Origin of the sequence: Enterocloster citroniae (genome assembly GCF_040545455.1) — a bacterium.
In the GTDB taxonomy this organism is placed as follows: Bacteria; Bacillota; Clostridia; order Lachnospirales; family Lachnospiraceae; genus Enterocloster; species Enterocloster citroniae.
This window is the reverse complement of record NZ_JBEPLZ010000034.1, coordinates 1-40,578: the sequence shown is the minus strand read 5'-3', so window position 1 is coordinate 40,578 and position 40,578 is coordinate 1. Positions and strand designations below refer to the sequence as shown.

Below are 40,578 nucleotides of genomic sequence, written 5' to 3'. Positions count from 1 at the left end.
TCACTTTCGTATAGTACTATTATACTACATCGAAATCCTGAGTGAAAGAAAAAAGACAACCGCCTCCTATTAGGAGGCTAGTTGTCTACAGTCTGTGCCCGCCTTATGGCGGGCTATTTTCATTCAATAACTCGGCGAAAATCGAAATTTCCTATAAAGAAAAAAATAATTATAAATCATTGATCTTAAGGGTACCTCTAAAAACTGCCCTGATTTGACGCTTACCCTATAGCTATATATCATGATACGCGGCCTTAGGCTTGCATCCTGTGATTTTTACTATTTTTTAATGTTATTCAAGTACAGTTCAAATTCTGGTCACCAGTCGCATAAACTGCCATCCTCCGGTCTTCTGCAAACCGGAATATATGCCCTGCGGTAAGGATACATTTTTGCCGCCTCCTCATCAATATCACAGCCAATCCCCGGGGTATCTTCCATCGTCAGATATCCGTCCCTGTAAACAGGTCCGCCTTTGATCACTTTATTAATTTTGTCATCTACCGTGCCATCTTCCTGAATACCAAAATTATAGGCCGACACATTCAAATGCCAGTTTACCGCATGGGTGACTGGTGAGACATCATTAGGTCCATGCCAGGCAGTTTTAACATCGTAAGTTTCCGCTATCGCTCCAATCTTACGTGCCTCCGTAATTCCACCTATTCTGATCAGATCACACCTGATAAAATCAAGCCATCGGTTCGTAATTCCAGGAAGGCACTCCCAGCGGCTTTTGTAAAGTTCACCAAACGCAATAGGCACATTGGTATGGGACCGAACAGACTTAAGGCTCTCCGTGCAGTCCGGAGCAATAGGATCTTCAATAAAAAATGGGTTATATTTCTCCAGCTTCCGCATTATGTAGATTGCCCTCTCTGGGCTGAATCTCTCATGCAAATCAAAAATAATTCCCACCTTTGGCCCTACCACCTTACGGATATTTGCAAAGTATTCAATCATTTCATCTGCATAGAACTCCGGATCCCATTTCTCTATCTTGGGAGCATTCTGCGCCTCTGTGCTGTTCAGGGTACCGTTTGCGGCCGACAGCCCTGCGCGCAGGCGTATCACCCTCAGGCCACGTTTTTTCACAAACTCTGCTGCCTGTTCTACTTTATCCTGATTTGTCTCACCTAATACATGGGAATAACAAAGTACCTTATTTCTCACCCTTCCTCCCAACAGGGAATATAGGGGAAGTCCCGCTCTTTTTCCTTTAATATCCCACAAGGCCATATCGATCCCGCACAGCGCACCCATTATAATATTGCCGCCCCGCCAGTATGTGCCACGGTAGATCAGCTGCCAGATTTCCTCTATATTGTCCGGATCCATTCCAATCAGCATAGGCTTTAGATATTCGTCCGTTAAATCTGAAACAGCCTTTTCTCTCCCATTTAGGGATGCATCCCCAATCCCATAAATGTCGGGATCATCTGTGATGACCTTAATAAACAGATAATTTTGTCCAGGGCAGGTTAAAATTGTTTTAATATCAACTATCTTCATATGGAATAAAGCTCCTTAATCTTCTGCATTATTCTTTCTCAGGGCTATTTTTAAATCTGCAAAAATCAATCCTGCTACTATAATTACCAGGGCAATAGATATGGGACGAACAAATACATATCGTAATACTCCCATATTCTTGGCATTAGCTATTAAAAGGGATCTGCGAAAGTTTTCTTCCAGCATCTGTCCTAGTATAAAACTGATCAGTACAGGAGCCAGTGGTATATCCGCCCGTTTCATCCACAGTCCCGCCATGCCAAAAACAACACATACCGCCACATCAAATAGGCTATTTCTAGCACTATAGGAACCGATCAGGCACAAAGCCATAACCACAGGCACAATATATTTTGTCTTTACAAGCAATATCTTAGAAAAAAGGTTAGAAAAGTTAACGCCTACCAACACCATCACCAACATACTGATGATCAATGAAAACATCAGCGCATATGCCAGCACGCCATGTTCTGAAAACAGCTTGGGCCCCGGAATAATTCCGTGAACCGTCAATGCCCCATATAAAAGCGCGGAGGAAGAGCTTCCCGGTATTCCTAACGCCAATAATGGAACCAGGCTCCCACCCACTGCGGCATTATTGGCTACCTCAGGAGCAATAATCCCTCGTTCATCTCCCATGTTTTTCCCAAAATCATGATTGCTGCCATAAGTCCTCCTAGCCTCGCCATATGCCACAAACGAAGCAATTGCACCGCCTGTTCCAGGCAATACGCCAATCAATATTCCAATAGCCGCCGACTTTAAAGTAAGCCACCATTCCTTTATCAGAATCACCCACCAGATATGCTTCTGATGGATATCCTGAGAATTCACCTTAACAAGTCCACTGCTGTCGTCTGTTTTGTCCATCAATGAGAGCATTTCAGATACCGCGAACAGACCTACCACCATTGGGACCAAATTAAGACCTGCAGAAAGCTGAAGGGAATCCATTGTAAATCGATAATTTCCACTTAAATTGTCGACTCCGACAATGGAAAACAAGACACCGACAGCCACTGCAAAAAACCCTTTTGCCATAGATGATCCCATCAAGCTTCCTACAATGGAAAGTCCCCCAAGGCATACAAGAAACATCTCCGGAGGCCCGAACTTTAGGGCAAATGAGGCTAAAACCGGTGTGAAAAATATCAAAATGATACAACCCCAAAATCCTCCAATCCCACTCGAAATTACAGAATATAAAAGTGCTTCTTTAGCCCTTCCCGATTTAGCCATCAGATTTCCATTTATTGCCGTACAGGCAGCCTCGGCCGCTCCGGGACAATTTAACAATATCGCAGAAATTGAACCACCATACGTTGCCCCCATATAAATTCCAGCCAGCATGGTAATACCTACCACAGGGTCTGTCCCATAAGTCAATGGCATCAACAATGCAATACCTACCACACCGTTCAATCCTGGAAATGCGCCAAAGACAATTCCTATAACCACTCCAATGATATTAAATAACAGACACTGGGGAGAAAAACTGGAAATGGCTGCTCCCAAAAGCTGATCAAACATGCTTTGTCCTCACTTTCATTATTCCAGGCCAAACACAGCCGGATTTCTTTCCACTGCCGCCTTCAGTGTTTTTCCCGCCTCAGTTAGGGCTGCCTCTACCTCTTCACCTGTCGTAAACTGATACAAATCGCCGGATTCCGCCATTTTATTCCGGAATTCTTCTGTATCAGTGGCCTCTTTAATCAGCAATTCCAGCCTTTCTGCCACATCTTCCGGCACATCCTTAGGCGCAATAATCAAGCGGCTGCTCACGGGAAGCTTAACCTCAGGATATACGTTGCAGAAAGCTGGTACACCTGGAAGAGAAGCAATTTCTTCCGGCGCCATCACACAGAGAACTCTAAAGTCTGTCCCCTCCACTTGAGATGCAAACCGTTTACCAATGAGAGCTACATCCACATGATTTCCCATTAACGCATTAAAACTGTCACCTCCGCCTGAATAAGCTATATTTGTCACCTTCACACCCAGTTGATCCTCTAAAATTCCCAACAATAGATTGTGCGTGACACCTGATGTGGATACCGTCAGTTCTCCCGGATGTTCCTGAGCAAACTCAATCATTTCCTCTATGGATTCAAAACCCGTGGATGGGTTTGCAATAAATATCTCACCATCCACATTCACGCCGCAGATGTATTTAAAATCTGCCTCCGTATATTTTACGCTGTCCCCACCCAGAAAGACAGATCCCAGTACATCGTAAACTGAAGTACCGGCTATGGTATATCCGTCCGGAGCAGCCTTTACCAGCTCTGCCGTGCCAACCGCCCCTCCATTTCCAGGCATGTTGTTAATAATAAATGCATGGCCCGCCACTTTCTCCACCTCTGCACCAACCATACGCATCAATGCATCTGTTCCGCCGCCAGCTGAGAAAGGAATGATAAAAGTAACATCTTTTTCCGGATAACTATCTGTCTCTTTCTGTTCCGGGGTCTGTGCCTTTACCGCCTGTTCTTTTGTATCCTGCTGCTTGTCAGACTGCTCCTGTGTTGCCCGCGCTGCCATATTCTCTTTCATCCCACAGGCAGTTCCAGTTGCCATCACTGCAGCAACCGCCAATATCATCCATCTTTTCCTTAGCATATTTTTACCTCCATCATATCTCCATTGTTTTCTAAATCCAAAGGCCAACAGGAGTTACCATGTGAAACAATTCAGCAAAACTGATATAAAGGATTGCCGCGGCTATCAGGCTTTTAACCAGGATACTCACACAATACCATCCTGACACCGATTTCCTCCATTCCATAATCAACATGAGTGCGACTATGAGAAGAAAAATTGCCGAATAAAATCCAAGCCATGGCATCACGATCCAACACAGTATCATACAAAGATTTCCCAGCATTTCACTTTTTGAAAAACCCATGGCCCCGCTGTCCTTATCCCCCGTTCTTCCCATGATTGTCTGGATCAGCAGCACACCGGCACATATAAACATAATCCAAAATAATACATTAGGAAGAAACCAGCTTTCCCTAATCCTGATCTTATCAGCCTCGATCTTTACTATAAATGCAACTACAAACATTACAATGGATACATAGAAATCCTTCTGCTTAACAAATGATGCCTTTCGATTTTCCTGCATATTATTTCTACCTCCCATCTTGCTCTATCAGCGCGCTCTGATAATAAAATTATATAATCCCTCACGCTAAAAGTAAATGCAAATCAAACTATACTACACGCATTTTCACTATTTACAAGCCTATTATGAAAACTTTTGCATTTTATTTGATTTAAAGCTGAAAACAGCAAAAGTTCAGTTCATCTTTCGTTACGTTAATAAAAGATCAGCCTGGTATACTTAAAGTGCCCAGGCCATACTAATTTTTATTCATTTTCTGCAGCAATTCAGGACGGCGGGAAAATGGCCGGATATCTGCCACTCTCTAATATTCCAATTTATTTGATACGCTTTCTGCTCTTTAAGATCACATCCCTGCAACCACTGATATATTTATTCTGAGAAGGGCGGCGTAAAATTTCGGTTTGTATTGCACCCAGAATGCTGATTTCACATATATTCCCAAGATGTAAATAGTAAAGGTCATCCGGAATATCAGGGCTGTAACAAAGAGTATAATCCGCAAATTTTGCCATGTTGGAATTAGGAATTGCAGTGATTGCAACAATGGTTGCTCCGTTTTTTGATGCTGTCTCCATTGCTTTTATAACCGACCTCACCTCACCGCTGTAAGCAATCCCTACCGCTACATCGCCTGCTTTTAATGTGGATGCTGCTAACTGCATATCCACATTATCATTAATTGCCTGACTCAGCACGCCGACCCGTAGTAAAAGCTGCTTAGCATATAAACCAGAAATATACCCTCCGCTCTGCCCATAAAAGTTAATGATATTTGCATTCAAAAACTCATCCACTACATTTGAGATCGTAGCCGGATCCAGGATCCGGATTGTATCATTTATGGCATCACAAGCGCTAAGAGCCAGCTTCTGCAAAACAACGGACAGCGAATCGCTATTTTTTATAAGATTATTCTCAATTGAGGATGACAGCGTTTTTTTATTCATATATAGCTTCATTTCACTGAATCCCTTATAAGATAGTACCTGGCAGAAACGTGATATGGTAGCGGTGGAAATATCAAGCTTCTTAGCCAGCAATGTAATTGATGAATACAAACCCGAATCAGGATGTGTAAGAATATAATCGGCAATCTTTTTCTGCTGCTTTGACAAAAAAGCGTATTGGCTGCGAATACGGGTAACATATTCAAAATCTTCAGTTGCTAGAGTTTCCCCGGATATATCAGACATATGCATTACTCCTCCCCTTATTATACCGGTGGTCCAACAGTGCTGTCCCAACACATAATAGCAGTTGCTGTATCGATATCTTCTCTTAAATATAATACCACATATACTGACTTTTTTGGTGTCTATTTTCATCAAAAGATGTAAAAAGGAGTCTCCACACCGTTTTATCTTTCGATGCGGGGGCTCCCTGTCTATTCCAATCGGATAGGGGAAATTTGACCCTCCCTTTCCACATCACGTAGCGTACCGTTCGGTACTACGCGGTGATGCATCTATTGTACCAAACAAGTATTAACAGGGTATGAAGCTGTAAGGTTTTTGCGTCAAATCAGGGCAGTTTTTAGAGGTGCCCATAAAATGATTGAACACAATATTAGAATCAAAAAGTGCAAAAACTGTGGAAAATATTTTGTATTAAAAGGCGACTACAGCACAGATTATTGTGACAGGATTCCAGATGGTGAAAAGTTCACCTGCAAGAAACTTGCAGCAATGAAAGCCAGAAAGAAAAAAGTGCAAGACAATCCCATATTAAAATACGAAAAGGCTTACAAGCGGATGTACGCCCACCTATCAAACCATAAGATATCTAATGAGGATTTTAGACTTTGGGCGGAGGCTGCCGCCAATAAACGTGATTCTTCTCTTGCAGAATATTCCTCCAGTCCCTCGGATGATATTATTAATCAATTCAAAGAATATTTAGACAACAAATGAGTTAACGCCAGGCGCATCCCCTCCGCTGCCCGGCTCTTTTCATTCCCTCAATATTGCAATTTTAAAATAATTGGTGTAAAATTGGTGTAAAAATTCGGTTTTATATTTTTCACCTCCCAGAACCCTTACAAAATAAAGGACATTTGCCCCTTGTCATCTAGTATTGAATACTATATAATAGATATAGCAATGTGATTTTAAAGACAGAGGTGACTGACAGATGAAGACAAATGAAGAACGCGTTCGGGATCTGCTGGCCTATCTGGGAGGCCTGTCCCATGTTAAGCCGGAAGATATACCTGACATTGATTTATATATGGACCAGGTTACTACCTTTATGGAAAGCCATTTAAAAGACATGCGGCGGCACCCTGAGGACAAGGTTCTGACCAAGACCATGATCAACAACTATGCCAAGAACAACCTGCTCCCTCCGCCCGTTAAGAAGAAGTATTCCAAGGACCACATGCTCATGCTGATATTTATCTATTATTTCAAGAGCCTGCTATCCTTTCATGATATTGAGGAACTGTTCCGCCCCATCACATCCAGACACTTTTCAGGCAAGGATTCGCCCCTGTCCCTGGAGGATATTTATACCGAGGTATTTACCCTGGAAAAGGGTGAGATGGGCAACCTGATGAAGGATGTCACCGCCAAGTTCGCCCGTTCCCGCAAGACCTTCCAGGACGTGCCGGTGGATGAGGAGGATAAGAATTATCTGCAGCTTTTTTCATTCATATGTGAGTTGTCCTTTGATGTCTATCTGAAGACGCAGATGATCGAGATGATCGCAGACCAGCTGCGGGAGGAGAACCCGCCGCAGCGTAAGAAATAAGACGCAAATTAACGATAGAATCAATTTAACGATAGATTCAGATCAATAAAAGAAGAACGGATATTCCAGCCTCTCATCCGGCGGATTATCCGTTCTTTTCATGCTCTAAAGGTTTCGTGTTTTAATACATCTGCCTATTCTTTATTCTCCGGCTCCCCTGTTCCACAGTCCACCTGGAGCCTGGAAAATACCATGTCATATCCATCGCTTCCATAATTCAGGGACCGGTTCACCCTGCTGATGGTTGCTGTGGATGCTCCTGTCTTGTCCGCAATCTCCAAGTACGTTTTGCCCTCTCTCAGCATCTTGGCAACCTCATAGCGCTGTGACAGTGACAGCAGCTCATTGATCGTACATACGTCCTCGAAGAATTTATAACACTCCTCCGGACTTTTAAGCGTAAGTATGGCATCAAATAAATGGTCCACTGCATCCGTTTTAATCTTTTTGTTCATGTCCTGGTTCTCTCTCCTTATGTTTCATACGGTCTGGGGTATGTTTGAACATTACCTTTTGTCATCTGTGCGCCCCGCTTAATGGGAGATCTGGCCCAAATGAACGCGGCGCAGGGAGCTGCGTCAAATGAGCTTGGGCCAAATATACCGCGAAGCGGGACATACAGATGACGGAAATGAATTTCAAACACTCCCGCTCCCCCGGGCCGCATGTGTTTTTAGAATAATTGCCCCTCATATAAAGGCACAGGCCATATAAGCCTCATACTTATTCATTTTAGCATATTAAAGTTTGAAAGTCCATATGTGACATCACTTTTTCAATGTGAAGTTTTAGAGTGTGCTCAGAGGTGCTTAGGGCAGGATCGTGGCACTGCCGCTATTCCATTTTTTCCGCCGGGACCCACACCTCAAAATACCTGGTAAACACCCCATCCTCATGTATACGCATCAACAGCCGCCCGATCAGTGATTCCGTGATCTCATACCCCATATCCCATATTGGCTGCAGCACCTGCTCATAAAGACATTTGGTAAATGTATTCCTCCCATAAGCTTTAAACACCGTATACAGGCACTGCCTGGAAGGACAATATTCAACATGTTCCTCCATGGACAAGGCAAGGTCCCTCACTCTGTCCGTGGGTACGGAAAACCCCCAGATATACTCGATCCCTTCCTTTTTTCCAGGATCAAGTCCATGTCCTGGGATTTGAAAGGTAGCCCTTGCAATGGGCATACTGTCCAGCCACTGTGTAATATCCGGCAGCCCGCCTTCGCCTTTGGCCATGGATGTGAAGTCATTGTTCCGGCGGTATGGATCAAAAAAGATCCTGGGACTTTTGTCCGCCTTAAATTTGCCCAAATGGTCCTTATGCCTGTTGATCCGGTCCTTCTCACTGTGCAGTTCATCCAAGATATCCTGATAATGCTGGATCAGGTTCAAAAGTTTTCTCTCCTGGTCTGCAAATCTGGCATTCATTTTCTGGAAATCATCCCGGTTGATCATCTCCTCTATTTCTGCATTTGAGAACTCAAAGGAGCGCAGATAACGGCTGTCCAACAGAAAATTCACGTCCCATGCATCATAATATCTGTAATTGCTTTTACTGTCCTTGCTGGGAGTTACAAACCCACACTCCTCAAAATAATGCAGAGTCTGTATAGGTATCCCCAATAATTTAGAGATCGTGCCGATCTTGTACTTTTCTTCCATTGTCTTCCTCTTTCCCCAAAACAAAATCCCGGAGGCATAATAAAACCTGATACCCACCCTAGGGTTTTCAGTCATGGATCTTTATAAGTTAGACTTAGTATACAATAGAACTCATATTTTGTTAAGAAAATCACATTGTTTTTTGTTGGATTTTCCCCATAAGATTGGGATTGACTTAACAGAAACCATAAGGTTTATACTCCTTTCAACCAATGTGCAGGCTCGGAGTCTCCCCGGCGCCCCCGCAAATCTGAGTGCCGGGAGACTCCGGGAGTACACCAATTAAACCAGGAGGATTCCATATGAAAGCAGAACGTATTTTTACACCCTATCACATAGGAAACTGTGAAATTCCTAACCGTCTCGTAGTCCCGGCCATGGTCGCCAACATGTGCCCTGACGGAAATGCCACCGAACAGTATATTCGCTATCATGAAGAAAAAGCAAAGGGCGGCTGGGGATTGATCATCACTGAGGATTACAGGATCAATGAACATGCAGCCGGCTATCCGGCCGTGGCCGGTCTGTGGAAGGAGGAGCAGATACCAAGCCACCAAAAGCTGACCGATGCCATCCATCGTCATGGTTCAAAGATCTTCTGTCAGATATATCATGCCGGACGCCAGGCAAACCGCCATGTCAACGGCGGGATACAGCCCGTGTCATGTTCTCCTGTTCCCTGTCCCTGGAACAAAGAGATCCCCCGTGAACTGACAACGGAGGATATCCGGCAGCTGGTGAAGGACTTTGGAACAACCGCCCTAAATGCCAGGAAGGCCGGTTTTGACGGAGTGGAGATCCACGCAGCCCACGGGTATCTGATCCATGAATTCCTGTCTCCTAACTGCAACCACAGGATTGATGAATACGGCGGGACCTATGACAACCGGATGCGTTTCCTCCGCGAAGTTTTCAGCGAAATCAGAACACAGGCAGGTCCTGATTATCCGGTGATCATCCGATTCTCCGCCCAGGAAAATTCCGAAGGCGGGCGGGGCATGAGCGAAAGCCGCCAAATGCTGCGGGATATGGAGGAAATGGGGGCTGATGCCATCCACCTGTCCAATGGCATGTACGGCGTCCGCTCCTCTCTTGGAATAGTGGCCTCCTTTTTCCAGCATCACGGTTGGAACGCTGATTTTGCCGCTGAGGCAAAGAGCTTTCTCCATATTCCTGTCATCACCGTAGGGCGCATTTCAGATCCATGTATGGCGGAGGATATCATTGTCTCAGGCAAGGCGGATTTTGTTGCCATGGGACGCGCTTCCCTGGCAGACCCCCATTGGCCAAAAAAGGCCAGGAGTGGATGCAATAATGAAATCCGTCAATGTATCGGATGCCTCCAGGGGTGCACGGCTTCCACCTACCAGGGCGTGCCGATCTACTGTATGGTCAACCCGGAATTGGGCCATGAGTTTGAACTGGATTACTCCCAAACGCCCTCTGCCAAAAAAATATTCATTGTAGGCGCGGGAATCGCGGGAATGGAAGCAGCCAGGGGAGCCGCACTCAAAGGGCACCAGGTTGAGCTGTTTGAAAAGAACAGCACCGTGGGAGGACAGTTTATTTCCGCCGCCTATCCCCCCTACAAAGGAGAATTTGCCACCTATACGGCATGGCTGTACCGGAAAATCAAAAAGCATGACAATATCCACCTGCACCTTAACACAGAGCTGACCGCCCACATGGTAAGGTCCGCAAAGCCGGATAAGGTCATCCTGGCAACAGGCGCAAAGCCAATTATCCCCCAGGTTCCTGGAATCCACAATAAAAATGTGGTCCTGGCAGAGGACGTTCTTTTGGGAAAATCCGACACCGGCATGAATGTCCTGGTGGCAGGAGGAGGAATGGTGGGCTCTGAGACAGCTGCTTATCTGGGAATGCAGTGCAAATCAAAGGTTACCGTCATTGAGATGAGGGATGAGATTGCCCTTGACATGGAGGCAGGCATCCGCGATGACCTGAAGGACTGTCTGAGACGCTGTTACGTTGATATCCTGACCGGGACCAGCCTGGCAGGCGTCACAGAAGAAGGCGCGCTGGTCAAACAGGGCCATACCGTCACGCTGTTGCCCTGCGATACCATTGTGCTGGCCATCGGAACCCGGGCATTCTGTCCGCTTAAAGATGAACTGGAGGGTATCTGCGAAACAGTGACGGTGGGCGATGCCGTAAAAGCCCGGCAGGCGATCCAGGCTTCCAGTGAAGGTTTTTATGCCGGATATCATGGGTAATGCCCGGTCAATAGATTCAAATCCATACAGGCGTTTACAGTCCATATATAAAACAAAAAATGAGGAAAATACATATGATAGGAAAACAACATTTTGGCCGGATCATCAATTTTTTAATCAACATAGCCCTGGGACTGGTTTTGACCTATGTGGGCTTATCCATAGCCGGCGCCATAACCTCCCTGGCATTTATACAGAGTTTTGTGGTCAGTATGGCCGTGGGGTATACAATCTGTGATCTGATCCCGGCTCCTGCATGGGGGCAGATGTTTACAGAGCGGATCGGAATTAAAAACAGGCTGGGATGCCATCTGGTATCCACAGCCATCGGAGGTCTTGTACTGATCACCTGTATTAGTTTTTTCTGCCAGTTTGTGGCAGTTGGCGGCGCCATACTGGCGGTATGGCCCCATGCCCTGCCGTATCTTCTGATGTCCGGTTATATGGTGCTCATTATTTTCATGCCGGTATGCGAACGGATTGCCGGTATCCTGACTCATTGATCCTTATTTAGATTTGCATCACTGCTGCATGGTAGCATGGCATTACATCGCATTGCATGGCATTGCATTATATATCATTCTCATGCACGTCCCAGCATAAACTTCTCCACAACCAGGCCCACCCCGTCCTGGTTGTTGGAGGCAGTGATGTAATCTGCAGCGTTGCGCACAGGCAGAACAGCATTTTCCATGGCCACCCCCAAGCCCGCGTACTTTATCATGGTCAGGTCATTATAACCGTCACCGCAGGCAATCATCTGCTCACGCTCCAGTCCAAGGATGTGTAACAGGCGCTCCAGGGACTGGGCCTTGTCAATTCCCTTTGGCATTACCTCCAGAAAATACTCCTCGGAACGGTACACGCTGAAGTCACGCCCCATGGCTGCTTTTACCCGGGGTTCCACGGTCACCAGGTAATCCCCGTCATCCAGCATCAGGAACTTGGGAACCTGGAAATCCACATAGGATTTCATGTCCTCTACCTGACGCAGGGGAAGGTGGTTGATGTTGGATTCCACCACAGCGTAAGGGCATTCCTTGTTATTGGTAATGATATCCCCGCCTTGATAGGTCAGGATATCCACCCGGTGCTCCTCCGCCAGTCCAATGATCTTTTGGTTGGACTCAAGGGGAAGGAGGGATGTGAATACCGCCTCCCCTGTTTTGCAGTTGGTGATCATTCCTCCGTTATAGGACAGGATATAGCTTCCAAAGCGGTCCATCTCAAGTTCTTTAGCCAAAGGCTCCACTCCGGGCGTGGGACGGCCCGAAGCCAGAACCACGATGTTTCCGGCTTCCTGGGCTTCCATCAGGGCTTTTTTTGTTCTCGGGGTGATGATCTTATCCCGGTTGGTCAAGGTGCCGTCCAGGTCCAGTACGATGATTTTGTAGTTCATTCTATTTTTCTCCTCGTTTGTGTGTTTATCGTGGTTGATTAAAACATTGGCAGTGATCATTGAATCAGTTTAATGATGGTATCCGCAATTCTCACAGCGCCTCCTGCATTTTTAAAAAAACCGAATACAGTATTGAACTTTGACATTAGGGCAAGTACATTCTTCATGACCGTTTTATCAGTTTCTGTCTTACACTCATTGGTCATCAGGCATAAGGTACCTATTGTCCTGGTTACACTATCCTTCACTTCCTCCATGCCAAACAAATTATACTTTAGGATAGATTCATATACACTGTTTAAATGCACCAGTATGATATCTTTTAATTCTTCATTGATTTCTGCTTCTTTTATATCATTTCTCAGGGAATTAATCTCTTCAATAAAATTATCTAACGCTTCCTGTTCCACCTTTGGTACAGAACAGTTGTCTATGAGGAAATCATCGCAGGCCTCAATCCTGCCCGTCATGTCGTCTTTGATAATACTCTCAAGATCAATATTAAATGAACCTTTTTTCATATAAGAATGGATCATTGCTTCTTTTAGATCATTAACTGAATCCAACTTTTTCTGCCTAGTATTCCTATTTACGGTTTGTATCTGCTTTATACTCAAGTCACATAGTTTCAAAAAATCAATTAGAAAAGCAATATAATCCTCATCTTTTTCAAGTTTAAATATTTCTTTGCATGTCCCCTTTTTTATACTGCGTAAAATATATAACAAGCTCCCCGTAGGAAAACCAGATTCATTTTTTATATCCATGCAACTCCCTCCTTCGCATCACGTTTCATGACCCACATAAGTTTAAGAATTCTTTCTTTCATACCTTTTCCGGTAGTAGTCCATTGTTCTGTATTCGATCACATCCCCCATCTGCCTTTTTTATCTTTTCCTCAAAATCATGTTCAGCCATTGTTCCTCATCTCTCCCAGGACGCACGTCAGACGTCACCCACATTTCCAAAGTAGCAAATCCATGGACGGCCTTTAGCAGCCCTTCCATTTTCTCCTCTGTCATGTCCGTAAAATACCTACCGTTCCGTTCCCCTTCCCCTGTCCCATATTTAAAGGAGGTATAGAGGACTCCGCAGGGCACCAGCGCACGGTGCATTTTCCCGAACACGTCCGCCAGTTCATCAAAGGTCAGGTGCAGAATAGAGGAACAGGCCCAGATCCCCTCATATGTCTCCCTTTCATCCAGATCCTGAAAAAACATCTGTCTGACGTTTGTGCCGGTATATTCAGATGCGATCTTTACCAGCTCCACAGAGCCGTCCACAGCATCCGCCATATATCCTCTGCTGATAAAATACTTTGTGTCCCTTCCTGATCCGCATCCGAAATCCAGGATTCTGGCCCCCGGTTTCAGATAGCCAAGAAACCGGTCCTGTATCTGTGTAAATTCAACATCCCTTGTACTGTCAAAGAACTCTCTGGCATGCTGGTTGTAGTACCGTAATGAATCACCCATGTTGACCGCACCTTTCTTATGATATATGGACCATTTTATCATTTTTTAATTGGGCCTGCAATTACAATGTAGAGGTAATGTAGATCAATCCCTCGTTGATTTTGGGTAATGGATGACTTATAATAAAATTAATCATGCCGTATTGATCGCAGGAGGATAATCGCATACAACTATGTCCGAAAAAGAAAAAACTGTTCTATCTATCATTTCGTTAATGGAGCATGCGCTTGAGCTCCAAGAATACACGGTTCCAGATCCGGCCTGTGGGGCGGGCTCTCTTCTGTTTACCCTTTCCAGACTTTTAAGAGACGAAAAGAAAACAAATATAAAAATGATGGGTTTTTACGCCGGTCCTGATATCTGCTGCTCTGTTTCAGATGACCACGATCCAAACCAGTTTGATCTCATTCTGGCAAACCCGCCCTTTGCCTATGAAGGAGGGATCGGAAGGCTGGAGTCAAAGATGCTGACCCGCACCATGGATACCCTGGCGGATAACGGCAGTGCCAGCGTCATCATGCCCTACGGTTTTTTAAGCAGACAGGCGGATCATCCCATCAGAGAACGTTTATATAAAAGCTTTGAGATACTGTCTATCTTTTTGCTTCCGTTAGGCCTGTTTAAGGCAAGGGTCAACACATGTATCCTTACCTTTAAAAAAAGCGATCCTGCCAATCAATACATTGAAATAAACGATTTCAGGAACTGCCGGGATATCAATCTGTACCACGGCCATTTTTCCCATCTCTTCCATCACACGGATGCCGTATCCTTCCGCTTGTCCAGGGAGCAGATTACAGAACCTGATTACTTTTTTGCACCTGAAAAATATGGACTTTCATCAAATAAAGACCATTCTAATGACCAGAAAAGCGGCTATGAGCAGTTATCCCTGTTTCCGGATAAAAAGCTGGAAAACAGCAGCATTGCCTCTGATCTGTTCCGGAAAATGTTTCTCGATAAAGGGTTTCCCTCCATCAGAGGGGAGGAGCTGTTTAAGCTGCGCTCCGGAACAAAGATTGTTTCATCGGATCATGGGGGACCGTATCCGGTCATAGGTGCCAATGGGAGCTATTCATCCACCGATCAATGCAATGTCCATGGACCCATTCCCACCATTATTATCAATCGGGTGGGCGAACACTGCGGACAGGCATCCATCCTTGATAAGCCCGGCTTTATAACTGGCAACGCAATTTACATATCCTTATATTATAAGGAAACCGACCTGCAATACCTTTGTTATCTTCTGAACTTTATGAACTTGAATCAATACAAGACAGGTTCCGGCAAACCATATATTACACAGCGCGACATTTATGAGAAGGGATATCTGTTTCCTCCTCTGGATCTGCAAAAAGAATTTTCCAACAAAATCAGGAATCTGATCTCTCTCAATACAGGAGGAGCTTACTAATGGCAAAAGGCAACCGTGATCTACCAATTGATACCATGGAATCTGATCTATTCGACCTGGACCGCTATTACACCGGGTTGGCTGATTTTATCAAAAAGTGCGAGACCCCGTTGACCATTGCATTGCAGGGAGACTGGGGATCCGGCAAAACCTCAATGATGAACATGATCATGGGGAAATTAACCGAGCCCAATTTAAAGTGCCTGTATTTTAATACCTGGCATTACGCCCAGTTTTCATCCGAGGACGATCTGTCCATTGCATTTCTCAGTGAACTTACCACCGAAGTGCTGAAGTCGGTTTCTGCTCCGGAAAAAATAGTAAACACTTTTTCATCCATGATGAAAAATATATTTAAAAAGACAAAGATCAACGCCAGCTATTCCCTCCTGAATTGTTCTGTTCAGATGGAAACTGATTTTGAGGAGTTATTTAATCTGAACAGCAGTTTTTATCAGGATATCAAAAAGTTCACAAAGGAATTTGAGATAGCGATCCATTCCTTTGTGAAAAAGGCTCCTCGCCGAATCGTTATTTTCATCGATGATCTGGACAGGCTGAATCCGGAGCGTGCAGTGGAATTGCTGGAAATAATCAAGATATTTCTGGATGTGCCGGGATGTATCTTTGTTTTGGCCATTGATTACGAGGTGGTTACCCTGGGTGTTTCCAAGAAGTACGGCGAGGGCCTGATGTATCAAAAGGGTAAAAGCTTTTTTGATAAAATGATCCAGGTTCCCTTCCGTATCCCGGTTGCATTTTATAAAATGGACAAACTTCTGATGACTTCATTTGAGAGCATGGGAATTGATTTGAATGAGGATTCACAGATCATCAGTGATATTATTAAAAATAGTGTGGGCGCCAACCCCCGAACGGTCAAACGGCTGTTAAATACCTTTGAACTGATCAGGGACATTTTAAAGGTAAGCCAGGATGATCACAAAACAAATGTATTGCTTTTGGCAATTTTGTGTATTCAGCTCTGTGATGACAGGCTGTATCAATATTTGACCAGCACAAGGGAATGGACGGATGTTGACAGTAACACGGTATTTTCTTTTAAAAAGGATTCCGATCCCTTATTTCCGAATTACTCAGATTTTCTTGCTGATAAGCTGTCGCTGTGGAACGAGAAGGCGGGTTCTTATAATTATAAGCAGACCCATAACCTGCTGTCTCTGTTAAATGAGTATATTCACTCGGATACAAGGGATATGGGTCTGGATGATGACTCAGATGATTTTGAAATATTTATAAACTTATTAGACCAGTCGCAAATGACTGCTTCCAATGCGGTAAACAGCACACAGCATGACAAAGAACTGCTCACGGATATTCTGGACCTTAAAAAGCTTGTAATTGAGGGATTTTCCATTGATGATGGCGGGATAATTCCTGCAGCCAGTTTTACAGAAGCTTTTTGCAAAATTCTGGAAACGACTGTAAATCCTTCCGATTTTATAAAGCTGGTAAATGACCGGTCAAAAACCGCCCAGTATGGTTTGCCGGACCGGATATTTTATCGATTGGACAGGGATAAAGATAACGATGACTATTCTGATTTGGGATATAAAAAATCTACCATTAAGCGCATCCATGGTCAGGATATCATCCTGCATTACGGGCGTGAAGATTTAAAAAACTATCTGCTGAAATTCCTGAGGGCATTTCATGTAGATAACAGGATCTATCTGTATGTCAAATCAAATACAAATGAGCCAATTTAACGGATATGTGCTCTGATCTATTCTAAAAAGCGAGGCACCAACCAGAGAGCAGCGGGTTTGGATGCCTCTTTTTTTGGTATTTTCCCTCTGCAGCCTTCCATTTTTATTCACCGGTCCATGTCCCCTCTAATAAACTATATTATAAGTGAATACACAAGGAGTCTGTTATGAAAAAAATATTATGCACATTACTGGCAGGAGCCATGGCAGCCGCTGCCCTTACCGGCTGTGCAAAGGCCCCGGGCACGGCTTCCTCCGGCAATACGCCGCTGGTACTCAACGAGGTAGCCCACTCCATCTTCTATGCCCCCCAGTACGCAGCCATCGAGCTGGGTTACTTTGAGGACGAGGGCATTGACCTGACCCTGGTCAACGGCGCGGGCGCCGACAAGGTAATGACCGCACTCATCTCCGGGGATGCGCAGATCGGATTCATGGGCTCAGAGGCCAGCATCTATGTATATCAGGAAGGTTCCCAGGACTACGCTGTAAACTTCGCACAGCTGACCCAGCGGGCAGGCAACTTCCTGGTGGGCCGCCAGCCTGAGGATAATTTTAAATGGGAGAACCTGAAGGGCAAAAAGGTCCTGGGAGGACGTGCCGGCGGCATGCCGCAGATGGTATTTGAGTACATCCTGAAAAAACACGGACTGGACCCCAAGACAGACCTGGAGATTGACCAGAGCATTAACTTTGGTCTGACGGCAGCTGCATTTACATCCAATGACGCTGATTACACGGTGGAGTTTGAGCCATTCGCCACCACACTGGAGAGCGAGGGAAGCGGAACCGTTGTAGCATCCCTGGGAACAGAATCAGGTTATGTTCCCTATACTGCCTACTGTACAAAGAAAAGCTATATGGAAAAAAATCCTGAGCTGATCCAGAAATTTACAAACGCCATCCAAAAAGGCATGGACTATGTAAACTCCCACTCTGCCGAGGAGATTGCAAAGACCATTGCCCCTCAGTTCAAGGAAACTCCGGTGGACAAAATCGCTACCATCGTGGGACGCTACAAGGACCAGGACACTTGGAAGGACGACACCATATTTGAAAAGGAAAGCTTTGAACTTCTGGAAAATATACTGGAGGAAGCCGGCGAGCTGTCAGAGCGGGTTCCTTATGAGAAACTTGTGACCACGCAGTTCTCTGAGGCTGCTGCAAAATAATGGTTACAGCGTTCAAAAAGCCTGCCGCATCTGGATCTTTCAGCATGCGGCAGGCTTTCCTGATTCTCTCTATTCCCCCGGAACCGGCGTCAAATTCGCCCCATCGATCAGCGATTGCCCCTGATCCGAATACACGAACTCAAAATACCTTTGGACCAGGGGATTCTGTTTCTCTATGGCTCCCATGGTCGCCATTACCATTGTCTTGTTCAGGGAATAGCTTCCATTCTGCACGTTCTCCCTGGTTGGCTGGACCCCCTCCACCGACACTGCCTGTACCGTATCGTCCAGCAGTGCCATGGAAATATATCCCACCGCTCCCTGGGTAGCGGCAGTCTTGATCAGAACAGCTCCGGATCCGCTCAGTTCATTGGCGTACCGGCACTGATCCACAATTCCCAGTATTTCCTCAAAAGGATCCCTTGTACCGGAACCTGCCTCATGTCCGGTTACCACTACAGGCATGTTCGGACCTCCCAGTTCATTCCAATTAGCTGTTCTTCCACAGAAAATATCCCTTAGTTCATCTGATGTGAGATTCTCGATCCCGGTCACCTCCTTGTTCAGGATAACCGCTATTCCATCTCTGGCCACAATGTTTTCCACCGCTCCCTTTTCCAGCTCCTCCTGGGTCAGGTTCCTGGAAGATGTACCAATGTCCACAGTCCCCTCCAACAATGCTTCCATACCTGCTGTCGAGCCAATGTACTCAGCGGATACCGCGATTCCCGGCTCCTCCTCCATGAATGTTTCCCCAATGGCAACACACATTTCCTCCATGGAAGTACTTCCCGCCAGCTGGATATTTCCGGTCAGCTCTTCCGTTTTCTTATTGCATCCTGCGATCATTATCACCACACCGGCCAAAAGAGCTGCTGCCCCCAATGCAGTTCTGTTTACAACTCCGCCTTTTCTCATCATTCCTCTCATCCCAGTCTCCATCCTGCGTTTTCAAAATCCCTCATCATATGTGCAACAATATCCTTACTGTACTGATAATCCCCTTCCCCTTTCAGAGGATGGATCGCTGCCAGGGGGATCTGCCGCTCATACAGTGAACCATGGGTCCTCACCTGATCTGTAACCAGATATTCCCCCTCCACTTCCCCAAAGGCGCATCCTTCAGAAGCAAATATCACATAATCCCCAATCCTGTCTTCAGGCAGATGATAAAGAGCCGCCGCTTCCTCCCTGCCAAGGATCTTCTCAATCTCCGGAATCTCCTCTGCCAGTGCACACAGCCTCTCTCCATCCTTTTCGTTTTCCAAAAACAGATAGAGAATACCGCCTTCCTGATAAATATGGTTTTCCACATACCGGTCCTTTAAGGGCGCCAGGCAATACAGAGGGATCCCCTTGTTGTCCGCAATGTGCTTAACATTCAAAAGCCTTTTCTTCTGATTCATCCCATGGTCCGCGGTTATGTAGATCCGCCTTCCAGGGTCCGCTTCATGGATCCTGCCAATATACTCGTCAATCCACCGCATCTGCAGCCTTGCCTCCGATGTCTCCGGTCCGTAATGATGGAATCCATAGTCATTGGTGGTGCAGTAGACGAAATCGGGATGTTCCTTCTCAATACAGGCCAGGGCTGCTTCCATGATCCACCGTGTGCTGGACAGGTCGCTTACCTCAGGCGGCATGTCCAGCCCCAGACGGTTAAGGAGCAATTTATCCGGTGCCTGGACACTGATTCCGATGTCAGCACCCTCACCGTATACGCCCAGAACCTTACCCTTAACAGTGAGGAATGCGGTCTTTTTTCCCATTTTCCCATAAGCGTTCAAAATGGTGGGCGCTTTCATGAACCCTCTTTCTTCTATAAATCCTTCTTCCCCGGTATCCGGGTCGTAATAATAATTCCCTACTATTTTTGTGTCCTCCGGGAATTTTCCTGATAAAATACAGGCGTGGTTTACATTGGTTACCGTGGGTACCGCACTTTGGACCTCTTTTACAAATCCATGAGCCCTGGCCAGTCTGTAAATATTAGGCGCTGTCTCCGGTGTCAGATAATCCGGTGCGCATCCGTCAATTACTACGATTAAACATCGATCCATTTCCATTCTCCTTTCGTATGCCCTCATTCTATCACGCATTTTTACTATTGAAAAATATGAATATAATGATAATATTATAAGTAAATACTAATATCAGGAGTTGAACATGACCATACGGAATCTGGAAATATTTGTGGAAGTCTGTAAACATATGAATATGAGCAAGACAGCGCAGAACATGATGATCTCACAGTCATCCGTCAGCCAGGCAATCCACTCCCTGGAAAATGAATACGGCATCCGTCTCTTTGAGCGCCTGAACCATTCCCTTTTTCTCACCAATGCGGGAAAGCAGATGCTCTATCTGTCTGCCCAGATCCTTAAGAACATCGAACAGCTGGACACCCGCATGAAGGATGCCTCCTTTTGCAACACCTTAAGCATAGGAGTATGCACCACCATAGGCAATTGCCTGATCCATCCCCTTTTAGAGCACTGCCGATCCCTCTATCCGGATACCAGGATCCTGGTGGAGATCACCAACAGCAAGGCCCTGGAAAAAAAGTTATTGTCCGCCAAGCTGGATCTGGCTATTGTCCAGAGAACAAAGCGTTCCCCGTATCTGGAGCATATACCGATCCTGGAGGATCAGCTGGCTATTATCTGTCCGAAAAATCATCCCCTGGCGGGTAAGACAGTGGAGTTAAGAGAATTGGAACAGGAAGTATTTATTGGACGTGAAAAAGGAAGCGGAACTGAAATGCTGCTGGAGCATGCATTTTCCAGCAACAGCCTGTCCCTGAACATTGGATGGGTCTGCAACAGCATTGAAACAGTGAAACAGGCTGTCCTGCACAATGCCGGAATTGCAGCCATTTCCTCCTACCTGGTACAACCGGATATCAGCAGTCATCAGATGGGTATGATACAGGTCAGAAATCTCCGGCTGAACCGCCAGTTTGACCTGGTATTCCATAAAGACAAGATCCGCGACACCTGCTTTCAACAGTTTGTGGACACCTGTACCGGTCTGGGAATGAAAGGAATGGACAACCTGATTCTGAACGCGCTGCAGGCTTCTTTGCCTGAAACACCTGATCATCAGAAAAAATACGAATAAAAAGGAGTCTATCATGAATAAAAAAAGAGTATCGGCAGCAACCGCCGTGGTGATCACGATCCTGATATCCGGATGCGGGATCACGCAGGGGGAAGAGATGTCCGCAGCGGACAGAAAAACTGCTGAAAAGGTGGTAGAATCCACCCAAGACGACACCGCCGGATCCGGGGCAGAGTCAGCAGCAGGATCCTTTCAAATAAAAAACCACATTGACCAGACACTGACCAATCAGTCGCTGCCCGGCCAGTCACCGACCGGCCAATCACGTCATGACCTGTCGGCCATCCCGATACTCAATGGCCAGCCGTCCTCGGACAGCACTACCCATAACGCCGCAAACAGTGCAAGTACTGCAGATTCATCCGCCCCATACAATTCATCCGCCCCATACAATTCATCCGCCCCGCCCAATTCCTCCACTTCATCCAATCATCTTATGGAACAGGCCTCCCCGGAAACCAGCGCAATGACTCTGTACACCTATGACGGCAAAAAGGTTCGCATCGCCTATCTGTTTGACAGCGCAGAGGAACAAAAGATCCTGGAATCCCTGAACTCAGTAAAAGCCACCAGGGTAAAAAGCTGGTCCGCAGACAATGCCGCTCTGCCTGTTTACGGGATTGAAATCGGCCGAAAGGATGGGTTCAGTATCTTTGCCGCCTGGACAAACGGCAGGTGGATCGCCCAAGACGGAAGCGTTTACCAGTTGGATTTTGACTTTGAACAGCTATCTGAAAATGGGAACTGGGAGGATGCAGGAGAACTGCCCTCTTTTACCTCCTTTCCCTGCGCCCGCCTGTTTACCCAGGAAAACGGCGGATGGAACACGCGTTTCCTGGTCCCGGCAGCGCCTTTAAACTCGCCTGGGGGAGTTACCATGACCCTGGATTCCTGGAACCAGGATGTGGCGGAGGTTACTATCTCCAACAAAAGCGGCCAGGAATGGGGCTGCGGGGAGTTTTATGAACTTCAGGTATCAGTGGATGGCACCTGGTATGAAGTTCCCGCCATACCAGGTAACTGGGGATTCAACTGCATGGGTTTTTATGTACCGGACGGGGAATCCCTGGGCATGGTCAATCATGTTGCCATGTACGGGCAGCTGCCTCCGGGAAACTACCGTCTTGTACTCAATGAACTGTCCGTGGATCATAAAATCCAGTGACATCAACCATCTGACCATACTTTTTGGAATGTTTGATCCCTGCCTGTACTATAATTATACTATGGTAAAACAAATCATTCCCGGCGGATTTTAGAAAGGTATCGGTATACGCTGGCCTGGGAAATTCCCAGGGCCAGAGCTGCATCCTTTACCGCTCCCTTTAGAAGGAATACGCCGTCCCTTTCCAGCCGTTCCATCACTGCCAGACGCTGGGACTGGGACAGGCTCTTGCCATTCAGGTCCATTTCCCTGAAAATACGTGACAAGGCCTCGTTCACTGTTTCTCCGCCGGAAACAGGCACTGTCTCTCCAGACAGCGGCTGGACTGATGGATTCCCGGTTCCCGGTTCTCCGGACTGAGACTTTCCCTGACCGGCCGGTATCTCCTTGTAAGTCTCGTCATAGCGGAAATTGGTTTCCACAAATGTATCCGGGTGACACAGCCCCAAAAGCTGCTTTGCCAGGTCCGTATATTTGCTGTCGTCAAAATTAATGGTCAGCAGCCCGATCAACTCGTCTGACGTATTCTCAATAAACAGCGTGGAGGAACGCAGCTTCTTTCCAAGGGCGGATACCCCCATATAATGGGTACGATAGGAATAATTGTGATAGCTCTTATCCGCAATGATCTGCAGGATCTCACCGGACAGCGGAGCCCCCAGCTCCTGTCCGCTGACATGGTTGTTGGAGATTGCAATAATGGACCGTTCCTTGTCCTCCAGACTGTGGAGCACAATCTCATAATCCGGACCAAGGGTACGGCCAAGAAATTCCGTTAACTTTATATAATGCTGAAGAATTGAATGATTTTCTGTATTCATGACCTGCTTCTTTCTTTATACTCATATAGTGCTATTGTATCAAAATACACTTTTAATAGCTAGAGGGTGTTTGAGTATATGTCGCAATAATATTTTATCATTTTCATCTTATTTATGATAATTTTTTATTACTATTTTCTCCATTTTATGCACTATGTATATTTTTATGCCCTAAAAATTATTTTTTTATCATTTACAACAAATCAGCTTGACATTATTCTCAAAATATAATAATATATTCTCGTAAGTTGAGAAAACATTATCACATCTAGTATCCTTTCTTCTCAGCTTGAACCTATTACATAATACTGTCCGCCAGTCGGCAACGATGACCGGGGTATTTGGAAGCGGCAAAGGCCCGCATCCAAACCAAAATCATTTTATGGAGGTATTATTATGGCTATCAAGTATGTTCCAGAACCATTCCGTATCAAGGTGGTTGAACCACTGAAAATGCTCACACGCCAGGAGCGCGAGCAGGCGATCGCCCAGGCCAAATACAACATGTTTGGCTTAAGAGGAGAGGACTGCTACATTGATCTTCTCACTGACTCCGGCACCAATGCCATGAGCGAGGACCAATGGGCGGGAATCATGAAGGGCGATGAGGCCTATGCCGGCGCTTCCTCCTACTACAAACTGGTTGACGCCGCCAAGGACATTTTCGGATATGGATATGTCCAGCCCGTACATCAGGGACGCGCTGCTGAAAAGGTTCTGTTCCCCACCTTCCTCTCCGAAGGTAAAATTGCGATTTCCAACATGTTTTTCGACACCACCCGTGCCCATGTGATCCTGGCCGGCGCGCGTCCCATTGACTGCGTGATCCCGGAAGCAAAGGACCCGTCCCACCGCTGCAAGTTTAAGGGCAACATGGATGTGGAAAAGCTGGAACAGATCATCCTTGAAAAGGGAGCTGAGAACGTAGGCCTGGTGGTCATGACAATTACCAACAATTCCGCCGGCGGGCAGCCTGTTTCCCTGCAGAACATGAGGGACGTTTCCGCAATCTGTAAGAAATACAACATTCCCCTGGACATTGACGCGGCGCGCTACGCTGAAAACGCATACTTTGTTAAACGTGATGAGGAGGAATGCAAGGACTGGCCGATCAAAAAGATCATTAAGGAAATGTTCTCCCTGGCCGACATGTTCACCATGTCCGCAAAAAAGGATACCATTGTCAACATGGGCGGTATGATCGGAGTCAAGGATGGAGAGTCACCCTTAATCCTGAAAATAAAAGCAAACTGTATTTCCTTTGAAGGATTCTATACATACGGAGGACTCAACGGACGCGACCTGGAAGCCCTGGCGATCGGGTTATACGAGGGCATTGATGAAAATTATCTCCGTTACAGGATCGGACAGATGGAATATCTTGCATCCAGGCTGGATGATGCCGGTATCGCTTATCAGGCTCCGGTTGGAGGCCATGGCGTGTTTGTGGACGCAGCAGCCATGTTCCCCCAGATTCCTTATTATGAATTCCCCGGCCAGGTATTGGCCATTGAGCTTTATAAGGAGGCAGGCATCCGCACCTGCGATATTGGATCTTACATGCTGGGCAATGACCCGGATACAAATGAACAGCTTCATGCCGACTTTGAATTCACACGTCTGGCCATTCCGCGCCGGGTCTACACCCAGGCTCATATTGATATAATGGCAGACGCATTGATTGCAATTAAAGAGCGGGCCCATGAGATCAAACATGGTTACAGGATTACATGGGAGCCACCGATCCTTCGTCATTTCCAGGCTTCCCTGGAACCCATTGAGGATTGAAGGTAAGGGGCAGACCGCATGACGTTTCAAATGTAATTTGAAATCATGTGATGTGCTTGGCAGCAATAAGATAGGGCATCCTATAGTAGCTTAAAGATTACTGTGGGGGCCCTTTTTGTCTTCATTTTGTATCGAAAAGGAGAAGAAATATATGGGAAAAACATCCAATGGCAGCAACAGGGAATCATGGGGATCGAAATGGGGTTTTATTCTTGCATGTATTGGTTCGGCAGTGGGGATGGGAAATATCTGGCTGTTTCCCAGCCGGGTTGCAAATTACGGCGGCGCGTTTCTGGCAGCATATCTTATCTTTGACATTCTCATCGGGTTTTCCGGCGTGATCGGTGAAATGAGCTTTGGACGCAAGGCAAAGGAAGGCCCTGTGGGCGCCTTCAGACAGGCCTGCGCATCACGGGGAAAAGGGAATACAGGCGCCCTGATAGGAGGTATTCCCATGGCGGGGGCGCTGATGCTGGCTATCGGCTACTCCGTAGTGGTGGGCTGGATTTTTAAATATGTGTTCAATGCATTTACCGGTAAAGCCCTTTCCTATGGTGCGGATGTGTCTGATATCTCAGGTTATGAACAGGCATTCGGCGCCACTGCCTCTCCCTTTGGCAATAACTTCTGGCTGATCATTGCACTGGCAGTCACCTTTGCCATCATGGTACTGGGTGTTGCCAGCGGCATTGAAAAAGCCAATAAGATCATGATCCCTTTGTTTTTCCTGCTGTTTATAGGCCTAGCCGTCTATGTTTATTTCCAGCCCGGAGCTTCTGATGGTTACAAATACATGTTCTCCATTAATCCTGAAAAGCTGAAGGATCCCATGATGTGGGTCTACGCCCTGGGCCAGTCATTTTTCTCCCTGTCCCTGGCCGGCAACGGAACGGTTATTTACGGCTCATACCTGTCCGATGATGAGGATATTGTCAGCTCCGCATGGAAAGTGGCCCTGTTTGATACTCTGGCCGCATTCCTGGCCGCACTGGTCATTGTGCCTGCCATGGCAGCAGCCGGCTCCACTGCCTTTGGCGGGGGCCCCGGCCTGATGTTCATCTATTTGCCCAACCTGTTCGCAGCCATGCCAAGCGGACACATTGTAATGGTGGTATTCTTTGTGGCTGTGCTGTTTGCAGGCCTTACCTCCCTGGTGAACCTGTTTGAGGCTCCCATCGCCACCCTTCAGGATAACCTGCACTTCAGCCGTGCCAAAGCAGTTACCGTCATCGGTATTATTGGGGTTGTGGTGGCGCTGTGCATCCAGGGTATTGTTTCCGGCTGGATGGACTTCGTATCCATCTATATCTGCCCTCTGGGCGCCGGTCTGGCCGGGATCATGTTTGCCTGGATCTGGGGAAAGCAGGCCGTGGAGGACGCGGTATCCCTTGGAAGAAAGCAGCGGATCGGAGGCTGGTACTATCCCCTTTATAAATATGGATTCTGTATCCTGACCATGGCAGTGTTTATTCTGGGAATCGTCAACGGCGGCATTGGCTGACACAGCCCGCGCCGGGGCCTGATCCCCTGCCGCGCAGAGAAGTCTTAAATGCCGGAGTAAACAGGAATATATAACGGCATGACAAAAGGCCATTGTTTTCCACCTGGCGTATGTGGAAATACAATGGCCTTTTGCGCTTAGGGGGAGAATCCGGCCTCCCCATCATTTGTATTTACTCTTCCGGTTTACCGGTCTTCTCCGCTCCGTTCACAGAGTGGGGCAGATGCTGCCTTATTGTCCTTTTTTTATTTCTCCGGACAACCAGCAGTACGATCACCGCGATCACTGCCAGTGGGATCCAGAAGGGGCTGGATGCGATCAGCCAGATCAGGAAATTAGTCAGCCCCTGGGATACGGAATTCAGATTCTTTGAAAAACCTTTTTGAATCCTCTGTCCCAGCCCCTCCGGTTCAGTGGGGGTAAAGGAAGCCGCTCCTTTGATCTCATTGATGGAAAGGCAGACCGTGCTGTAATCCACCTGATTGTCATACAGCCTGAGCTGTGATTCCATGGATTCCAGCTGATAACGGATCTCGGACAAACGTTTCTCCAGGGCAATGACCGATTCCAGAGTATCTGCCTTTTCAAGAAGGGCCCAGATGCGGTCCTGCTCCACGGTCAGCGACTTCTTCCTGCTCTCCAGGTCGCTGTACTGCAGGGTGACGTCCTGTGCGGACTCGGATCTGTTGGTCACATTGCCGTTCTGCTCCACCGCTGAAACAAAACCATCCAGCTTGCCTATAGGAAGGCGGACGGTGAGTGACGCATAGCGGGGAATGGGTACATTCTGATCGTTCAGACTGTTCCCCGATATATCCGACTGCTCCACATACCCGCCCAGGTCTCCTACCTGGGCCGTCAGTATGCCCAGAAGCTGGTCGAACTCGTCTGTCTCCACCGTCATGGTAACATTGCGGATCAGTTTACGGCCGGAGGGAAACGCCTGGGAAACAGGCGTCTGGTCCGTCAGACTTGCTGATGCCGGGTCCATCCCGCTTCCCTTATCCGCAGACAGGTTTATCCTCTCCATCCCTTCCTCATACACCGCTGTTTCAGCCGCCGCATCATAGGTGGCCGCCGCCATGGTGGCGGAACTGCTTTTTGCACTGCCTCCGCAGGCAGCCAGTCCCAGCAGAACTGCCAGAAGAACAGCTCCTGCGCCGTACATCCTCTTTCTTTTCATAATACTCTCCTCCCAGAAAAATCAGAATTTTCACGTTCCCGTCTGATAATTATACGATATCATGAGAATGCCGACTTTTCAATAGAAGTAAAAAAGGATTAAGAAAATCTACTGTTTTCGTTACATAAAGCGGATCCCTGTCATGCTTCTGACCTGGTCCATCACTTCCATTTCCAGAAGAGAGCCCTTTAGATGGCCGCGGACCAAATCATCCACCGGATGTCCCTCTCTTCCCGTTTCAATCAGGTCCATGAACCGCAGGATCTCATAATACATGTTATTATCCTCTTTGGCAATTTCATATGTCTCCTGACTGCCGTCCCTGTATACGATCCGGATTTTCCTTGTATCCTGGATCTGCCATATGAGCATGGTCCCATCCTCGCCCTGGATCTCGCTGGGCTGTGAGGAATAGGTTATCTTGGAATACCTGGCCTCGCCCACCATGGTGCCGTAATCCATTAGCACGGTTCCTGTTCCTTCCATATGATTGTGCAGGAAAATGCTGGAGGCAGTGACGCGGTCCGGTTTTCCAAACAGCAATACCATGGGGTGGATACAGTATACGCCGATATCCATGAGGGCTGCGTTAGATAATGCAGGGTTAAAGGCATTTTCAATGATCCCCTTTTTGAAGGCATCATACCTGGATGAATACTGGCAATACTGGAAAATAGCCCTCCGTATCCGTCCCACCTTTGGCAGCAGTTCTTTTATCTTTGCAAAGCCGGGGTCAAAAACCGGGCGCATGGCTTCCAAAAGGATCTTACCATTTACTCCGGCCGCTTCTGTCATGGATTCCAACTCCCCGGCAGTGGAGGCTATGGGCTTTTCACACAGCACATGCTTGCCATGATTCAGCATACATATGGACTGGCTGCAGTGGAAACTGTTGGGGCTTGCTATGTAGACCGCGTCCACATTGCTGTCATTGCCCAGTTCCTCCAGGGATGTATAGATCTTGTCCGCTCCGTAAGGCCGTGCAAACTCCCTGCCTTTTTCCACGGACCTTGAATAGACTGCCTCCAGCCGGAAGCCGGGCGCCTTCAGGGCCGCTCTCATGAATGTGTGGCTGATTTTTCCTGTTCCGATTATACCAAAACGAACCATGGATGTTCTCTCCTTCCCGTACTGCATACAGCGGTGTTTAATTATAACGTCCAGTCATTGGGGATCTCCAATTCAATACTTTCCTTTTTGATAGTATCTATCTTAAATGTGCGTTCTTTCTTTATTGAGTATATCATGTTATACTATTGGAAGTCCAGATCAATGAATGAGGTGACAAATATGCGTTTCCTGAATACAAGTATAAAAATTCAAACTATGGAATTGAAAAACCGTCTTGTTATGCCGCCTATGGCGATCTCCAAAGCTGATGAAAATGGCAAAGCCACATCAAAGACGTTTGATTATTATACTGAAAAATCTGCCGGCGGATATATCGGTCTAATTATTGCGGAACACACCTATGTCAGTCCGGAGGGGAAAGCCAGCAAAGGACAGTTATCTATTTCAGAGGATAATGATATTGGTGGATTAAAGAAGCTTGTATCATTGGTGCATAAGAATGGTACGAAAATCATGGCACAAATTAACCATGCAGGCGGAGCAGCAACACCTGATATAACAGGATTAGGGCAACTTAGTGCCAGTGCTGTCAGAATATCCAAAGGCAGCTTAACGGTCCCGGAAGGAAACCTGACCACACCCTTGCCAAAAGAAATGAATCCAACGGATATTAAAAAAGTGGTAAATGATTTTACAAAAGCAGCATTAAGGACAAAGGCAGCTGGTTTTGACGGAGTAGAAATACATTCTGCTCATGGCTATTTGCTTAACCAATTTTATTCTCCATTGACGAACAAACGAATAGACGAATACACTGGGGATACAATCCGCGGACGGATAAGACTACATTTAGAAATCATACAAGCCATTCGCGAAGCAGTTGGAAAAGATTACCCGGTTGCACTGCGATTAGGGGCTTGCGACTACATGACAGGTGGAAGCACAATAGAGGACAGCGTACTCGCGGCACAAGAATTTGTCAAGGCAGGAATTGATCTTATAGATATATCCGGCGGTTTATGTGGCTACATTAACCCAACATCTCATAAGCAAGGATATTTTGATGAACTGTCAAAGGCAATCAAAGATACTGTTTCCATTCCGGTCATTCTAACGGGCGGTATTACTGACGCAGAAACGGCCGAAATGCTTTTAGAGCAGAAAAAGGCAGACCTTATAGGCGTGGGGAGAGCAATCTTAAAAGACAGCGAATGGGCTAAGAGAGCTATGAAGCCGTAAACCGCTCTGCACCGCCGCCAACATACTGATCATGCAATTTATCCCTCCGCATATCCCTATGGATCAAAGCGGAGGGATCCTATTTGCAAGGGCAGGGGACGCAGGTCCCCCACGCCCTGCCGGTTCAGGTTTCAGTCTCTGCCGGTTTAAATTTCAGTCCCCTGCCGGTTCAGATTTCAGTTCCCTACCGGTTCAGTTTCCACGCCCCCACAAGCCGTTTCAGGTAATCCATATATCCGGCTTCCCTGATACTTCCGTTGGTAAGTACATTGACCTCGCCCAGCTTTTTGCCGCCCAGGGTGTATTCCAGCACACCGGCCTTCTGCCCCGGCTCCACGGGCGCGGGGATGGATTCCTCCAGTACCAGGTTTTTCTCAATCGCTCCCAGGTCCTCGCCCTTCAGGCTGAGATAGGAAAATGTCCCTTCATAGGTAAGGGCAACCTCATCCTCCACACCTCCTGTAACAGGCATCTGCGGAAGGGGAAGGTGTTCCTTATCTTCGTACAGCTTACAGTTGGCATAGCCGTAGTTTAGCAGTGTCTGCGCATCGCCAAACCTGGCCTTAAAGTCAGGAGCTGCCATAATGGCGGCGATCAGCCGGACTCCGTCCTTTTCAGCCGTTGCCGACAGACAGTATTTTGCAATGGAGGTGGAGCCGGTTTTCAATCCGGTCACCTTGAAATTGGTGGCCATCTTTAGCAGTTTATTGGTGTTGGAAAGACCAAATTCCTTGGTCCCCTGCTTTGTCACATGGGTTATGTTCTCCATCCAGATGGTGGAGTAGTTATGTATCTGGGGATATTTGTTAATTAATTCCCGGCTCATAATGGCAATGTCCCTGGCTGTTGTCAGATGTTCCGGGGACTCCGTAAGGCCGCAGCAGTCCACAAAGTGGGTATTGGTCATTCCCAGGCCGGCCGCCCTCTCATTCATCATCCGGACAAATTCCTCCTCTGTGCCTGCTATGTATTCCGCCATGGCCACGGAGGCGTCATTTCCCGAGGCAATCACAATACATTTTATCAGTGTCTCTACGGTCTGCACCTCTCCCTCCTCCAGAAAGACCTGGGAGCCGCCCATGGATTTGGCATGAGCGCTGGTGACCACCTCGTCCGTCAGCTGGATCTTTCCCGACTGGAGCGCGTCAAAAATAAGAATCAGGGTCATGACCTTGGTCACACTGGCCGGGCTCCGCTTTTCATCAGCCCCCTTTTCATAGATCACCTGTCCTGTGGATGCCTCCATCAGCACGGCCGAGGGCGCCGCGATCTGGACCGCCGCCTGGGTGTCCGGGGAAGTCTGCTGTGAATCCCCGGCAGGAGCTTCCACAGCCATGGTATCCCCAATCTGCAGTCCTGTCTCCTGCCCCTCTGCCTTTCCTTCGCTCTGACCTGTATCCAATCCACTGCCAGCAACGACTGCTCCTGCCGGTATGGCGATATTGGGCTCCTGCCCCAGTGCTGTGGCCGCAGGATGGACCAGCAGGACTGTAATTGATAACAATATGGCTGCAATCCGTTTCATATCTTCCTCCGATAAACTCATCTGCTACTAATTGTATGGGGGCGGACAAACAGCATATTCCCCTTCTTTGGGCATTTTCTTACTCTTTCTGCATTTTTACATTTATCCGGCATTTTCTTACTCTATTGGATTTTTCCAAAAAAAGAACCCCTCCATCCCCTATGGCATGTAAAGGTTCCTCTCATTGTTTTACCGCGTCTGTTTTTACCCTATCTGTTTTACCCTATCCTTTTCTCCGTTCCGGTTCTACTGCACCCCTTCCACTTCCACCTCCCTCAGGCACCGCTCCATAACATACAGCCAATGGCTGCGCATCAGCTCCGCTGCCAGATCCGCATCCCGGTCATACAGGGCTTTCAGGATGTCCCTGTGGTGCTCCACCGAGGTTTTTCTCAGCATATCCCTGCGAAAATAGTGGTACTTGATCCGCTGTACATGGAGGAGGAGCATGTGGGAAAATTCCATGATGTATTCGTTATCCACTGCCCGCAGGATCACTTCGTGGAATTTGTTGTCACAGTGAATGGCCTTTTCCGCCTGATCCGCCCTGCACGCCTCCTCAAAACCCATCTGTACTTCCTCCATGCGCGCCAGCTGTGCCTCTGTCAGTCTGGGAGCAGCCAGGCGTGCGGCCAGGCCCTGTATTTCCGCCAGGGGGCGGTAGCATTTTTCAATATCATTCTTATCCACGCCGGCCACCGTAGTGGCGCGGCCCGGAGTCACCTTGATCAGCTTTTGGGTCTCCAGCATCTGAAGCGCTTCGCGCACCGGAGTCCGGCTCACGTTAAAATAGGCTGCCAGCTCCGTGTCCAGCAGCTTCTCACCGGGCATCATCTCGCCGCGGATGATCCAGTCACACAAGGTTTCGTATACCAGATCCTTTGCAGATTTGCGCTGAAGGGCGCTGTCCTTTTTAGGTATGGGCAAGGTAGTTCCTCCTTATCGGTTCCTTTTGTTTTTCATAGATGTGTACGTTATATATAATATATCACATACACTATTCCCTTTCAAGACTGTCAAGAAAATATCGATCATTTCTATGTATTATTTTTCTCCTATAAACAGCTGTAATTTATTGTGTATTATGACCATATTTTCAGCTATAATTCTATGAGTTATGACGGTTTTTACATATTACCATGATTTTATCTTTACTTTTTGTTCCCATCTGTGCTATATTCGATATGCAATATATTGCACACAAAATATTGCATTTTCATAAAAACAATCACTGAAAGTGAGGGCTATGCGCTATGAACAAAGAAGAACGGTTAATATCCCTGTGCCAGGAGGCAGTCCGTATCCCCAGTATGTCCGGCCAGGAAAAACAGGTGGCTGAACTCATGAAACACACCATGACTAGTTATGGTTTTGATGAAGTGAACATTGATAAGTATGGAAGCGTCCTGGGCATGATCCACGGCAGCCGTCCCGGCAGGACTATTCTGATGGACGGTCATATTGATACGGTGGATGTGATTGACCGTGACCAATGGACCCATGATCCCTTTGCCGCTGAGATTGAGGATGGAAAGATTTATGGACGCGGTACTTCTGATATGAAAGGAAGCGTCTGTGCCATGATCACGGCAGCCGCACAGTACGCGGAGGATACGGGAAAGGATTTTGCAGGAACCATCTGCGTGTCCTGCACCGTACACGAGGAATGTTTTGAAGGGGTATCCTCCCGTGAGATCAGCCGAAATGCAAAGCCGGATTTTGTCATTATCGGCGAAGCCACCACTACCACGGTCAAGATCGGACAGAGAGGACGTGCCGAGGTGGTGGTTGAAACAGAGGGAAAAAGCTGCCACTCCTCCAATCCGGAAAAGGGCGTAAACGCAGTGTATCATATGATGGCTGTCATTGAAGCCATCCGGTATATCCAGGTGAATGAACACCCGATCCTCGGCAAAGGTATTCTGGAGCTGACCGATATCATCTCCTCCCCTTATCCAGGCGCATCCGTGGTTCCCTCCATCTGCCGGGCCACCTTTGACCGGCGCACCCTGGTGGGCGAAGATGAGGCACTCATTCTTGGCCAGGTAGAGGAGGCCATTGAAAAAGCCAGGAAAAAGGTTCCTGATTTAAAGGCAAGGGTATTCCTGGCTGAAGGAAAGGAACAATGCTGGACCGGGGAAACCATTGAGGCAAAGAGGTATTTTCCTGCATGGCTGATCGATGAAAAAGACGAGCTGGTACAAAAAGCCCTGGCAGGGCTTAAAGAAGCAGGGATCGATGCTCCCATTTCACACTTTTCATTCTGTACCAACGGCAGCCATTTCTGCGGCGAAGCCGGCATCCCCTGTATCGGATTTGGGCCGTCACTGGAAAGCCTGGCCCATGTCAGGGATGAGTACATAGAGGTAGAACAGCTGAAAAAGGCCTGCAGGGGATTTTACGGCATTCTTTCACAGCTGACAAAATAACGTGTTGCCATTTATCATAGAACAATTGTATTCTTACTAAGAAAAGAGGTATAGGTATGGAAAACTTTTTAATGAAGCTTGATGCCTTTCTTTGGGGAGCGCCTGTATTGATCCTGCTCTTTGCTGTTGGACTTTTATACGCAGTTAAGACACGTTTTTTCCAATTTCGTCATTTTAAACATATTATGAAGAGTACGGCAGGGGAAATGTTCAAAAAGAGCACTGTCAAGGGGGATGGAACCCTCACTCCCCTTCAAGCTGTCTCATCCGCCCTTGCAGGCTGTGTGGGAACCGGCAATATCTCAGGCGTTGCCACCGCCATCTTTGTGGGCGGGCCGGGCGCCGTATTCTGGATGTGGATCATTTCCCTGTTCGGTATGCTGACAAAATGCGTGGAAGTTACTCTGGCGCAGTATTACCGCATCAAAGGGGAGGACGGTGTATACTATGGAGGCCCCATGTATTACATTGAACGCGGAATGGGACGCAAATGGAAACCGCTTGCTGTCTTTTTTGCCATCACCATTATCGTGGGCGGCCTGGGAACCGCTGCATTTGTACAGCCTTTTGCAATGTCCAATGCAATGAATAACGCCTTCCGGATACCTACCTGGGTCGTTATTGTGGCAGCGGCTTTGATCTGCGGCATGGTACTCATAGGCGGTGTTTCCGGAATCGGGAAATTTTGCGAGAAGATAACACCTGTTATGTGTCTGATCTATATTATTTCGGTTGTGGGCATTATCCTCACCCATCTTCCCCAGATCCCCCAGGCCCTTGCCACCATTTTCACCCATGCCTTCACCCCTCTCTCCGCCACCGGAGGACTTGCAGGCAGCACGGTTGCCATGACCATCAAACAGGGGGCTGCGCGGGGCACCTTTTCCAATGAAGCCGGCTGCGGTACCTCCCCCATCACCCATGCGACCGCCATCTCACCACATCCGTTTAAGGAAGGCATGTACGGCTCCTTTGAAGTTTTCATTGACACCCTGGTGGTCTGTACCATGACAGCCCTGGCAATTATGTGCAGCGGTCCCAAGATCTGGCAAAGCGGTTTAAAGGACGTGGCCCTGACCCAGTCCGCATTCTCCACCACCTACGGATCCATCGGACCGGTCATTGTGTCCGTGTGCCTTTGCCTGTTCGCATTTTCCACCATGGTCGGGTGGGAGATCAACTACGAATCCGCCTTTTTCTACATTTTCCCAAAGGCATCCGGTTCCAATGCCGCCAAACTGCTGATCCGTCTGATATGGCTGGTTCCCGGGTTCATCTCCCTTGGCAAGACACCGGAACTGGTGTGGACCGTGGTGGATATCGTGTCCGGCTTCTGGTGTATCCCCAATGCCATCGCTCTCTTATTCCTGTCCGGAACCTTTATGAAGATATACAATGACTACAATGAAAAATATATTTTAAAAACAAGGCCCTTGACAGACAAATTGGATTGATATCCCCGTGGGAAGGGGACCCTCAGTTAATATAATCTTTTCATATAAAATGCGGCAGCTTCCGGAGATATGGTGTATCAGCCGGTGCTGCCGCATTTTCATAAAACCATGTTATACCATGTGTCATAAAGGTACTTTTTGCAGGGCGTTTTAAACTTCCTTCAGTGCCTTTCTTAAAGCCTCTGCCATCTCCTCATACTCCCCGTCCGAAAGCATGGTCCTTTGGCTGTTCATCTCAAAGGTGCCGCCCCACTCTTCTCCGCCCTGGTATTTGGGCACGATGTGGAAATGCAGGTGATGGCCCGTATCGCCGTAAGCGCCGTAATTCACCTTGTCCGGGTTAAACACCTTATGGACAGCCCTTGACACCTGGGCAATCTCCGCAAAGTAGTCATTCCGCTCCTGGTCAGTCAGGTCAATGAGCTCGCTTACATGCTTCTTGTGAGCCAGTATCACCCTCCCTTTCTTGCTCTGCTCCTTAAAGACATACAAAATTCCTGTGTTCATCTCACATACGGGATAACCAAATTTAGCAACCAGTTCTCCCTGCATACAATATGCGCAATTGGGATCCTTTACCATTTCTTCCATATTCATCTCTCCTTTTCCTTTGATCTTGCTGTTTTTAACATACCACTTATGTCCCATAATTTCAATTCCAATATTTGTTTTTTCTTTCTATGTACCAACTTTGTGATTTATATGCTATAATGATAGACAAGTATTTTTTATAGGAGATGTTTTATGAGTAAAGCAGATTTCAGACGCCGTCAGGCACGAAGACGCAGGCACCAGATGGTCAGAGTGTCACGGCATTTTCCCACATTGATCGTATTATTAGCAATTACACTGCTGGTAGGGGGCGGGGTTTTCGCCCTCTATCGGTTTGTTATAGGTAAGCAGCCCTCGGGCCCGGACAGTTCTGTCCAGGCAGCGGCATCTGCCGGCCACACCGGCTCCTCCCAGGACAACCAGGCCCCCCCTCCATCCTCCGCCGAAGATCCCACTGAAGTGATCCAGGATGATATTTCCAGAATGATCGCCCTGGCTGACAGGATCGCCATGGGATATGATTATGACAAAGCCATTCAGCTGATCAATGACAGCGGCCTGGATCTGAATGAGGTCAGGATCCAGGAGGCTCTTGCACGGTATGAACAGGATAAGGCAGCTCTTGTGCCGGCTGATATGAACAGCATCACACATGTATTTTTCCATACCCTGATCATGGATACTGCTAAGGCATTTGACGGGGACAAGGACAGTGCCGGCTATAACTCTGTCATGACCACCAAGGACGAATTTATAAAGATCCTGGAGTCCATGTACGCCCGCGGCTATGTGCTGGTGCGGATCCACGACATCGCATACCAGGAAGCGGACGAGAACGGCAACATGCGTTTTGTAAAGGGAAACATCATGCTTCCCGAGGGCAAAAAGCCATTTGTCATGTCCCAGGATGACGTGTGTTATTATCCATATATGGATGGGGATGGCTTTGCAAACAAGATCGTCATTGGAGAGGATGGCAAGCCAACCTGCCAGATGACCATGGATGACGGCACGGTACAGACAGGTTCCTTTGATCTGGTGCCGCTTTTGGAGGATTTTGTTCAGGAACATCCTGACTTCTCCTACAAAGGCGCACGGGCCATTATTGCATTTACCGGCTATGAAGGGATACTTGGTTACAGGACTGCTTCCTCCTACGCGGACAGTCCCACCTATGAGGCGGACAGGGAACAGGCTGCCAAGGTCGCCCAGTGTCTGAGGGACAATGGCTGGGAGCTGGCATCCCACAGCTGGGGGCATCTGCAGCTGGGTGTTGCTAAGAATCCGGAAGATGGATTTGCCATTTCAGAAGAGAGGTTTAAAACAGACACGGACAAGTGGGAAGCAGAAGTGGAGTCCCTGATCGGTCCCACCGATATCCTTCTTTATCCTTATGGAAATGATATTGCGGACTGGCGTCCCTACAAGGATGACAATCCACGTTTTAAATACCTGGAGTCCAAGGGCTTCCGCTATTTCTGCAATGTGGATGCCAGCACCCCTTACTGGATGCAGATGGGCACCAGTTATTTCCGTATGGCCAGAAGAAACCTGGACGGTTACCGTCTCTACGAGGATCTGGTACAGACCGACCCGGCCAAAAAGCGGCTTACGGACCTGTTTGACGCTGCAGAGATATTCGACCCCGCCAGACCCACTCCTGTGAGCTGGAGTTATCAATGACCATAGAAGTGTGTTTTTGCCCTTATTCCCAGGTGATTGGAAATAAGGGCTTTTTCTTTCTTCTATTGTAATTGTCCAGGACGCCTCATCTTCTATTTTAGATGCCCAATATCCCCTCCCCCCATGAACGGTTTCCCTTTGTCTACATATAATAAATCAAGGAATTGATTTCTATTTGAAAGGAGCTTCTTCATGATTCCCAAACTGGAAGTAAGCGGGGTCAGCTACTCCTACCACTCATTAGATGGTGAGACGCTGGCCCTTTCCAATATATCATTTGACGTATCTGTCGGGGAATTTATTGCGATTGTAGGTCCCTCCGGCTGTGGCAAATCCACGCTTTTGTCCATGTTAAGCGGCCTGACCCAGCCTGAAAAAGGAACCATCAAAATGGACGGCGTCCCCCTGTCCGAATCCCATTCTGCCATTGGCTATATGCTGCAGAAAGACCATTTGTTTGAATGGCGCAACATTTTCTCCAACATTTCCCTGGGCCTTGAAATACAAAAACGGTTGGACGAACCTGCCAGGCTTGAACTGCTGGAAATGATGGCTGCCTACGGGCTGGCGGGTTTTGAATATGCAAAGCCCTCGGAATTGTCCGGAGGAATGCGCCAGCGGGCTGCATTAATCCGGACCCTGGCACTGAAGCCTGATATCCTGCTGCTGGATGAACCGTTTTCAGCACTGGACTATCAGACCAGGCTGTCTGTGTGTGACGATATCAGTTCAATCATACGTAAGACTCATAAAACGGCCATTCTGGTGACCCACGATCTGTCTGAGGCCATCAGCGTGGCCGACCGTATTATTGTATTATCCCCCCGGCCGGGCCGGGTCAAGACCGTATTGTCCATTGAATTTCCCGATGGATGCATCCGTTCCCTTGACAGGCGCAACTGCCCTGAGTTTTCCAATTATTTTAATACCGTATGGAAGGAGCTGAAAACATATGAATCATAATAGCCCCTCTTACACCATCCAGGAACACGGCTGCCGCGACTGCGGAGCCTGTGAAATGTCCGTGGCCCAGCAGGCTTTTGTGGACCGTGAAATACGCCGCCACCGCCAGGTCACCATCTGCCGGCTCATGCTTTTAGTCCTGCTTCTGGCGCTTTGGGAGCTGGCAGCTGACATGCACTGGATCGATAGTTTTATCTTCAGTTCCCCCACCATGATCGCCAAATGCCTGTTCAACATGACAAAGGACGGAAGCCTTTTTCTTCACACAGGGGTGACTTTGCTTGAGACACTGATCAGTTTTGCGGTCTGCACTTTTTTTGGCTTGGCCTGCGCCCTGCTTCTGTGGTCCAGCAAAAGCGTGGCCCAGATTCTGGAACCGTTCCTGGTACTGCTAAACAGCCTTCCGAAATCCGCCCTGGCCCCCCTTCTCATTGTGTGGCTGGGAAATAATATGAGGACCATTGTGGTGGCAGCGGTTTCCGTGGCTGTGTTCGGTTCGATCCTCACACTTTATACGGGATTCTCCCAGATGGATACGGAAAAGATCACACTGATCTATTCCCTGGGCGGCAAACGCAAGGATGTGCTTTTAAAAGTGCTGCTGCCCGGTTCCCTGCCCCTGGTTATCAGCAATATGAAGGTAAATATCGGCCTGTGTCTGGTGGGGGTGATCATTGGTGATGGTGTCAGGATAGGTGCGAAAATCCTTTTGGCCCACCAAACGGATCCTGGCCTCAATATCAATAAGCTGCATCAAGTATGGTCTGTTTTTTTAAACCCCTCCTGTACCTTTTGAAAATCACCCCTGCCAATGATCGCCGGATGCGCGTTTTCTATGATTTCCCATTGCTGTCTCGGCGCTGCCTTTACATATCTTTTTCCCATCTCCGGCCTGTAATGCTGCCCGGAAACCGCTGTCCCAATATAAGCTTCGTTTTTTAGGATATGGGAAACTGCGGCATTGCTCCAGTCCCTTTCCTTTACAGGGGGATCCCTATGATATTTTTTACACTGTTTATAGTCTCCCGGTGTGGGAACACCCTCTGTGTTTAAGATTCTGGCAATCTCAGACCTTCCATACCCCTCCAGCGCCATACGGAATATCCTTTGAACAATAAACGCAGCTTCGTGGTCGACCAATAATTGATTTCCATATCCGCGGATTTTTTTATATCCATATGGGGTGCCCGCTCCGACATGTTCGCCTGTTTTTCTCTGCTGATAGATGGATTTTTTTATCTTATAAGACTGCTCCTGGCTCATATAGCTATTCATGATGTTTTTAACCGCAATTTCAATTCCCGGAACCTCATTTTGGAAATCATCAGAGTCAAACTGATCATTGATGGCAATAAACCGTACCCCCAGAGCGGGAAAAATATGTTCCAAGTAATACCCGACCTCAATATATTCCCTTCCAAATCTGGAAAGGTCCTTCACTATGATACAGGCCGCTTTACCGCTTCTCACTAACTCCAGGACCTTGCAGATTCCAGGCCGTTCAAAAGCTGACGTTAGATAACGATACTTTTGAAAACACTGGAAAATCAAGGTTTTTCGAGCGACGGACAAGCAGGGTATTGTACTAAAAACTGA

General features: G+C 47.4%; 37 protein-coding genes. 17 read left to right on the top strand and 20 right to left on the bottom strand.

What is annotated here, in order from left to right; translation table 11 throughout:
- Nucleotides 1–318: 318 nt before the first annotated feature.
- From ABID13_RS26150 to ABID13_RS26130, 5 genes are all read right to left on the bottom strand, one after another.
- Nucleotides 319–1,512 carry an enolase C-terminal domain-like protein gene (locus ABID13_RS26150; RefSeq protein ID WP_048931159.1) on the bottom strand — a complete coding sequence of 398 codons (1,194 nt, stop codon included), beginning with the start codon at nt 1,510–1,512 and terminating at the stop codon, nt 319–321.
- 15 nt (nt 1,513–1,527) lie between these two features.
- A complete protein-coding gene (locus ABID13_RS26145) occupies nt 1,528–3,042 on the bottom strand; it encodes a tripartite tricarboxylate transporter permease (protein WP_048931160.1) in 1,515 nt (504 codons plus the stop codon).
- An 18-nt stretch (nt 3,043–3,060) separates the two neighbouring features.
- A complete protein-coding gene (locus ABID13_RS26140; protein ID WP_048931161.1) occupies nt 3,061–4,131 on the bottom strand; it encodes a tripartite tricarboxylate transporter substrate binding protein in 1,071 nt (356 codons plus the stop codon).
- Nucleotides 4,132–4,162: 31 nt separating this feature from the next.
- Entirely contained in the window at nt 4,163–4,639 is a 477-nt protein-coding gene (locus tag ABID13_RS26135; RefSeq protein WP_048931162.1) for a tripartite tricarboxylate transporter TctB family protein, read from the bottom strand.
- Nucleotides 4,640–4,956: 317 nt separating this feature from the next.
- Nucleotides 4,957–5,835 (bottom strand): MurR/RpiR family transcriptional regulator, encoded by an 879-nt coding sequence (locus tag ABID13_RS26130; RefSeq protein ID WP_048931163.1) that lies wholly within the window; start codon nt 5,833–5,835, stop codon nt 4,957–4,959.
- Between the two features lie 357 nt (nt 5,836–6,192).
- On the opposite strand from ABID13_RS26130, the gene ABID13_RS26125 reads away from it, so the two are divergent.
- Together ABID13_RS26125 and ABID13_RS26120 are read left to right on the top strand one after the other, a co-directional pair.
- Nucleotides 6,193–6,552, top strand: a complete 360-nt coding sequence (locus ABID13_RS26125) for a DUF6076 domain-containing protein (protein ID WP_048931164.1) — start codon at nt 6,193–6,195, stop codon at nt 6,550–6,552.
- Nucleotides 6,553–6,772: 220 nt separating this feature from the next.
- Nucleotides 6,773–7,390 carry a DUF1836 domain-containing protein gene (locus ABID13_RS26120; protein WP_007860124.1) on the top strand — a complete coding sequence of 206 codons (618 nt, stop codon included), beginning with the start codon at nt 6,773–6,775 and terminating at the stop codon, nt 7,388–7,390.
- Between the two features lie 134 nt (nt 7,391–7,524).
- Here the strand turns inward: ABID13_RS26120 and ABID13_RS26115 are convergent, their stop codons facing one another.
- The 3 genes from ABID13_RS26115 to ABID13_RS26105 form a co-directional block, all read right to left on the bottom strand.
- A complete protein-coding gene (locus ABID13_RS26115) occupies nt 7,525–7,845 on the bottom strand; it encodes a YerC/YecD family TrpR-related protein (RefSeq protein ID WP_007860127.1) in 321 nt (106 codons plus the stop codon).
- 17 nt (nt 7,846–7,862) lie between these two features.
- Nucleotides 7,863–8,057, bottom strand: coding sequence for a DUF6783 domain-containing protein (locus ABID13_RS26110; protein WP_082082679.1), 195 nt, complete (start codon nt 8,055–8,057; stop codon nt 7,863–7,865).
- Between the two features lie 167 nt (nt 8,058–8,224).
- Nucleotides 8,225–9,061, bottom strand: a complete 837-nt coding sequence (locus tag ABID13_RS26105) for a MerR family transcriptional regulator (RefSeq protein WP_048931165.1) — start codon at nt 9,059–9,061, stop codon at nt 8,225–8,227.
- Between the two features lie 302 nt (nt 9,062–9,363).
- Between ABID13_RS26105 and ABID13_RS26100 the strand changes: the two genes are divergently transcribed.
- Nucleotides 9,364–11,295, top strand: coding sequence for an NAD(P)/FAD-dependent oxidoreductase (locus ABID13_RS26100; RefSeq protein WP_048931166.1), 1,932 nt, complete (start codon nt 9,364–9,366; stop codon nt 11,293–11,295).
- Nucleotides 11,296–11,369: 74 nt separating this feature from the next.
- Nucleotides 11,370–11,798, top strand: a complete 429-nt coding sequence (locus tag ABID13_RS26095; RefSeq protein WP_048931167.1) for a hypothetical protein — start codon at nt 11,370–11,372, stop codon at nt 11,796–11,798.
- Nucleotides 11,799–11,878: 80 nt separating this feature from the next.
- Here the strand turns inward: ABID13_RS26095 and ABID13_RS26090 are convergent, their stop codons facing one another.
- The 3 genes from ABID13_RS26090 to ABID13_RS26080 all read right to left on the bottom strand — a co-directional run bounded on the left by ABID13_RS26090 (nt 11,879) and on the right by ABID13_RS26080 (nt 14,169).
- Complete coding sequence (locus ABID13_RS26090; RefSeq protein ID WP_048931168.1) at nt 11,879–12,694, bottom strand: Cof-type HAD-IIB family hydrolase; 816 nt, start codon at nt 12,692–12,694, stop codon at nt 11,879–11,881.
- A gap of 56 nt (nt 12,695–12,750) precedes the next feature.
- Nucleotides 12,751–13,461 carry a hypothetical protein gene (locus ABID13_RS26085; protein WP_007860134.1) on the bottom strand — a complete coding sequence of 237 codons (711 nt, stop codon included), beginning with the start codon at nt 13,459–13,461 and terminating at the stop codon, nt 12,751–12,753.
- A gap of 120 nt (nt 13,462–13,581) precedes the next feature.
- Nucleotides 13,582–14,169, bottom strand: a complete 588-nt coding sequence (locus ABID13_RS26080; RefSeq protein ID WP_048931198.1) for a class I SAM-dependent methyltransferase — start codon at nt 14,167–14,169, stop codon at nt 13,582–13,584.
- Nucleotides 14,170–14,500: 331 nt separating this feature from the next.
- On the opposite strand from ABID13_RS26080, the gene ABID13_RS26075 reads away from it, so the two are divergent.
- From ABID13_RS26075 to ABID13_RS26065, 3 genes are all read left to right on the top strand, one after another.
- Nucleotides 14,501–15,586 (top strand): N-6 DNA methylase, encoded by a 1,086-nt coding sequence (locus ABID13_RS26075; RefSeq protein ID WP_166436647.1) that lies wholly within the window; start codon nt 14,501–14,503, stop codon nt 15,584–15,586.
- Nucleotides 15,586–17,316 (top strand): KAP family P-loop NTPase fold protein, encoded by a 1,731-nt coding sequence (locus tag ABID13_RS26070; protein WP_048931170.1) that lies wholly within the window; start codon nt 15,586–15,588, stop codon nt 17,314–17,316. Before ABID13_RS26075 ends, ABID13_RS26070 begins: the two co-directional genes overlap by 1 nt.
- Nucleotides 17,317–17,483: 167 nt before the next feature.
- Nucleotides 17,484–18,488 (top strand): ABC transporter substrate-binding protein, encoded by a 1,005-nt coding sequence (locus tag ABID13_RS26065; protein WP_007860142.1) that lies wholly within the window; start codon nt 17,484–17,486, stop codon nt 18,486–18,488.
- Between the two features lie 69 nt (nt 18,489–18,557).
- Here the strand turns inward: ABID13_RS26065 and ABID13_RS26060 are convergent, their stop codons facing one another.
- Nucleotides 18,558–19,418 carry a phosphate ABC transporter substrate-binding protein gene (locus ABID13_RS26060; protein WP_007860144.1) on the bottom strand — a complete coding sequence of 287 codons (861 nt, stop codon included), beginning with the start codon at nt 19,416–19,418 and terminating at the stop codon, nt 18,558–18,560.
- Complete coding sequence (locus ABID13_RS26055) at nt 19,415–20,548, bottom strand: alkaline phosphatase family protein (RefSeq protein WP_048931171.1); 1,134 nt, start codon at nt 20,546–20,548, stop codon at nt 19,415–19,417. The genes ABID13_RS26060 and ABID13_RS26055 overlap by 4 nt, the downstream gene beginning before the upstream one ends.
- A gap of 106 nt (nt 20,549–20,654) precedes the next feature.
- Between ABID13_RS26055 and ABID13_RS26050 the strand changes: the two genes are divergently transcribed.
- Nucleotides 20,655–21,608 (top strand): LysR family transcriptional regulator, encoded by a 954-nt coding sequence (locus ABID13_RS26050; RefSeq protein ID WP_048931172.1) that lies wholly within the window; start codon nt 20,655–20,657, stop codon nt 21,606–21,608.
- Nucleotides 21,609–21,621: 13 nt separating this feature from the next.
- Complete coding sequence (locus ABID13_RS26045) at nt 21,622–22,773, top strand: immunoglobulin-like domain-containing protein (RefSeq protein ID WP_048931173.1); 1,152 nt, start codon at nt 21,622–21,624, stop codon at nt 22,771–22,773.
- A gap of 74 nt (nt 22,774–22,847) precedes the next feature.
- Here ABID13_RS26045 and ABID13_RS26040 read toward each other — a convergent pair whose 3' ends face one another.
- A complete protein-coding gene (locus tag ABID13_RS26040) occupies nt 22,848–23,594 on the bottom strand; it encodes a helix-turn-helix transcriptional regulator (RefSeq protein ID WP_045093729.1) in 747 nt (248 codons plus the stop codon).
- Nucleotides 23,595–23,990: 396 nt separating this feature from the next.
- On the opposite strand from ABID13_RS26040, the gene ABID13_RS26035 reads away from it, so the two are divergent.
- Together ABID13_RS26035 and ABID13_RS26030 are read left to right on the top strand one after the other, a co-directional pair.
- Nucleotides 23,991–25,382 carry a tryptophanase gene (locus ABID13_RS26035; protein WP_007860152.1) on the top strand — a complete coding sequence of 464 codons (1,392 nt, stop codon included), beginning with the start codon at nt 23,991–23,993 and terminating at the stop codon, nt 25,380–25,382.
- Between the two features lie 151 nt (nt 25,383–25,533).
- Nucleotides 25,534–26,883 (top strand): sodium-dependent transporter, encoded by a 1,350-nt coding sequence (locus tag ABID13_RS26030; RefSeq protein ID WP_007860154.1) that lies wholly within the window; start codon nt 25,534–25,536, stop codon nt 26,881–26,883.
- Nucleotides 26,884–27,055: 172 nt separating this feature from the next.
- Here ABID13_RS26030 and ABID13_RS26025 read toward each other — a convergent pair whose 3' ends face one another.
- Together ABID13_RS26025 and ABID13_RS26020 are read right to left on the bottom strand one after the other, a co-directional pair.
- Complete coding sequence (locus tag ABID13_RS26025; RefSeq protein WP_048931174.1) at nt 27,056–28,066, bottom strand: DUF4349 domain-containing protein; 1,011 nt, start codon at nt 28,064–28,066, stop codon at nt 27,056–27,058.
- Between the two features lie 120 nt (nt 28,067–28,186).
- Nucleotides 28,187–29,176: a Gfo/Idh/MocA family protein gene (locus tag ABID13_RS26020; RefSeq protein ID WP_048931175.1), complete on the bottom strand. Its 990-nt coding sequence runs from the start codon at nt 29,174–29,176 to the stop codon at nt 28,187–28,189.
- Nucleotides 29,177–29,338: 162 nt separating this feature from the next.
- On the opposite strand from ABID13_RS26020, the gene ABID13_RS26015 reads away from it, so the two are divergent.
- Nucleotides 29,339–30,376, top strand: coding sequence for an NADH:flavin oxidoreductase (locus tag ABID13_RS26015; RefSeq protein ID WP_330376825.1), 1,038 nt, complete (start codon nt 29,339–29,341; stop codon nt 30,374–30,376).
- Nucleotides 30,377–30,560: 184 nt separating this feature from the next.
- On the opposite strand, the gene ABID13_RS26010 is transcribed toward ABID13_RS26015, so the two are convergent.
- Nucleotides 30,561–31,901 carry a D-alanyl-D-alanine carboxypeptidase family protein gene (locus tag ABID13_RS26010; RefSeq protein ID WP_007860161.1) on the bottom strand — a complete coding sequence of 447 codons (1,341 nt, stop codon included), beginning with the start codon at nt 31,899–31,901 and terminating at the stop codon, nt 30,561–30,563.
- 246 nt (nt 31,902–32,147) lie between these two features.
- Complete coding sequence (locus ABID13_RS26005) at nt 32,148–32,828, bottom strand: GntR family transcriptional regulator (protein ID WP_048931177.1); 681 nt, start codon at nt 32,826–32,828, stop codon at nt 32,148–32,150.
- 326 nt (nt 32,829–33,154) lie between these two features.
- Here ABID13_RS26005 and ABID13_RS26000 point away from each other — a divergent pair, with 326 nt between their 5' ends.
- Together ABID13_RS26000 and ABID13_RS25995 are read left to right on the top strand one after the other, a co-directional pair.
- A complete protein-coding gene (locus ABID13_RS26000) occupies nt 33,155–34,330 on the top strand; it encodes a YgeY family selenium metabolism-linked hydrolase (protein ID WP_048931178.1) in 1,176 nt (391 codons plus the stop codon).
- A 56-nt stretch (nt 34,331–34,386) separates the two neighbouring features.
- Nucleotides 34,387–35,784, top strand: coding sequence for an alanine/glycine:cation symporter family protein (locus ABID13_RS25995; protein ID WP_048931179.1), 1,398 nt, complete (start codon nt 34,387–34,389; stop codon nt 35,782–35,784).
- A 150-nt stretch (nt 35,785–35,934) separates the two neighbouring features.
- Here ABID13_RS25995 and ABID13_RS25990 read toward each other — a convergent pair whose 3' ends face one another.
- On the bottom strand, nt 35,935–36,375 hold the full coding sequence (locus tag ABID13_RS25990; RefSeq protein ID WP_045093747.1) for an HIT family protein: 441 nt from the start codon (nt 36,373–36,375) through the stop codon (nt 35,935–35,937).
- A gap of 153 nt (nt 36,376–36,528) precedes the next feature.
- On the opposite strand from ABID13_RS25990, the gene ABID13_RS25985 reads away from it, so the two are divergent.
- The 3 genes from ABID13_RS25985 to ABID13_RS25975 all read left to right on the top strand — a co-directional run bounded on the left by ABID13_RS25985 (nt 36,529) and on the right by ABID13_RS25975 (nt 39,778).
- Nucleotides 36,529–38,019: a polysaccharide deacetylase family protein gene (locus ABID13_RS25985; RefSeq protein WP_048931180.1), complete on the top strand. Its 1,491-nt coding sequence runs from the start codon at nt 36,529–36,531 to the stop codon at nt 38,017–38,019.
- A gap of 192 nt (nt 38,020–38,211) precedes the next feature.
- Nucleotides 38,212–38,982 (top strand): ABC transporter ATP-binding protein, encoded by a 771-nt coding sequence (locus ABID13_RS25980; protein ID WP_045093735.1) that lies wholly within the window; start codon nt 38,212–38,214, stop codon nt 38,980–38,982.
- Entirely contained in the window at nt 38,972–39,778 is an 807-nt protein-coding gene (locus tag ABID13_RS25975) for an ABC transporter permease (RefSeq protein ID WP_007860169.1), read from the top strand. Before ABID13_RS25980 ends, ABID13_RS25975 begins: the two co-directional genes overlap by 11 nt.
- Here ABID13_RS25975 and ABID13_RS25970 read toward each other — a convergent pair.
- Entirely contained in the window at nt 39,736–40,533 is a 798-nt protein-coding gene (locus tag ABID13_RS25970) for a recombinase family protein (RefSeq protein ID WP_354021314.1), read from the bottom strand. The two genes, ABID13_RS25975 and ABID13_RS25970, sit on opposite strands and share 43 nt — an antisense overlap.
- Nucleotides 40,534–40,578: the final 45 nt, after the last annotated feature.

Coding starts and splice junctions, on each gene's coding strand:
- ABID13_RS26150 (WP_048931159.1), bottom strand. CDS start 1,512: ATGAAGATAGTTGATATTAAAACAATTTTAACCTGCCCTGGACAAAAT.
- ABID13_RS26145 (WP_048931160.1), bottom strand. CDS start 3,042: ATGTTTGATCAGCTTTTGGGAGCAGCCATTTCCAGTTTTTCTCCCCAG.
- ABID13_RS26140 (WP_048931161.1), bottom strand. CDS start 4,131: ATGCTAAGGAAAAGATGGATGATATTGGCGGTTGCTGCAGTGATGGCA.
- ABID13_RS26135 (WP_048931162.1), bottom strand. CDS start 4,639: ATGCAGGAAAATCGAAAGGCATCATTTGTTAAGCAGAAGGATTTCTAT.
- ABID13_RS26130 (WP_048931163.1), bottom strand. CDS start 5,835: ATGTCTGATATATCCGGGGAAACTCTAGCAACTGAAGATTTTGAATAT.
- ABID13_RS26125 (WP_048931164.1), top strand. CDS start 6,193: ATGATTGAACACAATATTAGAATCAAAAAGTGCAAAAACTGTGGAAAA.
- ABID13_RS26120 (WP_007860124.1), top strand. CDS start 6,773: ATGAAGACAAATGAAGAACGCGTTCGGGATCTGCTGGCCTATCTGGGA.
- ABID13_RS26115 (WP_007860127.1), bottom strand. CDS start 7,845: ATGAACAAAAAGATTAAAACGGATGCAGTGGACCATTTATTTGATGCC.
- ABID13_RS26110 (WP_082082679.1), bottom strand. CDS start 8,057: ATGCGGCCCGGGGGAGCGGGAGTGTTTGAAATTCATTTCCGTCATCTG.
- ABID13_RS26105 (WP_048931165.1), bottom strand. CDS start 9,061: ATGGAAGAAAAGTACAAGATCGGCACGATCTCTAAATTATTGGGGATA.
- ABID13_RS26100 (WP_048931166.1), top strand. CDS start 9,364: ATGAAAGCAGAACGTATTTTTACACCCTATCACATAGGAAACTGTGAA.
- ABID13_RS26095 (WP_048931167.1), top strand. CDS start 11,370: ATGATAGGAAAACAACATTTTGGCCGGATCATCAATTTTTTAATCAAC.
- ABID13_RS26090 (WP_048931168.1), bottom strand. CDS start 12,694: ATGAACTACAAAATCATCGTACTGGACCTGGACGGCACCTTGACCAAC.
- ABID13_RS26085 (WP_007860134.1), bottom strand. CDS start 13,461: ATGGATATAAAAAATGAATCTGGTTTTCCTACGGGGAGCTTGTTATAT.
- ABID13_RS26080 (WP_048931198.1), bottom strand. CDS start 14,169: ATGGGTGATTCATTACGGTACTACAACCAGCATGCCAGAGAGTTCTTT.
- ABID13_RS26075 (WP_166436647.1), top strand. CDS start 14,501: ATGATGGGTTTTTACGCCGGTCCTGATATCTGCTGCTCTGTTTCAGAT.
- ABID13_RS26070 (WP_048931170.1), top strand. CDS start 15,586: ATGGCAAAAGGCAACCGTGATCTACCAATTGATACCATGGAATCTGAT.
- ABID13_RS26065 (WP_007860142.1), top strand. CDS start 17,484: ATGAAAAAAATATTATGCACATTACTGGCAGGAGCCATGGCAGCCGCT.
- ABID13_RS26060 (WP_007860144.1), bottom strand. CDS start 19,418: ATGAGAGGAATGATGAGAAAAGGCGGAGTTGTAAACAGAACTGCATTG.
- ABID13_RS26055 (WP_048931171.1), bottom strand. CDS start 20,548: ATGGATCGATGTTTAATCGTAGTAATTGACGGATGCGCACCGGATTAT.
- ABID13_RS26050 (WP_048931172.1), top strand. CDS start 20,655: ATGACCATACGGAATCTGGAAATATTTGTGGAAGTCTGTAAACATATG.
- ABID13_RS26045 (WP_048931173.1), top strand. CDS start 21,622: ATGAATAAAAAAAGAGTATCGGCAGCAACCGCCGTGGTGATCACGATC.
- ABID13_RS26040 (WP_045093729.1), bottom strand. CDS start 23,594: ATGAATACAGAAAATCATTCAATTCTTCAGCATTATATAAAGTTAACG.
- ABID13_RS26035 (WP_007860152.1), top strand. CDS start 23,991: ATGGCTATCAAGTATGTTCCAGAACCATTCCGTATCAAGGTGGTTGAA.
- ABID13_RS26030 (WP_007860154.1), top strand. CDS start 25,534: ATGGGAAAAACATCCAATGGCAGCAACAGGGAATCATGGGGATCGAAA.
- ABID13_RS26025 (WP_048931174.1), bottom strand. CDS start 28,066: ATGAAAAGAAAGAGGATGTACGGCGCAGGAGCTGTTCTTCTGGCAGTT.
- ABID13_RS26020 (WP_048931175.1), bottom strand. CDS start 29,176: ATGGTTCGTTTTGGTATAATCGGAACAGGAAAAATCAGCCACACATTC.
- ABID13_RS26015 (WP_330376825.1), top strand. CDS start 29,339: ATGAATGAGGTGACAAATATGCGTTTCCTGAATACAAGTATAAAAATT.
- ABID13_RS26010 (WP_007860161.1), bottom strand. CDS start 31,901: ATGAAACGGATTGCAGCCATATTGTTATCAATTACAGTCCTGCTGGTC.
- ABID13_RS26000 (WP_048931178.1), top strand. CDS start 33,155: ATGAACAAAGAAGAACGGTTAATATCCCTGTGCCAGGAGGCAGTCCGT.
- ABID13_RS25995 (WP_048931179.1), top strand. CDS start 34,387: ATGGAAAACTTTTTAATGAAGCTTGATGCCTTTCTTTGGGGAGCGCCT.
- ABID13_RS25990 (WP_045093747.1), bottom strand. CDS start 36,375: ATGGAAGAAATGGTAAAGGATCCCAATTGCGCATATTGTATGCAGGGA.
- ABID13_RS25985 (WP_048931180.1), top strand. CDS start 36,529: ATGAGTAAAGCAGATTTCAGACGCCGTCAGGCACGAAGACGCAGGCAC.
- ABID13_RS25980 (WP_045093735.1), top strand. CDS start 38,212: ATGATTCCCAAACTGGAAGTAAGCGGGGTCAGCTACTCCTACCACTCA.
- ABID13_RS25975 (WP_007860169.1), top strand. CDS start 38,972: ATGAATCATAATAGCCCCTCTTACACCATCCAGGAACACGGCTGCCGC.